Annotated in this window: 53 protein-coding genes and 3 pseudogenes (2 of these 56 running past the window's edge); 29 read left to right on the top strand and 27 right to left on the bottom strand. The window is 69.4% G+C overall.

Annotation, left to right across the window (positions count from 1 at the left end; genetic code table 11):
- A protein-coding gene (locus ACVGV2_RS10085) for an ATP-dependent Clp protease ATP-binding subunit (RefSeq protein ID WP_459165789.1) crosses the window boundary here: on the top strand, window positions 1-2,152 show its 3' portion. Its footprint begins 206 nt before the window's first position; only the last 2,152 of its 2,358 coding nucleotides appear in the window; the start codon falls outside the window, past its left edge; its stop codon occupies window positions 2,150-2,152.
- Between the two features lie 285 nt (window positions 2,153-2,437).
- Here ACVGV2_RS10085 and ACVGV2_RS10080 read toward each other — a convergent pair.
- Window positions 2,438-2,806 (bottom strand): annotated as a pseudogene (locus tag ACVGV2_RS10080) (AAA family ATPase); the annotation flags it as partial.
- A gap of 349 nt (window positions 2,807-3,155) precedes the next feature.
- Here ACVGV2_RS10080 and ACVGV2_RS10075 point away from each other — a divergent pair.
- The 5 genes from ACVGV2_RS10075 (at window position 3,156) to ACVGV2_RS10055 (ending at window position 8,672) form a co-directional block, all read left to right on the top strand.
- Window positions 3,156-3,620 carry an STAS domain-containing protein gene (locus tag ACVGV2_RS10075; RefSeq protein WP_459165788.1) on the top strand — a complete coding sequence of 155 codons (465 nt, stop codon included), beginning with the start codon at window positions 3,156-3,158 and terminating at the stop codon, window positions 3,618-3,620.
- Between the two features lie 222 nt (window positions 3,621-3,842).
- Complete coding sequence (locus ACVGV2_RS10070) at window positions 3,843-4,370, top strand: gamma carbonic anhydrase family protein (RefSeq protein ID WP_459165787.1); 528 nt, start codon at window positions 3,843-3,845, stop codon at window positions 4,368-4,370.
- A gap of 84 nt (window positions 4,371-4,454) precedes the next feature.
- Complete coding sequence (locus ACVGV2_RS10065; RefSeq protein ID WP_459165786.1) at window positions 4,455-7,379, top strand: Tn3 family transposase; 2,925 nt, start codon at window positions 4,455-4,457, stop codon at window positions 7,377-7,379.
- A 33-nt stretch (window positions 7,380-7,412) separates the two neighbouring features.
- Window positions 7,413-8,030: a hypothetical protein gene (locus tag ACVGV2_RS10060; RefSeq protein ID WP_459165785.1), complete on the top strand. Its 618-nt coding sequence runs from the start codon at window positions 7,413-7,415 to the stop codon at window positions 8,028-8,030.
- Window positions 8,031-8,093: 63 nt separating this feature from the next.
- Entirely contained in the window at window positions 8,094-8,672 is a 579-nt protein-coding gene (locus tag ACVGV2_RS10055; protein ID WP_459165945.1) for an AAA family ATPase, read from the top strand.
- 132 nt (window positions 8,673-8,804) lie between these two features.
- Here ACVGV2_RS10055 and ACVGV2_RS10050 read toward each other — a convergent pair whose 3' ends face one another.
- A complete protein-coding gene (locus ACVGV2_RS10050; protein ID WP_459165784.1) occupies window positions 8,805-9,968 on the bottom strand; it encodes a GtrA domain-containing protein in 1,164 nt (387 codons plus the stop codon).
- 650 nt (window positions 9,969-10,618) lie between these two features.
- On the opposite strand from ACVGV2_RS10050, the gene ACVGV2_RS10045 reads away from it, so the two are divergent.
- The 5 genes from ACVGV2_RS10045 to ACVGV2_RS10025 all read left to right on the top strand — a co-directional run bounded on the left by ACVGV2_RS10045 (window position 10,619) and on the right by ACVGV2_RS10025 (window position 17,102).
- Window positions 10,619-11,188, top strand: coding sequence for a type 1 glutamine amidotransferase domain-containing protein (locus tag ACVGV2_RS10045; protein WP_459165783.1), 570 nt, complete (start codon window positions 10,619-10,621; stop codon window positions 11,186-11,188).
- Between the two features lie 29 nt (window positions 11,189-11,217).
- Window positions 11,218-12,366 (top strand): glutathione-independent formaldehyde dehydrogenase, encoded by a 1,149-nt coding sequence (locus ACVGV2_RS10040; protein ID WP_459165782.1) that lies wholly within the window; start codon window positions 11,218-11,220, stop codon window positions 12,364-12,366.
- Between the two features lie 50 nt (window positions 12,367-12,416).
- A complete protein-coding gene (locus tag ACVGV2_RS10035; RefSeq protein WP_093419048.1) occupies window positions 12,417-12,725 on the top strand; it encodes a putative quinol monooxygenase in 309 nt (102 codons plus the stop codon).
- 749 nt (window positions 12,726-13,474) lie between these two features.
- Window positions 13,475-13,990 carry a hypothetical protein gene (locus ACVGV2_RS10030; RefSeq protein ID WP_459165781.1) on the top strand — a complete coding sequence of 172 codons (516 nt, stop codon included), beginning with the start codon at window positions 13,475-13,477 and terminating at the stop codon, window positions 13,988-13,990.
- A gap of 106 nt (window positions 13,991-14,096) precedes the next feature.
- Window positions 14,097-17,102: a Tn3 family transposase gene (locus tag ACVGV2_RS10025; RefSeq protein WP_459165780.1), complete on the top strand. Its 3,006-nt coding sequence runs from the start codon at window positions 14,097-14,099 to the stop codon at window positions 17,100-17,102.
- Window positions 17,103-17,159: 57 nt separating this feature from the next.
- On the opposite strand, the gene ACVGV2_RS10020 is transcribed toward ACVGV2_RS10025, so the two are convergent.
- A complete protein-coding gene (locus ACVGV2_RS10020; RefSeq protein WP_459165944.1) occupies window positions 17,160-17,942 on the bottom strand; it encodes an SDR family NAD(P)-dependent oxidoreductase in 783 nt (260 codons plus the stop codon).
- 558 nt (window positions 17,943-18,500) lie between these two features.
- Here ACVGV2_RS10020 and ACVGV2_RS10015 point away from each other — a divergent pair.
- Window positions 18,501-19,073 carry a recombinase family protein gene (locus ACVGV2_RS10015; RefSeq protein ID WP_459165779.1) on the top strand — a complete coding sequence of 191 codons (573 nt, stop codon included), beginning with the start codon at window positions 18,501-18,503 and terminating at the stop codon, window positions 19,071-19,073.
- A gap of 23 nt (window positions 19,074-19,096) precedes the next feature.
- Here ACVGV2_RS10015 and ACVGV2_RS10010 read toward each other — a convergent pair whose 3' ends face one another.
- On the bottom strand, window positions 19,097-19,906 hold the full coding sequence (locus ACVGV2_RS10010) for an SDR family oxidoreductase (RefSeq protein WP_459165943.1): 810 nt from the start codon (window positions 19,904-19,906) through the stop codon (window positions 19,097-19,099).
- Window positions 19,907-20,430: 524 nt separating this feature from the next.
- Between ACVGV2_RS10010 and ACVGV2_RS10005 the strand changes: the two genes are divergently transcribed.
- Window positions 20,431-21,021, top strand: a complete 591-nt coding sequence (locus ACVGV2_RS10005) for a recombinase family protein (protein WP_459165778.1) — start codon at window positions 20,431-20,433, stop codon at window positions 21,019-21,021.
- Between the two features lie 222 nt (window positions 21,022-21,243).
- On the opposite strand, the gene ACVGV2_RS10000 is transcribed toward ACVGV2_RS10005, so the two are convergent.
- The 3 genes from ACVGV2_RS10000 to ACVGV2_RS09990 all read right to left on the bottom strand — a co-directional run bounded on the left by ACVGV2_RS10000 (window position 21,244) and on the right by ACVGV2_RS09990 (window position 22,656).
- Window positions 21,244-21,777 (bottom strand): PPOX class F420-dependent oxidoreductase, encoded by a 534-nt coding sequence (locus ACVGV2_RS10000; protein WP_459165777.1) that lies wholly within the window; start codon window positions 21,775-21,777, stop codon window positions 21,244-21,246.
- Window positions 21,778-22,110: 333 nt separating this feature from the next.
- Entirely contained in the window at window positions 22,111-22,371 is a 261-nt protein-coding gene (locus ACVGV2_RS09995; protein ID WP_459165776.1) for a Prokaryotic metallothionein, read from the bottom strand.
- 12 nt (window positions 22,372-22,383) lie between these two features.
- Window positions 22,384-22,656 (bottom strand): DUF3040 domain-containing protein, encoded by a 273-nt coding sequence (locus tag ACVGV2_RS09990; protein ID WP_459165775.1) that lies wholly within the window; start codon window positions 22,654-22,656, stop codon window positions 22,384-22,386.
- Between the two features lie 552 nt (window positions 22,657-23,208).
- Here ACVGV2_RS09990 and ACVGV2_RS09985 point away from each other — a divergent pair.
- From ACVGV2_RS09985 to ACVGV2_RS09975, 3 genes are all read left to right on the top strand, one after another.
- Window positions 23,209-23,970 carry a YoaK family protein gene (locus ACVGV2_RS09985; RefSeq protein ID WP_459165774.1) on the top strand — a complete coding sequence of 254 codons (762 nt, stop codon included), beginning with the start codon at window positions 23,209-23,211 and terminating at the stop codon, window positions 23,968-23,970.
- Between the two features lie 207 nt (window positions 23,971-24,177).
- Window positions 24,178-24,588, top strand: a complete 411-nt coding sequence (locus ACVGV2_RS09980; RefSeq protein WP_459165942.1) for an MmcQ/YjbR family DNA-binding protein — start codon at window positions 24,178-24,180, stop codon at window positions 24,586-24,588.
- Complete coding sequence (locus tag ACVGV2_RS09975; RefSeq protein ID WP_459165773.1) at window positions 24,581-25,009, top strand: MmcQ/YjbR family DNA-binding protein; 429 nt, start codon at window positions 24,581-24,583, stop codon at window positions 25,007-25,009. The genes ACVGV2_RS09980 and ACVGV2_RS09975 overlap by 8 nt, the downstream gene beginning before the upstream one ends.
- Window positions 25,010-25,154: 145 nt before the next feature.
- On the opposite strand, the gene ACVGV2_RS09970 is transcribed toward ACVGV2_RS09975, so the two are convergent.
- Both ACVGV2_RS09970 and ACVGV2_RS09965 read right to left on the bottom strand, forming a co-directional pair.
- Window positions 25,155-25,613 (bottom strand): XRE family transcriptional regulator, encoded by a 459-nt coding sequence (locus tag ACVGV2_RS09970; RefSeq protein ID WP_459165772.1) that lies wholly within the window; start codon window positions 25,611-25,613, stop codon window positions 25,155-25,157.
- Window positions 25,614-25,750: 137 nt separating this feature from the next.
- On the bottom strand, window positions 25,751-26,161 hold the full coding sequence (locus tag ACVGV2_RS09965) for a cupin domain-containing protein (protein WP_459165771.1): 411 nt from the start codon (window positions 26,159-26,161) through the stop codon (window positions 25,751-25,753).
- Between the two features lie 265 nt (window positions 26,162-26,426).
- Between ACVGV2_RS09965 and ACVGV2_RS09960 the strand changes: the two genes are divergently transcribed.
- A complete protein-coding gene (locus ACVGV2_RS09960; protein WP_459165770.1) occupies window positions 26,427-26,978 on the top strand; it encodes a dihydrofolate reductase family protein in 552 nt (183 codons plus the stop codon).
- Window positions 26,979-27,024: 46 nt separating this feature from the next.
- Here the strand turns inward: ACVGV2_RS09960 and ACVGV2_RS09955 are convergent, their stop codons facing one another.
- Window positions 27,025-27,210, bottom strand: a complete 186-nt coding sequence (locus tag ACVGV2_RS09955; RefSeq protein ID WP_459165769.1) for a hypothetical protein — start codon at window positions 27,208-27,210, stop codon at window positions 27,025-27,027.
- Between the two features lie 350 nt (window positions 27,211-27,560).
- Here ACVGV2_RS09955 and ACVGV2_RS09950 point away from each other — a divergent pair, with 350 nt between their 5' ends.
- Window positions 27,561-28,286 (top strand): class I SAM-dependent methyltransferase, encoded by a 726-nt coding sequence (locus ACVGV2_RS09950; RefSeq protein ID WP_459165768.1) that lies wholly within the window; start codon window positions 27,561-27,563, stop codon window positions 28,284-28,286.
- Window positions 28,287-28,549: 263 nt separating this feature from the next.
- Here the strand turns inward: ACVGV2_RS09950 and ACVGV2_RS09945 are convergent, their stop codons facing one another.
- On the bottom strand, window positions 28,550-28,816 hold the full coding sequence (locus ACVGV2_RS09945) for a YdeI/OmpD-associated family protein (RefSeq protein WP_459165767.1): 267 nt from the start codon (window positions 28,814-28,816) through the stop codon (window positions 28,550-28,552).
- Window positions 28,816-29,217, bottom strand: a complete 402-nt coding sequence (locus ACVGV2_RS09940; RefSeq protein ID WP_459165766.1) for a VOC family protein — start codon at window positions 29,215-29,217, stop codon at window positions 28,816-28,818. Before ACVGV2_RS09940 ends, ACVGV2_RS09945 begins: the two co-directional genes overlap by 1 nt.
- A gap of 226 nt (window positions 29,218-29,443) precedes the next feature.
- Between ACVGV2_RS09940 and ACVGV2_RS09935 the strand changes: the two genes are divergently transcribed.
- On the top strand, window positions 29,444-30,085 hold the full coding sequence (locus ACVGV2_RS09935) for a DJ-1/PfpI family protein (RefSeq protein WP_459165765.1): 642 nt from the start codon (window positions 29,444-29,446) through the stop codon (window positions 30,083-30,085).
- A 178-nt stretch (window positions 30,086-30,263) separates the two neighbouring features.
- Here the strand turns inward: ACVGV2_RS09935 and ACVGV2_RS09930 are convergent.
- Window positions 30,264-30,641: pseudogene (locus ACVGV2_RS09930) on the bottom strand (DUF488 domain-containing protein); the annotation flags it as partial.
- Window positions 30,642-30,957: 316 nt separating this feature from the next.
- Between ACVGV2_RS09930 and ACVGV2_RS09925 the strand changes: the two are divergent.
- A complete protein-coding gene (locus ACVGV2_RS09925; protein ID WP_459165764.1) occupies window positions 30,958-31,368 on the top strand; it encodes a nitroreductase/quinone reductase family protein in 411 nt (136 codons plus the stop codon).
- A gap of 40 nt (window positions 31,369-31,408) precedes the next feature.
- On the opposite strand, the gene ACVGV2_RS09920 is transcribed toward ACVGV2_RS09925, so the two are convergent.
- Entirely contained in the window at window positions 31,409-31,915 is a 507-nt protein-coding gene (locus ACVGV2_RS09920; RefSeq protein ID WP_459165763.1) for a hotdog fold domain-containing protein, read from the bottom strand.
- Between the two features lie 991 nt (window positions 31,916-32,906).
- On the opposite strand from ACVGV2_RS09920, the gene ACVGV2_RS09915 reads away from it, so the two are divergent.
- Together ACVGV2_RS09915 and ACVGV2_RS09910 are read left to right on the top strand one after the other, a co-directional pair.
- Window positions 32,907-33,347 (top strand): VOC family protein, encoded by a 441-nt coding sequence (locus ACVGV2_RS09915; protein ID WP_459165762.1) that lies wholly within the window; start codon window positions 32,907-32,909, stop codon window positions 33,345-33,347.
- Window positions 33,348-33,633: 286 nt separating this feature from the next.
- Complete coding sequence (locus tag ACVGV2_RS09910; RefSeq protein WP_459165761.1) at window positions 33,634-34,356, top strand: alpha/beta fold hydrolase; 723 nt, start codon at window positions 33,634-33,636, stop codon at window positions 34,354-34,356.
- Window positions 34,357-34,380: 24 nt separating this feature from the next.
- Here ACVGV2_RS09910 and ACVGV2_RS09905 read toward each other — a convergent pair whose 3' ends face one another.
- Window positions 34,381-35,103 carry a 3-keto-5-aminohexanoate cleavage protein gene (locus tag ACVGV2_RS09905; RefSeq protein WP_459165760.1) on the bottom strand — a complete coding sequence of 241 codons (723 nt, stop codon included), beginning with the start codon at window positions 35,101-35,103 and terminating at the stop codon, window positions 34,381-34,383.
- Between the two features lie 115 nt (window positions 35,104-35,218).
- On the opposite strand from ACVGV2_RS09905, the gene ACVGV2_RS09900 reads away from it, so the two are divergent.
- The 3 genes from ACVGV2_RS09900 (at window position 35,219) to ACVGV2_RS09890 (ending at window position 37,649) form a co-directional block, all read left to right on the top strand.
- Window positions 35,219-35,521, top strand: a complete 303-nt coding sequence (locus ACVGV2_RS09900) for a hypothetical protein (protein WP_459165759.1) — start codon at window positions 35,219-35,221, stop codon at window positions 35,519-35,521.
- Between the two features lie 123 nt (window positions 35,522-35,644).
- Window positions 35,645-36,340: an acetoacetate decarboxylase family protein gene (locus ACVGV2_RS09895; RefSeq protein WP_459165758.1), complete on the top strand. Its 696-nt coding sequence runs from the start codon at window positions 35,645-35,647 to the stop codon at window positions 36,338-36,340.
- Between the two features lie 502 nt (window positions 36,341-36,842).
- Window positions 36,843-37,649: an SAM-dependent methyltransferase gene (locus ACVGV2_RS09890; RefSeq protein ID WP_459165757.1), complete on the top strand. Its 807-nt coding sequence runs from the start codon at window positions 36,843-36,845 to the stop codon at window positions 37,647-37,649.
- 303 nt (window positions 37,650-37,952) lie between these two features.
- Here the strand turns inward: ACVGV2_RS09890 and ACVGV2_RS09885 are convergent, their stop codons facing one another.
- Complete coding sequence (locus tag ACVGV2_RS09885; protein ID WP_459165756.1) at window positions 37,953-38,348, bottom strand: hypothetical protein; 396 nt, start codon at window positions 38,346-38,348, stop codon at window positions 37,953-37,955.
- Window positions 38,349-38,613: 265 nt separating this feature from the next.
- Here ACVGV2_RS09885 and ACVGV2_RS09880 point away from each other — a divergent pair, with 265 nt between their 5' ends.
- Window positions 38,614-39,123 (top strand): GNAT family N-acetyltransferase, encoded by a 510-nt coding sequence (locus tag ACVGV2_RS09880; protein WP_459165755.1) that lies wholly within the window; start codon window positions 38,614-38,616, stop codon window positions 39,121-39,123.
- 135 nt (window positions 39,124-39,258) lie between these two features.
- On the opposite strand, the gene ACVGV2_RS09875 is transcribed toward ACVGV2_RS09880, so the two are convergent.
- Window positions 39,259-40,335 (bottom strand): tyrosine-type recombinase/integrase, encoded by a 1,077-nt coding sequence (locus ACVGV2_RS09875; protein WP_459165754.1) that lies wholly within the window; start codon window positions 40,333-40,335, stop codon window positions 39,259-39,261.
- 206 nt (window positions 40,336-40,541) lie between these two features.
- Between ACVGV2_RS09875 and ACVGV2_RS09870 the strand changes: the two genes are divergently transcribed.
- Window positions 40,542-40,970: a VOC family protein gene (locus ACVGV2_RS09870; RefSeq protein ID WP_459165753.1), complete on the top strand. Its 429-nt coding sequence runs from the start codon at window positions 40,542-40,544 to the stop codon at window positions 40,968-40,970.
- 243 nt (window positions 40,971-41,213) lie between these two features.
- Here ACVGV2_RS09870 and ACVGV2_RS09865 read toward each other — a convergent pair whose 3' ends face one another.
- On the bottom strand, window positions 41,214-42,449 hold the full coding sequence (locus ACVGV2_RS09865; RefSeq protein ID WP_459165752.1) for an MFS transporter: 1,236 nt from the start codon (window positions 42,447-42,449) through the stop codon (window positions 41,214-41,216).
- 37 nt (window positions 42,450-42,486) lie between these two features.
- Window positions 42,487-44,064 (bottom strand): benzoylformate decarboxylase, encoded by a 1,578-nt coding sequence (gene mdlC / locus ACVGV2_RS09860; protein WP_459165751.1) that lies wholly within the window; start codon window positions 44,062-44,064, stop codon window positions 42,487-42,489.
- A 97-nt stretch (window positions 44,065-44,161) separates the two neighbouring features.
- Between mdlC and ACVGV2_RS09855 the strand changes: the two genes are divergently transcribed.
- Entirely contained in the window at window positions 44,162-45,091 is a 930-nt protein-coding gene (locus tag ACVGV2_RS09855) for a LysR family transcriptional regulator (protein ID WP_459165750.1), read from the top strand.
- Between the two features lie 97 nt (window positions 45,092-45,188).
- Here ACVGV2_RS09855 and ACVGV2_RS09850 read toward each other — a convergent pair.
- The 3 genes and pseudogenes from ACVGV2_RS09850 to ACVGV2_RS09840 form a co-directional block, all read right to left on the bottom strand.
- Window positions 45,189-45,443, bottom strand: a pseudogene (locus tag ACVGV2_RS09850) (SDR family oxidoreductase); the annotation flags it as partial.
- Window positions 45,444-45,539: 96 nt separating this feature from the next.
- The gene (locus ACVGV2_RS09845; RefSeq protein WP_459165749.1) at window positions 45,540-45,803 is read right to left on the bottom strand and encodes a hypothetical protein; all 264 of its coding nucleotides are present in this window, start codon (window positions 45,801-45,803) and stop codon (window positions 45,540-45,542) included.
- 1,376 nt (window positions 45,804-47,179) lie between these two features.
- Window positions 47,180-47,677 (bottom strand): aminoglycoside adenylyltransferase domain-containing protein, encoded by a 498-nt coding sequence (locus ACVGV2_RS09840; protein ID WP_459165748.1) that lies wholly within the window; start codon window positions 47,675-47,677, stop codon window positions 47,180-47,182.
- Window positions 47,678-48,236: 559 nt separating this feature from the next.
- Between ACVGV2_RS09840 and ACVGV2_RS09835 the strand changes: the two genes are divergently transcribed.
- Window positions 48,237-49,175, top strand: coding sequence for a helix-turn-helix domain-containing protein (locus ACVGV2_RS09835; protein WP_459165747.1), 939 nt, complete (start codon window positions 48,237-48,239; stop codon window positions 49,173-49,175).
- A 175-nt stretch (window positions 49,176-49,350) separates the two neighbouring features.
- Here ACVGV2_RS09835 and ACVGV2_RS09830 read toward each other — a convergent pair whose 3' ends face one another.
- The 5 genes from ACVGV2_RS09830 to ACVGV2_RS09810 form a co-directional block, all read right to left on the bottom strand.
- Window positions 49,351-50,238 carry a methylenetetrahydrofolate reductase gene (locus ACVGV2_RS09830; protein ID WP_459165746.1) on the bottom strand — a complete coding sequence of 296 codons (888 nt, stop codon included), beginning with the start codon at window positions 50,236-50,238 and terminating at the stop codon, window positions 49,351-49,353.
- A gap of 203 nt (window positions 50,239-50,441) precedes the next feature.
- Window positions 50,442-51,071: an MBL fold metallo-hydrolase gene (locus ACVGV2_RS09825; protein WP_459165745.1), complete on the bottom strand. Its 630-nt coding sequence runs from the start codon at window positions 51,069-51,071 to the stop codon at window positions 50,442-50,444.
- Complete coding sequence (locus tag ACVGV2_RS09820; protein ID WP_459165744.1) at window positions 51,071-52,153, bottom strand: S-(hydroxymethyl)mycothiol dehydrogenase; 1,083 nt, start codon at window positions 52,151-52,153, stop codon at window positions 51,071-51,073. Before ACVGV2_RS09820 ends, ACVGV2_RS09825 begins: the two co-directional genes overlap by 1 nt.
- 97 nt (window positions 52,154-52,250) lie before the next feature.
- On the bottom strand, window positions 52,251-52,841 hold the full coding sequence (locus tag ACVGV2_RS09815; RefSeq protein ID WP_459165743.1) for a sarcosine oxidase subunit gamma: 591 nt from the start codon (window positions 52,839-52,841) through the stop codon (window positions 52,251-52,253).
- On the bottom strand, window positions 52,831-55,638 hold the 3' portion of the coding sequence (locus ACVGV2_RS09810; protein ID WP_459165742.1) for a 2Fe-2S iron-sulfur cluster-binding protein. It continues 33 nt past the right edge of the window; the window shows 2,808 of its 2,841 coding nt (coding positions 34-2,841); its start codon lies off the right edge, out of view — the gene reads right to left on this strand; it ends in the stop codon at window positions 52,831-52,833. Before ACVGV2_RS09810 ends, ACVGV2_RS09815 begins: the two co-directional genes overlap by 11 nt.

Raw genomic sequence — 55,638 nt, 5'->3', positions numbered from 1 at the left:
GGCGGCGACGCGGGAGGAGGAGACCGCGGCGCTTTTGTCCGAGTCCGGTGTGGACGTTGCCGAGCTGACCGCGGCCACTCGGCGAGCCGTGGACGGGGCGGCGCAGCGTGGTGGGCAGGTGCCCGCGTTGGCGCCGTCGGCGCGGCGCGCGTTGGCCGGGGCGCATCAGCAGGCCCGTCGCGAGGCCGCGACGGTGGTGGGGCCGCGGCATCTGCTGCTCGGACTGGCCGGGGATGCGGAGTCGGTCGCGGGGCGGGCGTTGGCGCGGGCCGCGGGGTCGGGGGCGGCCGGTGGGGTGTTGTCGCCGACGCCGCGGTTGGACGAGTTCGGTTGGGACGTGACGGCGCAGGCGCGGGCCGGTGCGTTGGATCCGGTGGTCGGTCGGGACGCGGAGATCGAGCAGGCGTTGGAGATCCTCGGTCGGCGCGGCAAGAACAATCCGCTGTTCCTCGGTGATCCGGGGGTGGGCAAGACGGCCGTGGTCGAGGGGCTGGCGCAGCGCGTGGTGACCGGTGCGGTGCCGCCGCCGTTGGCGCACACGCGCATCGTCGCGGTGGACATGGCGGGCATGGTCGCCGGTGCGCGATACCGCGGCGAGTTCGAGCAGCGGTTTCGGGACCTGCTCGAGGAGCTGCGCCAGCACCGCGACCGGGTGATGGTGTTCGTGGACGAGGTGCACAGCATCGTCGGCGCGGGCGCGGGCGAGGGCTCGTTGGACGCGGGCACGATGCTCAAGCCGGCTTTGGCGCGCGGCGAGGTGTGCCTGCTGGGGGCGACGACGGTGGAGGAGTACCGCCGCCACATCGCGCGGGATCCGGCCTTGGAGCGGCGGTTCGCTCCGATCATGGTCGACGAACCGTCCACGCAGGACGCGGTGGCGGTGTTGGAGGGGCTGCGGGAGCGGTTTCAGCACCACCACCAGGTGCAGGTGGACGCGGCGGCGGTCTCGGCAGCGGTGCAGCTGTCGCAGCGCTACCTGACGGACCGGTTCCTGCCGGACAAGGCCGTGGACGTGTTGGACCAGACGTGCTCGCGGGTGCGGCTGCGGCGCGGCGGGTTCACCGCGGAAGTGCCGTTCTCGCCGACGGTGGTGGCCGACGACGTCGCCGAGGTGATCAGCCGCCGTTGCGGGGTGCCGGTGGCCGAGGTGGAGCCGGACGACCCGCGGGCGCTGCTGGATCTGGAGCAGCGGTTGCAGCGCCGCGTGCTCGGCCAGGAGCGGGCGGTGCGTGTCGTGTCCGAGGCGGTGCGCCGGGCGCGGGCCGGGTTGGGTGATCCGGACCGGCCGATCGGTGGGTTCGTGTTCCTCGGGCCGACCGGGGTGGGCAAGACCGAGTTGGCGCGCGCGTTGGCCGAGGCCCTGTTCGGCGACACGCAGCAGTTGATTCGGCTGGACATGAGCGAGTACCAGGAAAAGCACGCGGTTTCGCGGCTGGTGGGGGCGCCGCCGGGGTATGTGGGCCACGGTCAGGACGGGGAGCTCACCGACCGGGTGCGGCGGCAGCGGCACGCGGTGGTGTTGCTCGACGAGGTGGAAAAGGCCCACCCGGATGTGTTCCACATGCTGCTGCAGGTGTTGGACGCGGGCCGGTTGACCGATGCGCAGGGCCGCACGGTCGACTTCCGGGACACGGTCATCATCATGACGTCGAATCTCGGTGCGGATGCGGTCACGGCCTCGGCCTGCGGCGATGACGGCCGCGGCAACGACGATGCCGCGGCTGATGCGGCCGTGTGGCAGCAGCTGCAGGCGTTTTTCCGGCCGGAGTTTCTCAACCGGGTCGACGACGTGGTGGTGTTCCGCCCGTTGGGGCTGCAGGCGCTGCTGCGCATCACCGAGTCGTTGTTGCAGCGCACCGCGGAGCGGTTGCAGGAGCGGGGGGTGGAGTTCGCCGCTGCGGACGAGGCCGTGACGTGGCTGGTGCGGCGCGGGTGGCATCCGGAGTTCGGGGCGCGGCCGCTGCGGCGGGTGCTGCAGCAGGAGGTGGACAACCGGCTGGCCGGGTTGGTGCTGTCCGGGCAGGTCTCCGCCGGCCACCGGGTCACGCTGCACACCGAGGGCGAGGAGTTGACCTGCGCGATCTCGCGGGCGTGGGAACCGGTCGCGGCCGGGCGGCACGCGGCCGCAGGCGAGCCTTCCGCGGACGCGTGAGTCACGCCCGGGCAGGATGCGACACCCCCGGCGCGCCCGTTGATGGCCCTGGACTTCCGAGGCTGGCGGACCTTCTCTCCCGACCTCGTGCCCGACATCGCGCTGACCGCGCTCGATGTCGACCGCTGCACCACCGAATACCGCGAGGTACTCACCCTGGCCGACCCCGTCGCGGTACTTCTCGCTGTGCCCAGAACCAGATTGGCGCCGCTGTCGGGCAGCAGCTGTGTCGTCAGCGGGGCCGCTGGTGATCCGGGCGGTCACGAACGCGATGCGAGTCGCTACATCAGCCCGAGGCAGCTCGATGATCTCGTAGCCGAGCTCGGTGTAGATCTCGACCATCGCGTCGTAGGTGCGCTCGGCTTCGGCACGGTCCTGTGTGCGCTCGCCGTCCTGGCTGAAGATCTCCGGCCAGGGCGGGGCGCAGGACAGCGCCGAACCACCAATCGCGGTCTGATCGCGGATCACGCCCCGCCCGGCTTCGAGGGTGCTGGCCCACCCGTGGTGGCCGAGTCCCTGCAACAGCGTGGTCTTGCCCGACCCCGGCCCGCCGGTCACCACGACGAACCGGTCGACGTCACCGTCCAGCACGCGCCATGCTCCTCTCCTCGGACATCTCGGTTGCGGATCGCTCAGCGGACACGGCCCCGTCATCGGCTTGCGAGGGGGTTGCTCAGAACTGCTGGTCGTGCCATGCGGGCGAGCGGTCCGGAAAGTCGCGGGCGGTCATCGCGCGTGCCAGATCCCGGTCGGCCCGACCAGCGGTGGCCTCGCCGAGGACTCGTTCGGTCCATCGGAGGTCTTCGGGAGTCCAGGGCCTTGATGCCGACCCCACCCCTGTCACACGAACGGATTACGTGCTGTCGCGTCTGTCGCGGCGCTCCTACGGTAGGAAGTGCAGGTGCAGCCAGGGCCCGATCCCTGCTGCCCGTTCCCTGCTACCGGAGTACACCGTCGAGGGGTGAGCTCGCGGTCAGACACATGGTAACCGGGGAGGACTTCAGTGATCGCGGCACGATCCGGCAGGCGTGGCGGCCCACCGCGGCTCGACGAGCACGACATCGTCGCCCCCCGCGCACCGAGCGAACCCATGAGCCGCAGCGACCGGTTGCGGCTGCACGTGGAATGGCCCCACACAGGAGTGGTGCTCGTGCGCATCGCCGGTGAAGTTGACCTCGCCGCACTGCCCCGCACGCTGGAACTGCTGCGGCAACGGCTCAGCGCCGCCTACCTGAGCACCATCATCCTCGACCTCACCGGCGTGTCCTACTGCACCAGCGCCGCCGTGGAACTGCTCATGCGCGTGCAGCACCGCGCCGACCGGCGGCACGTGGACTGCTACGTCGTGCCCGGCCGCGGTCCGGTGGCGCGGCTGCTGCAGCTGACCGAGCTGACCGACCGGTTCGCCATCCGCGAGTCGACCGCGGACGTGTTCACCGAACTGCACCTCGACACCTCCCAGTACTGACCCGCCAGGCCTGACCCGTCCCGCGGAAACCCCGCGGGAAACCTGTGTGGACTCCGGATGATCCCTGCGATCCCTGTGAGTGGAGTCACCGCGCGGTGGGTGCCCGGCGCTCGCGCGCGGCTGGCAGGATGCGCGCACGTGATCACCACCGGCCGCCGCAGCGGACCTGCGCCGGTGGTTTCCCAACGCGGCCGCTCCCGCGGCGAGCCAACAGGAGGACGTGTGCAGGCGCCAGTGATCGAACCCATCGACGGCTACCACCCGCAGGTGCCCGACCGGGCGTTCGTCGCCGGCAGTGCGCACCTGCTGGGCCGCGTGCAGCTCGATGAGGACGCCAGCGTGTGGTACACGACGGTGCTGCGCGGCGACCAGGAGCACATCACCGTCGGAGCGCGCACCAACGTCCAGGACGGCTGCGTGCTGCACGCCGACCCGGGACTGCCGGCCACCCTCGGCGCGGACGTCACGGTGGGCCACCGGGCCGTGGTGCACGGCTGCACCGTCGAGGACGGGTGTTTGATCGGCATGGGCGCGGTGCTGCTCAACGGCTGCCGCATCGGCGCCGGCTCGTTGGTGGCCGCGGGCACCGTCGTGCTCGAAGGCACCGAGGTGCCGCCCGGTTCGCTCGTGGTGGGCTCGCCGGGCAAGGTGCGGCGGGAACTGTCCGAGCAGGAACGCGGGATGCTGGCGGCCTCGGCCGAGCACTACGTGAGCCTGGCGGGCAAGCACCGCGGCACCCCGCAGCAGTAGGCCCTGTACTCCTGAAGCTGTCCTGAGCCGCAAAGTAGCGGAGGCTCGGGCGTGGGTGTGAACGATGATCGATAGCGTGCGCCTGTGCAACGTGAGTGGGCTTCGGATGAGCTGGTGGGGTCGTGGACGCTGGTTGGCGACGACTGGCGCTTGGTAGGCAACAAGTCCGGAGCGACCCGGCTCGGGTTCGCCCTGCTGCTGAAGTTCTTCGAGATCGAAGCGCGGTTCCCGCGGTATGCCGAGGAGGTCCCGTCGCAGGCGGTTGACTACGTCGCTGAGCAGGTCGGTGTGGATGCCGAGGAGTTCGGTCGCTACTCGTGGCAGTCCCGCTCGATCGAGTATCACCGCGCGCAGATCCGGACCGCGTTCGGTTTCCGCGAGTTCTCCCGGGGTGATGAGGGCAAGCTGGCTGGGTGGTTGGCCGAGGAGGTTTGCCCGGTCGAGCTGCGTGAGGACCGGCTGCGGCAGGCGGTGTTGGTGCGGTGTCGGGCCGAGGGGATCGAGCCACCCGGGCGGTTGGACCGCCTCATCGGTTCGGCCCGTTCGACGTTCGAGCAGCGGTTTTGCCTGCGCACTGTCGAGCGTCTATCGGGGGCGAGTGTGGCCGCACTGGAGGCCTTGGTCGCCGAGGACGACTCTGCGGGGCGGGGTCTGTTGGCGGAGTTGAAGGCCGATCCCGGCCAGGTCGGGTTGGAGACGGTGCTGGCCGAGATCGACAAGCTGACCGCGGTGCGCCAGCTGGGGCTGGCGGACGGGTTGTTCGCCGACGCCTCGGAGAAGCTGGTGGCCGCCTGGCGGGCGCGGGCGATGCGCTCGTACCCGTCCGACCTGCGGGATAGCCCCCGCGAGGTGCGGCTGACTCTGTTGGCGGCGCTGTGCTGGATGCGTCAAAGCGAGATCACCGATGCACTGGTGGACCTGTTGATCGGGCTCGTGCACAAGATCAATACGAAGGCGGATCGCAAGGTCGAGCGCGAGCTTACCGATGATCTGCGCCGGGTGCGGGGCAAGGAGGGGATCCTGTTTCGGATGGCCGAGACGGCGCTGGAGCAGCCGGATGAGCAGGTGCGTACCGCGCTGTATCCGGTCGTCGGCGAGAAGACCCTGCAGCAGCTGGTCAAAGAAGCCGAGGCCACCGAGCAGGCGTTCCGGTCTCGGGTGCGCACGGTGCTGCGCGGGTCGTATTCGAACCATTATCGGCGGATGCTGCCGCCGCTGCTGGCCGCGCTGGACTTTCGGTGCAACAACACTGCCTACCGGCCGATCATGCACGCCCTGGAGCTGCTGCAGCGCTACCGCGACACCGACGGCAAAATCCGGTTCTACGCGGCTGAGGAGTCGGTACCGGTCGACGGGGTGGTGCCGAAAGCCTGGCGCGACGCTGTGATCGACGAGCGTGGCCGCATCGAGCGCATCCCCTACGAGCTGTGCGTGCTGGTGTCCCTGCGGGAGGCGCTGCGGCGCCGCGAGGTGTATGTGGCTGGCGGGAACCGGTGGCGCAATCCCGAGGACGACCTGCCGGCTGACTTCGAATCCACCCGCGACGTGCACTATGAGGCGCTGCGCAAACCCCGCGAGGCCGAGACCTTCATCGCCAACCTCAAGCAGCGCATGACCGCGGCGCTGGACCGCTGCGACACAGCCCTGGCCGACGGCACGGCTGGTGGAGTGCGGATCACGCGGCGTCGCGGCGAACCGTGGATCACGGTGCCCAAACTCGACCCGCTGCCGGAGCCGCGCACGCTGGCTGCGGTCAAGGAGGAAGTCACCCGCCGGTGGGGCACGATGGATCTGCTCGATGTACTCAAAGATGCCGACTTCCTCACCGAGTTCACCAGCGAATTCAGCTCGGTGGCTTCCCGGGAGAACCTCGACCGCGACACCCTGCGGCGCCGGCTGCTGCTGGTGCTGTTCGCCCTAGGCACCAACATCGGCATCCGCAAGCTCGTCGCCACCGGCGAACACGACGAGACCGAACGCGAACTGCGGCACGTGCGCCGACACTTCATCACCCGCGACAACCTCCGCGCGGCGGTGGCCAAGCTGGTCAACGCCACGTTCGAGGCACGGGACCCACGGTGGTGGGGCGAAGGGACCGCGTGCGCCAGCGATTCGAAGAAGTTCGGCTCGTGGGAGTCGAACCTGATGACCGAGTGGCATCAGCGCTACGGCGGGCCAGGGGTGATGATCTACTGGCACGTCGAACGCCAGCACACCTGCATCTATTCGCAGCTCAAGTCCTGCTCGTCCTCGGAGGTCGCGGCGATGATCGAGGGGCTGCTCCGGCACTGCACCACCGCCGAGGTCGACGCCAACTACGTCGACACCCACGGCGCGTCGGTGGTGGGCTTCGCCTTCACCGAGCTGCTCGGCTTCCGCCTGCTACCGAGGCTGAAGAACATCGGCTCCATCCGGCTGTACCGGCCCGACGACACTGGAACGTGGGCGCACCTCGGCCCTGTGACCACCAGGCCGATCAAGTGGGACCTCATCGCCCAGCAATACGACCAGATGGTCAAATACGCCACCGCGCTACGGCTGGGCACCGCCGAGTCCGAGTCGATCCTGCGCCGCTTCACCCGCGGCGGGCCCAAGCACCCCACCTACCAAGCCCTGGAAGAGTTGGGACGCGCGGTGCGCACCATCTTCGTCTGCGACTACCTCGCCGACGAAGACCTGCGCCGCGAGATCCACGGCGGGCTGCAGGTCGTGGAGAACTGGAACTCCGGCAACGGCGTGATCTTCTACGGCAAGAACAGCGAGCTCACCGGCCCCGACCGCGAGTCCGCCGAAGTGTCCATGCTCGCCCTGCATCTACTCCAGTCGGCATTGGTGCACGTCAACACCCTGCTGCTGCAAAACGTCCTCGACAGCCCAGGCTGGGACGAACTGCTCGGCCCTCACGAGCGCCGGGCGCTGAGCCCGCTGTTCTGGTCCAACATCAACCCCTACGGGCGCTTCCGCCTGGACATGACCACACGCCTCGACCTCCCGATTCCGTCTCGCTGACGGACCCCGCGTACTGATGGAAAGGATCGACTGGTGAACCACGACGAGATCCTGGTCGTCGGCGAGTGGGCCGCCTCCTCGCCAGACATTCAGGACGCCGCCATCGAGGCTGCGATCGAGCAGTGGGAGATCGTGGGATGGCCAGAGGGCCTGTTGTCCTACACCGCACTGGCCGGCGATGACGGCTCCACCGTCTTGCACGTGTCCCGGTGGCGCGATCGCACCGCCGTTTCGGGCTTTACCGGCGACATCAAGACGCAGTGGTCAGCAGGAGTCGATCGCGCCGTACCGGGTGTGGTTCGTCGAGGCGTGCACACCTACCACCCCTACGGCGTCCTGCAACTGGCTGCAGGCGAGACCGGATTCCTTGCGCTGATCGAGGTGGAGACCGACACCACCAAGGCCGCCCACAGCTGGATGGATGCCATGCTGTCGCACCAGCGAGACGAGCCCCAGCACGGGATGCTGGCATCGACGTTCTATCTCAGTGTTGCCGGACAACGCGTGCTCCACATCGCAGAGTGGGTCGACAGCCCGGAGCACGCCTCGCTGCCCGCTCTTGCTCAGCACCTCATCACCGAAGATGTCGTTACCCGGCCCATCAACGTCACCCGCAGCACCTCGTGGCGGACCATCCAGAACACGTCCTGACCAGCGTCCGGACGTGATCGACAACCGAGATGTTCACGGAGCTCCTGGGAGTATGGCGCTGTGATTGAAGCGGACTGTGATCGGTTCGTGGTGGTGACCGGCGGGCCAGGGTCGGGAAAGACCACGCTGCTGGAGGGACTCGGCCACCACGGGTGGGCCAGCACCGTCGAAGCCGGGCGGGGTGTGATTCACGATCAGACCGCGATTGGTGGATCGGCGCTGCCGTGGGCGGACCGGGCCCTGTTCGCGGAGCTGATGCTGTCGTGGGAGATGCGCTCCTACCGATGGGCGCAGCAGCAGACCGGTGTGGTGCTCTTCGACCGGGGCGTTCCCGACGTGGTGGGCTACTTGCGTCTGGCAGGGCTTCCCGTCCCGGCGCACGTGTTCACCGCAGCCGAGTGCTTCCGCTATCACCGGCAGGTGCTGATCGCCCCGCCCTGGCCGGAGATCTTCAACCAAGACAGCGAGCGCAAACAGGACCTCGCCGAAGCCGAGCGCACCTATGACGCGATGGTCGAGACCTACACCGAGCTCGAGTACGAGATCATCGAGCTGCCTCGGGCTGATGTAGCAACTCGCATCGAGTTCGTGACCACCCGGATCACCAGCGGCCACGCTGACGGCACAGCTGGTGCCCGATAGGGGATCCCCTTGCGAACCAGTAAGGCAGGAATTCCCCCGCAGGCATATCCGCCCGGGTTTCGGCGAGCACTACGGCCCCATTACCATAAGCGGACGCTTGCTGCTGGAGGGAACCATCGGTGGAGTAACTGGTTATGTTTCTGCGGAACCGCCACGGCCTTCTTGCTGTTCACGTCGGGTCTGGGTGTCGTGCAGGACCTGGCGGCGTTCGCGTTCGCGGTAGCTGAAGGCGGCTTCGCGGATCGAGTTTTCACTTTCGAAGCCGGAACCGACGGCGCCGGCAACAGTGGCCGCCGCGGTGACCAGCAGCATGACGACGGCATAGTCACCGAATCCGAGTCCGGGCCCGATGTACTGGCCGAACACCTCAGGGGTGAGGACGACACTGGCCGCGATCAGGTTGACGACGTAGAGCGCCCCGTACATGCACCCCACTCCGATGAGCAGGGTCAGCACCGTGGAAGCGTTGAACAACACTGCCTGCTCGCGTTCGTGCACGGGTCGGCCCATGGTCTGCTCCCACAGCCGGTGATAGGCGATGAGCCAAGCGACCATGACAGCCACCGACCCGAGCACCGCGGCCAGCAGGCGCAGTGGCCCCATCGTGCTGGCCAGTCGCCAGACCGACGTACTGATCAAGTAGAACGCGCTGAACGCGAACGCCCCCACCAGCGGCCCGGTCAACCCGAACACCAGCCGCCACGGACGGTTGTCCCGAACCATGCCGATCAACAGCCGCACCATGCCTCGCGAGGCCAGCACGCGCACGTCGACGTCGCGTTGCTCCGGGGTGACCCGCTGGAAGCGGTTGGCCAGCCAGGGCAGTCGGCGACGCCGGTGCTCCTCGGTCTCCTCCGAGGGAGTACCCCGGCTGCGCATGTCGGCGACGAGCTGGGTCACCACACCTCGCACCCGGCGGCGCAACGCCATGCCTCCGAATGCCGGTAGCGACACCACCAGGACCCTGCGCTCGTTGCTCATATCGGCCACGATGGGCTGCCGGCCACTACGCAGCGGGAGATCCGTGATGCACGCAGCAAGATCCCACCCGTGCTGCCGCATCCGCTCGCTGGCGACGTCCATCATCTCGGTATGGCGGTCGTCACTGGGCGGTAACCGCTCGCGGTGCACATCCACGCGCCACACGCAGTTGTCCTCCAGCTGCTCGGACAGCAGCCCCGGCAAATCATGGGCGAGCTGCTCAGCAATCTGCGCAGGCGCGGCCACCGGATCAGCCACCACCCCCACAGTCACCGTCTCGATCGAACCGTTCCTCGCATCTTCCGGCATCGTCATCGCAGCACTCCCCACCGTCGGTGACGCCCCACGACTACCCACCACAGCCCTATCCAACGACCCACGTAGCTCGAGCCCGCACCATCTCCGCAAACCATCGGTATGCGTACGCGGTGCCTCCGGCGGCGAGGAGGATTGGCCTCGATCAGCCGGGCGCGCCAGACCGGCGGGAAGAACCGGGCCAGGGCCGCGGCCAAGGTCTCGTCCAGCAGGCGGATCAGGCTGGGCCAGTCGGCCTGGTGGTAGTTACACGCCCGCGTGGATCTGCCCACCGGCGCGGGGCAGGCAGGCGGCGGCGTGGGCTCCGTGCACTGTGCGGGCCAGGGCAGTGCGGAGAGGGGCATCGACCGAACCCGTGTACGGATTCCAGCGCCATGCGGCAGCACACCCAACACCAAGCTCGCCGAGGTCGCCGCCGCGTTCGTGGCCTGGGTCCGTGACCGCGGTCCCGCCGGCCCGCGGAGACTGCCGGGTGGTCGCGGGGTGGTCGACGAGTTGCTCGGCGCTGCCGGGTGAGCACCGTGGCCCGGTGCGGCCACCGCCGGCACCGCCCGCCGATCCGCGCTGACCGCCGCTCGGCGGCTGGTTTGACCCGGCCTGACCCGGGGCAATCCTGTGGTTATCCCACACTATGAGGAGGCGTGATTCCCATGGCAGATGAGCTGCGCGGTCGGCGGGTCGCGATCCTGGCCACCGACGGTGTCGAGCAGGTCGAGTACGAACAACCCCGCCAGGCGGTGGAGCAGGCTGGGGCGCAGGTGACGCTGCTGTCGATCCATACCGGGCAGATTCAGTCGATGAACGCCGACATCGACAAGGGCGACAGGTTCACCGTCGACCGGTTGGTCTCCGACGTTTCCGGCGACGACTTCGACGCCCTGATCCTGCCCGGCGGGACGGTCAACCCGGACGGGCTGCGGGTCAACTCCGACGCGGTGGGTTTCGTGCGGGAGTTCGTGGGCTCCGGTAAGCCGGTCGGGTCGCTGTGTCACGGGCCGTGGACGTTGGTCGAGGCCGACGTGGTCCGGGGCCGCACGTTGACGTCGTTTCCCAGTATCCGCACCGACATTCGCAACGCCGGCGGGACCGTCGTCGACCAGGAAGTCGTCACCGACCAGGGCCTGGTCACCAGCCGCGACCCCAACGACCTGCCCGCGTTCTGCTCCAAGATCGTCGAGGAGTTCGCCGAAGGCCGCCACCGGGCCCCCACCCAGGCCTGAATCGAACCCATCCGCCAGAGGAGAAGAACATGAAGGCACTGGTCTATAACGGACCCCACGACGTCTCCGTCTCCGACGTTCCCGACGCGCGTATCGAGCGGCCCAACGACGTCCTGGTGCGGATCACGGCGACGAACATCTGCGGGTCGGACCTGCACATGTATGAAGGGCGTACCGACTTCGAGCAGGGCCGCGTCTTCGGTCACGAAAACGTCGGCGAGGTCGTCGAGGTCGGTGACGGGGTCGACAAGGTCGCGGTCGGGGACATGGTCTCGGCGCCGTTCAACGTCTCCTGCGGGCACTGCCAGAACTGTGAGCACGGTCTGACCAACTACTGCCTGCGCGCCAACGTGGAGGGGATGGCCGGCGGGGCCTACGGGTTCGCCGACATGGGCGGCTGGGTAGGCGGCCAGGCTGAGCTGCTGCGCATCCCGTGGGGTGACTTCCAGTGTCTGCGCCTGCCCGAGGACGCGGCCGAGAAGCAGAACGACTACGTGATGCTCTCCGACATCTTCCCCACCGGCTGGCACGCCGTGGAGATGTCGGGCCTGCAGCCCGGCGAGACCATCGTGATCTACGGCGGCGGCCCGGTCGGGCTGATGGCCGCGCTGTCCGTGAGTGTGAAGGGGGCGGCGAAGGTGATGGTCGTCGACCGCCACCCCGACCGGCTGCGCCTGGCCGAGCAGGTCGGGGCGATCGCGATCGACGACTCCAAGGGCGACCCGGTCGAGCAGGTCACCGAGCACACCAAGGGACTCGGCGCCGACCGCGGCGCCGAATGCGTCGGCTACCAGGCCCACGACCCCCAAGGCAACGAGGACAACGCGGCGACCCTGAACAAGCTGGTCTCCTCGGTGCGGTTCGCCGGCGGCATCGGCACCGTCGGGGTGTTCATTCCCCAGGACCCGGGCGGCCCGGATGAGCTGTCCCAGCAGGGCAAGGTCCGCTTCGACTTCGGCAACTTCTGGTTCAAGGGACAGCAGATGGGCACCGGGCAGGCCCCGATCAAGCGCTACAACCGCCACCTGCGCAACCTCATCGCCGAGAACAAGGTCGAGCCCTCGTGGATCGTGTCCCACAACCTGCCCCTGGAGAAAGCCCCGGACGCCTACAAGCACTTCGACGCCCGCGAAGACGGCTGGACCAAGGTCGTGCTCAACCCCGGCCAGGCCGCCTGACTTGTCCGCCGCGGCTTTGAACAGCACCCGTTTGAATAGGAGGCCAGAGCATGGCTGAACCGGTGACCGTCGGGCTCCTCGTCCGGATCGAGGCGCTACCGGGCCGAGAAAGCGACGTCGAGAACTTCCTGCAGCAGGGGCTCGGCATCGTGGAGCAGGAGCCGGGCACGGTGCGGTGGTTCGCCCTCCGCTTCGGGCCCTCGTCGTTCGGCATCTACGACGCCTTTCCCGACGACTCCGGTCGCCAGGTCCACCTCTCGGGCCAGGTCGCGCAAGCCCTCGACGACAACACCGGCACCCTGTTCGCCCAGCCCAGCATCGAACCGGTGGACGTGATCGCCGAGAAACCACCGATCTGAGGTGGCCCCGAGCAGCCGGTGGGCCGCTGCGGGCGGCCGCCCACAGCGCTCGACCCGCGCGGGAGGTGACGTTGTGGCAAGCCAGGGCGGCGCCGTGGCCGATGCGCCCACGGTGACGCTGGGCCTGCTCAGCGACCCCGGGCTGCCCGCCGAGTTGTCCGCCGACCTCGCCGCACAGCTGCCCGAGCTGCTCGAGCACGAGACCGACGGCCGTGTCCGATGGCGGGTCGGGACCGCCTCCCAGCGGTTGACCCTCGACGAGCACGGCACCCTGCCCTTGGTCGAGATCGGCCAACGCACCATGGCCGAGCACAGGTGGGACCTGGTGATCCTGGTGACCGAGCTCCCCCGCCGGGCCGGCACCCAGCCGATCGTCTCCGACTACGGGCTCGCCGCTGCGGTCGGCCTGGTCTCGCTGCTCGGGTTGGGCGCGATGGGGTTGGGCCGCCAGGCCCGCAAGGTGATCGTGCACCTGGTCGCCGAGCACCTGATCGACAAACCGCTCGGCGACGGCGGGACCGACGGGCCGGGCCAGGGCGGGCCGCGCGCCCACCGGGCGTTGGGCCTGGGCGCCCCGGTGCAGCACGTCGACTCCACCGACGAGGGCATCGACGCCCACCTGGCCCTGACCGGAACCCGGGGTCGGCTGCGGCTGTTGGCCGGGATGGTGCGGGCGAACCGGCCGTGGCGGCTGGTGCCGAGCCTGTCCCCGGCCCCTCGCCGGCGCCGCCGCGGGGGCGGCGTTTGGGGTGTTCTACTCCAACATCTGGCAGCTCGCCGACGCGTTCAGCGGGTGGCGCCTCACGCTGGTCAACGTCCTGGCGGTCCTCGCGATGATCGCGTGGCTGATCATCGACAACAGCCTGTGGGAGCGGCCGTCGGACCGGCAACTGCGCGAGGAGGCCGCGCTCTACAACGTAGCCACCGCGCTGACGATCTCGATCGGCGTGCTGTGCATGTACGCGCTACTGTTCGTGGTCACCCTGATCTCGGCGCTGGTGGTGATCCCACCCGACTATCTCACCTCCACCCTTAAACACCCCAGCGGTTTCGGCGAGTTCGCGATCGTGGCCTGGCTGTCCGCCTCGATGGGCACCATCGCCGGTGCCCTGGGCTCCGGGCTCGCCAGCGAGGACGCGGTCCGCCAGGCCGCCTACAGCAAACGCGAGCAGGAACGCCGCCAGAGCCTGCAAGCTGGCCTTCCGGTAGCACACGCCGAAAAACCAACGGTTAGCTCTGTTTCGCCAGGTCAGGGGCGGGGTTGAGTGGCCTGTGTTTGGCGATGCCAGTGCTGCCCCCGGTCTCGGCTTGCTGTCCGCCTGTGGTGACGATGTCGCTCGTTAGTGATCACGTGGTGAGCGGAGCGAGCGGGTGTCGACACGGTTTTTCTCTATTGACGAGATTCGGCGGTTGCGGTCGTGGCCGGAGGAGATCGGCCGGAACGAGTTGATCCGGTACTTCACGCTGGGTTCGGATGACCGGGCGTGGGTGCAGCGGTCTGCGCGGGGTTCGGGCAATCGGTTGGGCCTGGCGGTGCAGCTGTGCGCGTTGCCGTGGTTGGGGTTTGTGCCCGATGACGTGCCCGCGATACCGCGGTCGGCGTCGAATCGTCTTGCGGTGCAGTTGGGTCTGGCGGTGGCCGAGCTCGATGGGTACGGCGAGCGGGAGCAGACCCGTACCGAGCATCTGCGGCTGGCCGCGGCCCGGTTGGGCTGGCGGACGGCCGGCGCGAGGGAATGGAAGGAACTGGACGAGTTCCTGCTGGCCCGGGCGGTCGAGCACGATGCGCCCAGCGTGTTGTTCCGGCTGACCTGCGAGTACTTGAGCTCCCAGCAGGTGGTTCGGCCCGGTGTGATTACGTTGATGGAGCGCATCGCCACCATCCGGCAGGACGCGGTCGCCGAGGTGTATGCCCGGGTGGAGCCACTGCTGGACGAGCACCGGCGCAGTGAATTAGATGGGCTGCTGGCTGTCGAACAGGGGATGAGTATCTCGCGGTTGGCGTGGCTACATCGCGGGGCGACGACGGCCTCGCCGATGGCCATCCGCGCTGAACTGGACAAGCTGCGCTACCTGCGCGGCATCGACGCCCACGCGCTGGACCTGTCGAACCTGCCGGACGCACGCCGTCGGCGACTGGCCGGCGTGGGCCGGCGGGCGACAAACCAGGCCCTGGCCCGCCGGGACGCCGACAAGCGCTACCCGGTGCTGCTGGCCACGGCCGCCGAATGCGCCGTGGAAGTGCTCGACGAGCTCGTTTCCATGTTTGACCAGACCTTGTCCAACCTGGAAAACCGGGCACGCCGCAAGCTCGACGAACACCTGGCGCAGCGGGCGCGGGCCCAGGAGGATCGGTTGAGTCTGCTGGACGAGATGCTGGCCGTGGCCACCGACCTGGACAACGTGCCCGATGGTGAGGTCGGAGCGAAACTGCGCCGGGGGATCGGGATGGACCGACTGCGCGCCGCCCGGCGGGATCCGAAAGACCGCCTGCCGCGGGACCACGGACATCTGGCCATGGTCGATGCCAGTTTCACCTACCTGCGCGAATTCGCCCCGCACGTCATCGGGGCACTGACCTTCGCCACTTCCACCGAAGCACAGCCGCTGAGCGAGGCGGTGGCGACCCTGCGCGAGCTCTACGCCCGCGGTGGCCGCAAAGTCCCCAACGGGGCACCGACCGGCTTCGTGCCGACCCGATGGCGGGGCTATCTCGACCACGCGGCCAAAAGCGGCAACTCCACCGCGTATCGGCACTACTGGGAACTGGCCACGTTGTTGGGGCTGCGGGACGCGTTGCGCTCCGGCGATATCTGGGTGCCGGGCTCACGCCGGTATGCCGACCCGACCACGCTGCTGCTGCCGGCCGAGCAGTGGCCGGCCTGGCGTGACGAGTACTGCGCCCTGGTGCAGGCGCCCGTCGAGGCCACCACCGCCGTGGACCAGGCCGGCCAGCAATTACAGGCCGCGCTGACCGAGCTCGAGCCGGTGCTGGCTGCCGGGGAGGGGCCGGTGCGGCTGAGCGAGTCCGGCGAGCTGACCGTCAACCGGCTCTCGGCCGAGGCCGTGCCCGACGAGGTCGAGACACTCCGCCTGCAGCTGGTGGACCTCTTGCCGCGGCCGCAGCTGACCGAGCTACTCATCGAGGTCGACCGGTGGGCGGACTGGTCGGATCAGCTCACCCACGCCGGCGGCAAAACCCACCGCGAACCGCAGCTGCGCCGCAACCTCTACGCCGCGATCCTGGCCCAAGCCTGCAATTTCGGGCCCGCTGCGATGGCCGAGGCCTCCGGGATCTCGGAGGAGACGCTGCGCTGGACCACCGAGTGGTACCTGCGCGAGGAGACCCTGCGGGAAGCCAACGCGGCGATCGTCAATCACCACCACGGCCTGCCGCTGGCCTCGGTGTGGGGTGGCGGCACGATGTCGTCCTCCGATGGGCAGCGGTTCCCGATGCGGGGCAAGTCGTTAACCGCGCGGGCGATGAGTCGCTACTTCGTCGACGAGGGGGTGGCCACCTACACCCACGTGTCTGACCAGCACACCACCTACGGCACCAAGGTCATCCCGGTCACCGACCGCGAGGCCGTCTATGTGCTCGACGAGATCTTGGGCAATGCCACCGATCTGCCGGTCATCGAGCACGCCACCGATACCGCGGGCCAGACCCTGACGGTGTTCGCGCTGTTCGCTTTGACCGGCTTCACCTTGTCACCACGGATCCGTGACCTGGGTGGGATCACCCTGCATCGTCTTGGCACCCGTAAAGAGGCCATCAGGATGTTCCCGAACGCGGGCAGTCTGTTGACCGGCACGATCGATACGGCGCTGATCCGTAGCCAGTGGGACGAGATGCTGCGGCTGGCCGCCTCCCTGAAGTACGGACACGCCACCGCCTCGCTGGTGGTGTCCAAGCTGCACGCCTCGTCGCGGCGCTCGGCGCTGGCCCAAGCGCTGGTCGAGTACGGCAAGCTGCAGCGCACCATCTACGCGCTGCGATACCTGGCCGATGAAGCCTACCGGCGTCGGATCACCCGCCAGCTCAACAAGGGCGAGAGCCTGCACTCGCTGCGCCGGGACCTGTTCTTCGCCCACGAAGGCACCGTGCGGCGCCGCCACCACGAGCAACAAACCGAACAAGCCCTGTGCCTGTCGCTGGTGACCAACGCCGTGATCACCTGGAACACCGCCTACCTCGAACTCGCCCTCGAGCGTCTGTCACAGCGGCGCGGACGCATTGATCGCGACCTCCTCGCCCACATCTCCCCGGCACTGCTGGAACACGTCAACCCCTACGGCACCTACGACTTCCCCGTCGAGACCGAATACGCACGCCAGGGGTTCCGTCCGTTGCGGGCTCCGGACGACGCTGTCTGAAACGGATCGACACCATGGCTGCACGGGCAGGTGCCGTGGTGTCTGTGACAACGAGAGTCAGAGCGCGTGGCCGCCGGCGACCTGCAGAACTTGCCCTGTGACCCATCGTGCCTGGTGAGAAGCGAGGAACACAGCCGCGTCGGCGATATCGTCGGGCTCGCCGACGTGGCCCATGGGCACGATGGCCTGTGCTTGTTCGAGCAGCTCGTCGGTGATCCAGCCGGTTTGTACCGGCCCGGGAGCGATGGCGTTGACCCGCACCCCACTGGCAGCCAGATCGAGGGCGGTGGCGCGGGTAAGGGCTTCGACGGCGGCCTTGGAAGTGCCGTAGCCGATCTGGCCGGGGAAGGCGCGGGCAGCATCGGTGGAGATGTTGATCGCGCAGGGAGACATTCCCGGTCGAGCTCGGCGCGCGAGCTCACGGATGAGCAGCGCAGGGGCAATGGCGTTGACGCGGTAGTGGCGTTCGAGGCCGGCGGCGGTGACCGCATCGATGGTGTCCGGGCTCTCGCAATGGGCGGCGTTATTGACCAGCACGTCCACCGGCCCAAGTCGGGCCTCGACGTCGTCGAGCAGCTGCTCGGGCCCAGACGGCTCGGACAGGTCCGCCGCAACAACGGCCGCAGTCGTGTCCAGCTCGTCGACCAGGCGCCGGGCGTCCTCGGCTGCCGGTGTCCGGTGCTGCCAGGCGACCTCTGCCGGAGCAGAGGCGTCCTCGGCTAGATAATGCACGGCCACGTGAGCCTGCTGGGCGGCAAAAGCCCGCACGATCGCGGCCCCGATCCCTCCGGCACCGCCGGTCACCAGCACGACACATCGGTCAAGTCGCGGGTCGATCACAGCTGCATCCTGACACGGACGACGATGGCAAGTCTGCACTCGTCGGTAGGCTTCGCCGACCCTGCGCCACACGTCCACGGTGTCCTGACCGGACTCGATCACATCTCCCAACAGCTTGCCATCGATGAACTCGACCAGACAGCCAGCCTCACTAGCCGCCAACAGCGCCGGGGCTGGGAGATCATGCTGTGCCAGGAAGTGGGCGCGCGGCCACTCGAGCTCCCGAGGCTGGAGGTAACGGCGCAGCACCACGAGCCGCCCGTCGCCCAAAGTCACCGTGCTGATCCCGTTGTCGAACCCGCGCCCGGCCTGCTGTGTCAGCGACACCGCCGGTGGGAGATCCGCCTGGGTAAGCAGCTCGATCAGGACTTCCTGGGAGGAAGGCATCGTCACACTGAAACGCTACCGGAGGGGCCCTGACGCCCGGCACACGTGTCTCGTCAACGATCGTTCACGAGACACTCCCGCTCGCCGAGCGTTTCCGCAGGTCGCGACTGTTGCACAACCCGTGTCCGCGCCAATGTCACGCTGTCGGGCCTTCGCAATACAGTCCCGGTCATGCGGATCGGCTACGGACGGGTCTCCACCCGCGACCAACACCCGGACGCCCAGCACGACGCGCTGCGTGCGGCCGGCTGTGACGAGGTCTTCGTCGACAAAGCCTCCGGCACACTCGCGCGACGACCCGAGTTGGACAAGGCACTGCTGGCAGCCAACCGCGTCGGAGACCAGCTCGTGGTCACCAAGCTCGATCGGCTCGGCCGCTCCCTGGAGCACCTCATCGAGTTGTCCAACCAGCTCCAGACCAGGCAGGTCGATCTCGTCGTGCTCGACCAGGGCATCGACACCTCCACCGCGGTCGGTCGCATGTTTTTCCAGATCCTCGGAGCCATCGCCGAGTTCGAGCACGCCCTGCTGTCCGAACGCACCATCGACGGGCTGACGGCCGCGCGGGCGCGGGGCCGGACTGGTGGGCAGAAACCCAAGCTCGGTCCGCGGCAGGTCCAGCTGGCCCGCCAGATGCACGAAGAGCTCGGCGCCGATGGCAAGCGTCGCTACACCGTCGCCCAGATCGCCGCCGAGTTCGGCGTCACCCGCTCCACCATCTACCGCCACCTCGCCGCGAATTGATCGTCGTTAGCCAGAGGGAGACCTCAACTGCCTCGGGGGCGGTAGCGCCCGAACCCGCCTTCGGTGTTGATGATCTGCCCTGTGATCCACTGGGCCTCGTCGGTGACCAGCCAGCTGATCAGCCGAGCGGGGTCATCCGGTTGGCCGTAGCGTCCGAACGGGAACATCGGTGCGACTTCGCGCCACATGTCGTCGGTGAGATACCCGGTGTCGACCGGCCCTGGGTTGACCGTGTTAATCCGGATGCCCTGGTCGGCCAGTTGATCCGCCAGGGTCGTGGTCACGCCGGCCAGCGCGGCCTTGGCCGCGGCGTAGGCGACCTCGCCCGGCAACGGGCCAAGATGCTGTCCGGAGGTCAGGAACACGACAGCCCCACCGGCGCGTCCGTCATGGTGGTTGGCGAAGGCCTGGGCGAGCAGGATAGACGACCGGGCATCTACGGCCCAGTGGCGATCCAGCTCGGTGGTCAACGCACCCAGCGGGCCGTCTTCACCGGTAAGGGCGTGGTTGCACACCAGGATGTCGACGTGGCCGAACGCCTCGATCGCTGCCTCCACGATCTGTTCCGGAGCGCCGGGCTCGGTGAGATCACTGTGCTCATCGGCCATCGATGCTTCCTCGGCAGCGAGGTGTGTCCGTACACCGTTTCGCACGCTGTCGAGGTCATCGGCGCCCCATTCCTGCTCACGATCATGGGGCACGAAGTGATGCAGAAACACGCTCGCTCCGTACGCGGCGAGACGACACGCGGTCGCATAGCCAATGCCGCCACGACGACTAACCCCTGTGACCAGCCCGACCCTGCCCCGGAGCGGAAGCCGTTCTCGTCCCAGTTCACTTCGCTGAGCCTCATCCACGCGCGCACTCTCTCACAAGGCATGCAAGCTAAGCGTTGGATTTTCGGCGTATGCTACCGGTACCCCAAGCTCAGGACCAGGGCTCATCCTGACGTTCGGCGGGTCGCTCGCAGCACTGGCTGGCCCTGCTCGGGCAGGAAACCGGGAACCGTCCGCTGGCTCGCCCAACGCTTCGGCACGTCGTTGTTCGGCATCTACGACGCGTTCGGAGACGACTCCGGCCGTCCAGGCCCACCTGTCCGGCCACCTCGCCCAAACCCTCGCGGAGAACACCGGGGGTCTTGTTCGCCCAGTCGACCATCAAACCCGTGGACGTGATCGCCGAGAAACCCCGATCTGATCACCGATCGGCCCGGGGTGACAGGTGTCCGATGACCGAACCCCTTGCGTACACCCGCCGACGCAGCGACCAGCGTGCGGTGGCCTGGACCTCCGGCGTTGCAGTTGCCCCGTACGGTGAAAATTCCGGTCGTCGGGGGCTAAACGTACGCTCGCGCGCCATGAGCGCCACGATCATCGGCTACGCGCGTTGCTCTACCGACGAGCAAGACCTCACCGCCCAACGCCAGCGCCTGACCGAACTCGACGTCGCCGACGAGCGGATCTACCTCGACCACGGACTGACCGGCACCACCCGCGCACGGCCCGGTCTCGATCAGGCACTCGCCGCCGTCCGCGAAGGCGACACCCTCGTCGTACCGAAGCTCGACCGGCTCGCCCGCTCCGTCCCTGACGCTCGCGCCATCGGCGACTCATTGGCCGAACGCGGCATCAAGCTTTCGCTGGGCGGACAGGTCTACGACCCCGCCGACCCCATGGGCAAAATGTTCTTCAACATCCTGGCCACCTTCGCAGAATTCGAAGTCGACCTGCTACGCGCCAGAACGAAGGAAGGCATGGCCGTGGCCAAGGCCAGAGGAAAGCTGCGCGGCAAGCAGCCCAAGCTCTCAACCAAGCAGCAGCGCGAGCTTGTGCGGATGTACGGCACCGGCGAGTACACCATCGCCGACCTCGCCGAGGTCTTCACCGTCTCCCGCACCACGGTCTACCGCACCCTGCAACGGGACCAGAGCTCCACCAAGGCCCGATGACCACCGCTTTCCCGTTACTTTGCGGCTCAGGACAGCTTCAGGAGTACAGGGCCCAGTAGGGAGCGCGGTTTCGAGGGGCGGCTCGCCGGAATTGCCGTGGGACCGCCGGTGACGGCGGCGTCGGGCGGTCGTCGCGCTTGCCGGTCCGCTCGGCGACCGGCGCTCGCGGAAGCTCGACGAACCCTCGCTCGCCGGCGGGTGCCGGCTGGCGGGAAGGGCCGGTCAGCGAGTTTCGGGGCTGAAGTCGCTGAGTTCGTAGTGCAGGGTGCGGGTGCGCATGATGCGGTGCCCCAGCGGGACGATGACGCCGTGCAGCAGGCGGTACTTGCGGGTGAGGAGCGTGGCCGCCCGCCGCGCTTCGTCACCGTCCAGCAGCCGCGCACGAGCGGCAACCACGGCCCCCGTGGGCGCGCCGCGGAACGTCGACGGGCAGAACTGCACTTCGCCGAAGTTGCGTAGACGCTTGCTCTTGCCGGCCTTGTCGTAGGTGCGGATGTAGGCGTGCTCGCCGCGCACAGCGATGCTGACCGGCGTGCTCACCCAGCTACCGTCGCGCTTTTTGGTTTTGAGCAGGATCGTGCCCTGCCGCACGAACGGCCTCAACAGGTCGGGCACTGATGAGCGTGCACTCATGGCCACCACGTCCTCGCACGGGCCGCCGGAAGGCGAAAAAGCCGCCGTGCCCACGGCAGGCACGGCGGCGAAGTCTGTCGTGGCGGCGGAGTTACCGCCGCCGCGCGGGCCGCTGGTCGCCATTGCGCATGACCGTTTGACCCCGCTGGATCTCCCGGGCCACGTCACCGAGCCACCGAACCACACCAGCCATCGACAACCTCCTCGTACATCGATACTGAAACGGCTCGACAGCGCTCCGGCCCGCTGTCAAGGACCGGCTGATCAACGGCGGTGCTGGGCGGGCGGAAAATGCTGTCTCACTCTGTTCATCGCATCCGGCTTCCCAGGTGTTTCACCGTGCCGGTAACGACATGATAACGACTACGCGGGCGTTCATCACATCGCCGCTCGTTAGCATACACGCCGATGCGGGGCAAACAGGGTGCTCGGACGGGTGTGCTGGCGCACCCGAACTCACCCCGGTTGCGCCCCGACCGCGTCGCGGGTGTGCGTTCCCTGGTCCAACCCGGAATGCCGGGCGCAGTGCGCGCAGCAGAAGAAGTGCCCGTCGACTTCCACCCCGTGCCCCAGCACCCGGCAGGAACAGTGCTCGCACCGCGGGGCCAGCTGATGCGCCGCGCACTCGAACGAGTCGAAGGTGTGCTCGAACCCGCCCGCCGTGCGCACCTCGAAACTCAGCCAGTAGTCGTTTCCGCAGACCTCGCACACAGCCATGCCGACCTCCTTCTACTCGGCGGCACCACCGCCGAAGCTCCAGTGCCGCACCATCAACAACACCGCACCGAGCATGGCCGCCGTCACGAACCCCGAGGCCTCGCCCAGCAGCACGCACACCACCGCCGCTGCCAGCGACACGATCCCCCATGCCGCGGGCGCCGAAGGCCGTTGCCACGGCCACCACCACCGGCGCCGTTGCATGCGCCGCGCGAATTCCGGATCGTCACCGGTGAGCTGTTCCTCGATCTGTTCGAGACGCTGACGTTCGTGCCGTGACAACATGGCAGTTCCTCCACGGCCACCCGGCAAACTCTCACGGTACGGGCGCTGCCGAAGGGGTGCACCACGACAACGCCACACCGCCAGTGAAATACCCGCCCGGCGGACGTTCCACACCTCACCGATCTTCAGCAGAACGGGTGAGAACGCCTCCGGCCGGCACCGGTCCTTCCAGCACGCCGCGAGTAGGGAGGACACGCTCCGGAGCGTCCGCGCGGCGTGCCGACCCACCGCGCCCCGCTTCGCGGGCCACTCCGCATTTCCGCATGCATCACGCGATTGTTTCCCGTTCTTTCAATTCTTCGCGCCGTCGAGTGGTGTTGCCCGCGTTCGCGTTGATCACCGCGCCGCCCGACCGTAGTCTGACGGTGCCTCGACCACGAGGACCGCGCCGTGGACGGGAATGTGGTCCACGCCTTTTCCGGTGCTCTCCAATGATGCCGAGCACGCTCTTTCCCACGTTGCTCCCCGCGAAGGATGTTGGGCACTGTGCGTACTGCATCGACACAACCGGAAGTTCCTCGCACGCGGCGGAGATCTGTTCCTTCCGCCGGGGTGCGCGCCGAGCGGGACTCCACTTGCGAGCACGGGGCTTGCGAGCACGGGCTGCCCACCGCACTGATGGGGCTGACCGTGATCAGCGGCATCATCGACGCGGTCAGCTACCTCGGACTCGGCCGGTTGTTCTTGGGAAAAATGACCGGAAACGTGGTGGTTCTGGGATTGTCCACCGCCCACGTGCCCGGATTCTCCCTCGCCGGTGGGCTCGCGCTGTCCGGTTTCCTGCTCGGCGCGGTCGGCGGCGGGCGGCTGCACACCGCCCTGGGGCACGTGCGGTTCCGGTGGGTGAGCACCGCGCTGGTCATCGAAGCCGCCGCGCTGACCGGTGCGGCCGTGCTCGCCGCCGTGGGCACCGCGGCCTCGCCGCACACATCCCCGTCCGCGGCGCTGGGCCTGATCGCGCTGCTGGCACTGGCCATGGGCTTCCGCAACGCCACGGTGCGCAAGATCGGCGTGCCGGACATGACCACCACGCTGGTCACGCTCACCCTGGCCGACCTGGCCGCCGACTCGTTCCTGGCCGGCAAACGCAATCCGCGACTGGCACGCCGCCTCGGCGTGGTGCTGTCGATCTTCGGCGGCGCCGCCATCGGTGGTGCGTTGGTCTTTCACTACGGCCTCGTGCTGCCGCTGGCACTGTCCGCGACCCTGGCCGGCGTGCTGGCCGGCGGCTACCCCGTGGTGGTCACCTTCCGCGCCCGACACCGGCGGCGCACGCGCAGCCGCGCGGACCAGCCCGCGCACGATCCGCCCTGACCGGCCCCGCGCCGAGGGTGGTGCCACCGCCGCGGCCGCTGTTTCGACGTTCCGCAGCGGGCCCGAGATCCGGCCGCCCGGTGCCGGTTGAGGTGGTGCGTGTGACGCCGTGGGGCTGTTGCCGGGGGTGTGTGGCTGTGTGCGGGTCCGGGTACGCGAGTGTGGGTACGTGCTTTGCTTCCCGTGTTGCTGAGGAGGGTGCCGACGGTGGAGGGCGAGGCCCTGCAGGAAGCGGCGCAACGGTGTGCGCTGGCCCTGCCGGAAACCACGCTGTACTCGTTCGAGCTCGGCTGGGAGGCGTGCCGAGTGCACGAGAAGTGGTTCCTGTTGATGACCGAGGTTCCGGCCCGTTCCCGCGTGCCCGACGCCCGGGTCGTGGCTGGCCAGCCGGTCGTGATCGTCAAGGCCGCTCCGAGCGATGCGGCAGCGCTGCGGGAGGGGTATGCGGACATCGCCGCCGGTTACCACATGAACAAGCGGCACTGGATCACGCTGGCTCCCGGCGACTCGATCGATGCGAAGCTGGTCGAGGAGCTGGTGACCGAGTCCTACCGTCTCGTGCTCGACACGCTGCCCCGCGCACGTCGCCCCGTCGACCCGGAGGCGGTCGGTGCCTGACCGCGATCTGCCCGTCGGGGACCTGACCGGGCAGATGCTGCAGCGCGTCGCCCGCGGCGCGGCCACCGCACTGCCCGGTGTCACCCGCGGGCGGCCCTTCGTCGACAAGCTGGACGTCTACAAGGTGGCCGGCAAGGTCTTCCTCATCGTCACCGACGATGAGGCCGAACGGATCATCACGGTCAAAGCCGGGCCCGAGCAGGCACGAGCGCTGCGGCGCAGCTATCCCGCGATCGGTCCGGGCCGCTACCTCAACAAGGCCCACTGGATCTCCGTGGGCGCCGGCCGCGGCATCACCGCGGAGTTCGTCGCAGACCGCGTGACCGGCTCCTACGACCTCGTGGTGGACACGGTGCCGCGCCGGCGCAGGCCCCAGGAGGCCAAACACGAGTCGGCACGGCTCGACGCGGACCCGGGCTGAGAAAGGGAGCGTCCACGCACACCACGTCGACCGAACCGCGGCACGAGTTCGTCACCCGCGGTGCTCCGGCGTCGACGATGCTGGGAGGTGCCAGCGCAGGCACCGCGGCACGACTCCCGGATCGGCCCTGCCGGGAACCGGCATCTCATGTGCCGCTGCTGCCGGAGGAACGCTTGCGCCGGTGACTGCGCCCGCGGCCCTGGCGCTCGTAATCGGCCAAGCTGTCGATCACCGTGGACACCGCATTGCGCCCCTGCGGGCTCAGCGCAGTGATGCGTTGAGCGATCTCACCGGCTTCGGTGTCGCGCCAGCCGAGCACACCCTTGATCTCGGCATCGACCTGGCGGGTCACCTCGTCATCGAAGAAGTAGCTCACCGGCACGCCGAAGAACGTCGCCAGCGCTTCGATGTAGTACTTGCGCGGGTTCGGCTGCTTGCCGTTGGCGAGCTGCTGCACGTAGGCGGCCGTCATCGCGCCGGGATGCTCTTGGATGCCCGCTTCGATCTCGCGGTAGCTGTAGGGCCCCCGGTCCGGGGGGTGCACCGTCTGGATCAGGTGGGCCAGCTTCTCGGCGAATGCCGGGCGCTGCTCTGATGCGGACATTCCGCCTCCCGATCCGGGATCGAAGGTAAACAGTCGAGGATTGAGCTACACCACGCGCATGCGCCCGTTGGCAGGATCTGCGCTTGGTTGTTTACATCAGTCGCGTGCTGTCAATGTACAGCATCCAGCGCAGCGACCTACTCCGGCTCCGCGAGCGTGCGGCGCTGGATCTGCAGACCGGGGCGACGCTGATGCGCGGTCACGTACGACATCCCGTCCGGCCCTGCGACGAGGCTGCGCCGGGTGTCCCGAGGCAGCCACAGCACCGTGCCCGCGACCAGCGCACCGCGTCCGTCGTCGGTGTGCACGGTGCCCGTGCCGGACAGCACCACCACGAGCACGTCGCGCTGCTGCTCGGTGTGCCAATCGACGCGCTCCCGGGCGGGCAAGTGCACGACGTTGGCGTCCAACTGGCGAGCGGACTCCTGCAACCGCCACAACACACCACCGCTGCCGCCGGCTTCGTCCGGGTGCACGACCTCGACCTCGCCCAGCGAGCTGGAACGCGCCGAGCGCGCCGCGCCGGAGCCGGGTTGCTCCGTCATCATCGCACCCAACCTAGCAGCGCGGGCCGGCAGCTCCGGGCGCTCGTGGCGATCCCGCCGGCCCGGCACGTGCGCGCAGCCGGTTCATCTTCTCGAAGTCGAGGAGCTCTTCGACCCGCTCCCACTCGTCGCGGGTTCCTCCAATGAGCCGGACAGGGTGTGGCAGCGAGAGTCGGCACCTTGGGCGACGATGAGTTCGCGGCGACGATCGTTCCGTGGACGTGAGCACAGCCAACGTCGAGCGAACCGGGAACCGGAGGTCCTGCCCATGCGCACCCTAGTGATCACGCAGAACGTCACCCTCGATGGAGCCGTGGAGATGCTCGACGACTGGTTCGATCCGTTGGCGGAGGACGACGAGCTGACCGAGGAGATACACCGGCAGGACGAGCAATGCGACGCCGTGCTCTTCGGTCGGCACACCTTCACCGACATGCGCGGCTTCTGGCCGCAGCAGACCGACGACACCACCGGTGTCACCAGGTACTTGAACCGGACGCAGAAGTACGTCGTCACCTCGACGCTCACCGACCCGGAGTGGCAGAACACCACGATCCTCTCCGGCGATCCGCTCGAGGAGGTACGTCAGCTCAAGGAGCAGTCGGGCCAGCACATCGTGCTGACCGGCAGCATCCGACTGGCGCATCCTCTGATCGCGGCGGGCCTGGTCGATGAGTTCCGGATGTTCACCTACCCGGTCATCCAGGGCCGTGGCCGCCGCTTCTTTCCCGACGGGTACGCCGTCCCGCGGCTGCGGCTGCTGGAGGAGAAGTCGTTCGCCTCCGGCGTGAGGTACGCGGCGTACACCCCGGAGTTCTGAGCAGCACGACCGGTGCCGACCGACCATGGTCGGTCGGCACCGGGCATCAGGGGAACCACGCCCCGACGGTGGTGAGAACCGCGACTTGAGCACTGACGAGGATCGCGACCGCGACCCCGACCGGTGCGAGGAGACCACGGATGATGGTGACGATCCTCAGCCGCCGCCGATTGCCTTCGGAGAGTTCGTTGGTCCGTCGGTCACGAAAGCGGTCCAAGTCGAACTCGGCCACGATCCTCTCCACAGCGGGATGCGCGATGTGTCGGGACAGTCCGTGCAGACGACCCGCGATGAGCAGGTTCTCGGCGACCGAGAGCTCGGGGTAGCTCTCGCCGTTCCGCCACCTGAATCAGTCAACTGACTTATACGGTAGCAGTTCCGACGAAAAGATCACGCCGCGCGTGGCGCACACCCCGAACGCGAGGCGTGCGCTGCTACGGTCATACCGCGCGATGCGGACACAACAGGTGATCCGGCCCGAGAGCCCGCCGGGCAAGTTGCGACCAGTCTCCTCGCAAGGGCGAGCGCGGACCTGATTCGCACACGCGGCGGGCGGCCCGAGCAGCGACGCAGGAGCAGGCGATGAACGAAGACGAGGAACACGGTGCGGGCGCGTTCACTGCGGCGACCGGACGAGCGCTGGAAAACGACCGCGGAAAGCCGAACTACCTGCAATACCAGCGCGAACTGATCGGCCAGCACTGCGGACGCACGGTGCTCGAGGTCGGCGCCGGCCTCGGCGAGTTCGCCGACGGCTTCACCGGAAGCGACCGCTACGTCGCCACCGACGTCGACCCGGGCGCGGTGGACCGGATGCGACGCCGCTTCGCCGACCGCCCCGAGATCGAAGTCGACACGTTCGACGTGGACGGCTCCACCGCACTGTCCGAACCCGTGCACTCCCTGGTGTCGATCAACGTGCTCGAACACCTCGACGACGACGTGGCGGCCCTGCGCGGCCTGGCGAAGTCGGTGGTGCACGACGGCACGATCGTGCTGTGGGTACCCGGATACCAGCGCCTCTACGGCGAGTTCGACCGCAAGGTCGGGCACGTCCGCCGCTACACGCCCACCACCCTCAGCGTCGCGGTGCGCGCCGCCGGCCTGCACGTCGAACTCGCGCGGCCGGTGAACTTCCTCGGCGGGTTCGCCTGGTGGGCCGCCGTCCGCAAAGGCGGTGTCGGCGCGCCGAACCCGAAACTCGTCTCGCTCTACGACCGCTACGCGGTGCCGACCACCAGAACCATCGAACGGTTCGCCCGAGTGCCGTTCGGCCAGTCGATCCTGTGCGTGGCGCGCGTCGTGTAGGTCCTGCGCCGCAAGGGGTGCGGCTGCGGTGCTCGACACGTTCCTCGCCGCCTGGCGCGGCGAAACCGGACAAGCAGCCTTCTACCGCCAGTACAGCCAGATCAAGACGCCGAACTGCACTGGATCGAAGGCGCCGACCACGCCCTGCAGGAAGACGCACCAGCACAGCTTCTGGCCATCTCACGTCGACCTTCGAGTAGCCCGCACAGTCCCGCAGGAAGACCGGCTACGGGAAGGAGCTGTCGGCGTCACCGACCCCGCTGCTACCTGCCGGTGCGCTCGCGATGCTTGCACCCCGGCCAGCAGCAGGGCCGGCGCTGACCTTCCGCCAACTCCTCCTGGGCGCGGCGAATGCGGCGCTGCCGGGTGGCCGCTTGCTTGGCGTCCTCGACCCAGCAGATGAACTCGTTGCGGGCCAAGGGCGTGAGGCTCTGCCAAGCCTCGAGTACCGCGGTGTCCACGACCAACGCCTCGCACAGGTCTGCCGGCAACTCGTGCACCACCCCACCGGGCACGCGCTGACTGCTCATCAGACCCCCTCAGGTTGCACGTCGGGTCCAGCGGACGTGCCGTAGGTGCTGAAGCAGAACGGATGGCCAACCGGATCGAGCAACACGCGCCACACATCCGGATTGGGTTGATGCGCGGAACGTTGCGCCCCGGCGGACAGGGCCGCGGCTTCCGCGCGATCGAGCTCGCTGGTGCCGAAATCAACGTGCGCTTGCTGCGGCGTCGTCGAATCCGGCCAGCTCGGTGCCCGATAGGCGGGATCGCGCTGAAAACCCAAACCGAAATCGCCCACGGCGAGGTAGACGAAATCCTCGCTGCTGTACACGATCTCACCGCCGCCCATGCGCTGATAGAACTCCGCCAACCCCCGGGGATGTGGGCAGTCGAGCGTCACACCGGCCAGTGCTGCCACCGAGTCCATAAAACCCTCCTTCGAATCAACAGCACCGTACCGAGAAACCCCGACGGGCACGGGCCGAGCTCGACGAGCCGGTCGGCGTTGAGGAACTGCTCGGCGGCCTGCTGCAGGATCGCCCACGGCGGCCCCACGAGCGCCCCTCGACGTTTCCCCGCCCCGGAGGTCACCTGCCGCGACGCTGGCGGCGTCGATACGGTACGTGCCGGAGCCGCGCAGGAAGGGGGGTGCCATGCGCATCGCGATCGCCCTGTTCGACCGGTTCGCCCCGCTGGACGCGGTCGGCCCGTACGAGGTGCTGCACCGGATCGACGGGGCGGAGGTCGTCTTCGTCGCCGAACAGACCGGCCCGATCCGCGACAACGCCGGCGCGCTCGCGCTGACCGCCGACGCCGCGTTCACCGACGTACCCACCCCGGACTTGGTCGTCGTCCCCGGCGGTCCGGGCCAGAGCGCGCACATGGCCGACGGGCCGCTGCACCACTGGCTGCGCACCGCCGACGCGGCCAGCACCTGCACCGCCGGGGTGTGTACCGGCACGCTCGTCCTCGCCGCGGCCGGACTGCTCACCGGCCGCCGCGCCACCACGCACTGGCTCGGTCGCGAACACTTGGCCGCGTTGGGTGCGACGGTCGTCGACGAGCGAGTGGTCACCGACGGCAAGTACCTCACCGCCGCCGGCGTGTCCGCCGGCATCGACATGGCCCTGACCCTGGCCGGACGGCTCGCCGACGACGAGGCGGCGCAGCGCATTCAGCTCGGCATCGAGTACGACCCGCAGCCGCCGTACCAGGCCGGTTCGCCGCACACCGCCCCGCAGCAGCTGACCGCGCAGCTGCGCAGCCGCAGCCGGTTCCACACCGGACACTCCTGACGAGGCGGTCGCCGCTGGAGCTGCCTCACCCGTCCACCTGCTGCTGCAGTTGCTGCTTGCTCATCCGGGAACGGCCCGGGATCCCCCGACTCTTGGCCTGGGCGTACAACTGCGCTTTGCTGCGCCCGCCCGCACGCTGTCCCTCTCGGCGCCCGTGCCGCTGTCCGCCTGCACCGCGGCCGAGCGCACCGGTGAGGTAATCCCGCAGCGCGACCGCATTGTTGCGTTCGGTCTCCCTGGTGGCGAACAGCAACGTGACCGGCCCGCGGCCGACCGCCTCCAGCAGCGGCTGCAACGCCTGCGGCTTGCTCTCCAACTCCTGGCGGTAGTGCTCGCGGAAACCCTCCCAGCGGTCGGCGCGGTGGGCGAACCACTGGCGCAGATTCTTGCTCGGCGCCAGATCGCGGAGCCACCCGTCGAGGGCGAGCTCGTCCTTGCGCACCCCGCGCGGCCACATGCCGTCAACGAGGAACACCCGACCGCGCAGCGCCGAGCCGTCCCGCACGTCCTCGTCGTAGACCCGGCGCACCACGATGTCGCTCTGCTTGGCTGTCATACCTTCTGCCTACCCGCAACGCGGACCGCGTAACGGACACGACAGTAGCCGTCGACCCCGTCGGGACGACGCGAAGCACCTCCGCGCCGGTGCTCGACTTGCCCGAGCCCTCCGAGGCGGTGCCATCCAGACCGGGCTCGGGGTGCGACTCGTGTTCACCACCGCCGCCTGACCAGCAACAGGCCCGGGACCGTTGCCGAGCAGGACTCGGATCCGCCGGAGATACTTCGAAGCACCTCGCAACGCCGGACCGGGCACATCCCCGCCGTGACCCCCAACTACCGGCGACACCGCACCCGAGCGGGAGGAGACCGTCATGACCGAAGCCGCCTTGCGTCGCCGACGCGTGCGGCTGCTGCAGAAATACCTGCTCAACCCGCCGGTCGCACTCGCCGTGCGGGCCGGCCTCGCACCCGGCTACGCACTGCTGGAAACCACCGGCCGCCGCACCGGCCGCACCCGCCGCACGGTCGTCGGCCTGCACCTGGCCGACGGCAGCGGGTGGATCGTGGCCGAACACGGCCACCACGCGGGCTACGTGGCCAACCTGCGCGCCGATCCGCGGGTGCGGCTGCGTCTGAGCCGAACGTGGTTTCCCGCCACCGCCCACGTGCTGGACCAGGACGACCCGCAGTCCCGGTTGGACGGCTTCGAACGCCCAGCCCACGCCGCAGCGGTGCGCCGCTTCTGCACCGAGCTGCTGACCATCCGCCTCGACCCGCGGTGACGAACGGGCAGCGAGGGGAGGTCACAGCCGTCGTGCTTGGTCAACGCTTCTTCGGCGTCACCCAGATCGTGATGGTCACCTCCACCACGGCAGCGCCCGCGGTGTCGTAGATGCCGACGGGCACGTCGATCTCCTGGCCCTCGTCGCCGAACGCGGGCAGCGGGTCGAGCGCGGCCACGGCGCGCAGGCTCGTGGTGGCCTTGGCGCGGTAGGTCGTGCGCATGCCCTTGGGGATCCACCGGTGTGTGGTGGGCACGGTGGCTTCGGCGAGCATGCCCATGGCCATCTCGGCGAGGTTGCAGGCTGCGATGGCGTGGAACGTGCCGATGTGGTTGTGCACGCCCCACCACTTCGACGCGCTCACCACGGCCCGGCCGGGACGCATGTCGCGCACCATCGGCAACACCGTGCCGAAATACGGCGCTCGCAGCGCTGTTGCCAGGGAAAACAGTGCGCGACCGCCTGGGCGCGCCGCCAGCCGTTGCCACGTCTTCAGCGTCGCGGTGGGGTGGGGTACGGGGGCAGGCCCGTGGTCAACATCAGCCATGCCCAAATGCTACTCGACGGTAACAAAATTGGGGAGCGTGATCCGGCGAACGACGAGGGGAGGGGGAGTGCGCCGGCGCAGGGCGAGGCCCGGCCGAAAGAAGGGGTGACGCAGAGGATCGGTCAGCCCGCGGGAGAAGGGCCTGCGGGAGAGGGGGACGGGGCAGACGGGCCGCATCGCTGCGGGCTGTTTCGCACGCGGTCACAGGCAACTCATATTTCATGCATAACGTACATTATGCATGAAAAAGATCAATGCGGGCGAGAGGTGGCGGGGCAGGCGGGAGCACGACGACTGCGCCACGCAGCGGATCGCACCTGCCTGTTTTCCCTGGCGAGCAGGCTCATTCACCCGGCGTCGGCATCCCACGCGCTGTGCTGGAACCGAGCGCCGACACGGCCACGAACGAACGCGCCGCGCGCCGAGGCTGATCGACGCGCCGATTGCAGCGCCGGATCGGCCGGCTGCTCCGAAGCATGATCGGCCGCATTGCGAGGGCGCACGCAGACACGCCCCGGGATAGGCAATATCCGACACGGTGACGAAATATGATGGACCGGGGTGCGCGCTGCAAAGGAAGGCGACAGCGGTGCGGTGCCACCGCACAGCCGCGCCGGGCGCAGTGCCGGGTGGCTTCTCGGGGCAAGGAATCCACCGCAGGACCGTTGACACCCGAGGCACCGACCCGCGGTTCAAGGTCAGCACAGCCCGTCGGCCTGCATCGTGATCAACAACGACGTCTCAGCAGCTCTCGTGCACGCAGCGGCCGTTCGCAGCCCGGACCGACACGCAACGCCGAAGCGCGGCCGGTCCCGCGCCGCACACGCAGAGACCCACCAGCAGGCCGCGCGAACCGCTCTCGCAATTGATCACCAGCGGCACGTGCTGAGCCGATAATGCACATTATGTTAAGTACGAATCGGCGGCCCCTCCTCCGACAGCGCATCGTCGAACGGTGCCAGCCCTCAGCGGGCGGGTTACGCTGCCGGGCATGGCGCTGCAGCGGATGGATAACGTGCTCGTCGTCGTCGACGACCTGGAGGCCGCCATCGCGTTCTTCACCGAGCTCGGCATGGAGCTCGAAGGCCGCACGACGATCGAAGGACGTTGGGCGGACCGCGTGATCGGCATCGACGACGCGCGTTCCGAGATCGCGATGCTGCGCACCCCCGATGGGCACGGCCGGGTGGAGCTGTCCGAGTTCCACCAGCCCGAGGCGATCCGGGCCGAGCCGGCGGATGCGCCGGTGAACGCCCTGGGGATCCGGCGGATCATGTTCGCCGTGGACGATCTCGACGAGGTCCTCCCCCGGCTTCGCGCCCACGGTGCCGAGCTCGTCGGCGAGGTGGCGCAGTTCGAGGACAGCTACCTGCTGTGCTTCGTGCGCGGCCCGGAGGGAATCATCGTCGGGCTGGCTCAGGAACTCGGGTGAACCAGCAGTCGGATCAGAGGGCGCCGAACGCCCCGCCCTCGGGCCGGCCAGGAACCGCAGTTGCACCGTCGGATCGGCGCTCCCCGACGCGGCCTCGACAACGGACCGGTCGGGGTGCCATCCGCTCCCACCGTCCTTCCCCGGGCCTCGGTGCGGGTGCGCGTTCGCAGCGCGAGCAGCCGTCCGGTCCCGGCATGTCGCGATCGGTGTCGCATGTGGACGGCCCCGTGACGGGGCGGCGCGCCGCGGAGTGTCGCTCTCCGCGGTGACGCGCTAGCGTTTCGGCATGGCGACGACGGTGGTGCTGGTGCACGGCAGTTTCCTGGGTCCGTGGTCGTGGCAGGACGTGGTGGCGGATCTCGAGGCGCGGCAGGTTCCCAGCATCACTGTGGATCTGCCGAGCGGGGCGGGCGGATCGTTCCACGCACCAGGTGATCTCCACGACGATGTCGCGCACGTGCGGGCGGTGTTGGATCAGTTGTCCGGGCCGGCGGTGCTGTGCGGGCACTCCTACGGCGGTGTGGTGATCACGGAGGCGGCTGCGGGTCCGCATCCCGCGGTGCGGCATCTGGTGTACATGGCTGCGGCGATGCCTGATGCGGGTGAGAGCATGGCGGACCTCTCGCCCACTCCGGCCCCGTCGGCCGTCGGCGAGGAGGTGCGGTGGCGCACCGACGGGTTGGTGGAGTTGACGGACGAGTCGGCGCGGAACGCGCTGCTGCACGACTGTTCGGCACGTCGGGTGCGGGACGCGTGCGCGTTGTTGCGGCCGAGCAATCCGGAGGTGGGCACGCAGCGGGTGCGTGCGGCGGCGTGGCGGTCGGTGCCGACGACGGTGTTGCGGTGCGCGCAGGACCGGCTGCCCGAGCTGGTGTCGTCGCAGGTGCCGTGGCAGTCGGTGTCGACGGTGGTGCTACCGACCGGACACTGTCCGAATTGGAGTCGTCCGGACTTGGTGGCCGGTGCTGTCGCGGACGTGGTCACGGCCAGTGGCGACACTTCTGCTTGAGCCGTACCGGGTCGTGCCGCCGGGTCAGCCGACGCGGCTTTCGATCCGGTGCAGCGCGGCGGTGACCAGGGCCGCGTTGTCGGTGGCGACGTCACCGTCCGGCAGGTGGAGGGTGTCTTCCAGGCCGATGCGGCTGGCCAGGCCGCGGCGGGCGGCGACGTCGAGGACGGTCCAGGAGCCGGGGCCTTCGCCGTGCAGCAGGATCGGCGCGGTTGCGGGGCGGAGCCGTTCGAGCAGGGATTCGGCGGTGTGTTCGGCGCCGCGGGCGGTGGGGTCGGTGACTTCGGCGAGCACGCGCAGCACGTGGTGCCGCAGTGGTGAGCGCAGGAACTGCTGGTCGCCGTCGGTGCCGGAGTGCACGCCTGCTTCGACGCCGATGCCGCGGTCGAGCAGGGCGCGGGCGATGTCGTCGGCGCCGGGTTCGTGCCAGTTGATCGCGGCGTGGTCGGGCAGCACGGTCCACGCGCGGATGGCGCGGATGCGGGCGTTCGGTTCGGGGATGGTCCACGAGCCGGTGGTGATTCCGACGCGGACGCCGGGGACGGCGGCGCGGACGGCGCGGAGCGTGGCGGCCACGGCGGGGGCGGTGAGGTCGTCGGTGCCGTCGAGGCCTTTGGGGTGCAGGTGGATGTCGGTGGCGCCGGCGGCGACCGCGTTGGCGGCGGCGTGCGCGAGTTGTTCGGCGCGCACGGGCAGGTCGAAGTGTTCCCGTGCTGCGCGTGCTCCGTTGAGGCAGACCTGCAACATGGGGCCATTGTCGCCGCTGTCAGCGCCGTTGGGTAGTCGGTTCACTGCGCTGTGCAGGATCGGGGTGTGTTCGTGGTGTCGTCGGTGGGTGGTTGCTGCGGTTACCGTGGGTGCTGTGAGTGGTGGGGTCTACGCCCGTGACGGGTGGTTGTCGCAGCGGCAGCGGGACGTGATCGAGCGCGGGTTGGCGCGGTTGGACACGTCGGGTCATCGGGGGCCGTGGACGCGGTGGTTGCTGGGTCGGTTGGCTGACGGGCCGGTGCGGGCGGCGGAGGTGGCTGCCGAGGTGCACCGGCCGGTGGCGCGGGTGAAGTCGGACGTGTGGCGGTTGCGTGAGCTGGGATTGGTGGAGTCGGCGCCGGAGGGTTTTCACCTGTCCGAGGTGGGGCGGGTGTTCTGGGCCGGTTCGGTGGCGTGAGCGCTGCGGCGTGAGCGCTGCGCCCTCTCCCCTCGCCCGCCGGTCTTCCTCCGCTGCGGGTTGGTTCCGTGCGGTCGGGTGCGCAGGCTGGGTGGTGGTCTTCGGCTGTCGGTGGGAGGGGCGATGAGCTCCGTGGAGTGCTCGGGCTGGTGGCGCAGTGCCACGGGGGTGGCTTATCCGCCGGGGCCGTGGTTGCTGGGCGGGTCGTTGCGGATGTCGGTGTTTCGCGTGCCGGTGGCCGCGGTTCCCGGGGAGGTGTTCGCGCACGTGCCGCCGGGGCATCGGCTGAGCACCGCGGGTGGGCGGGTGACGCTCGGGGTGGCGTTCGCGCACTACGTGCCGGGCGGGGTGTTGCAGTACGAGGAGTTGCTGCTGGCCGTGGCGGTGCGTCGGGGTGTGCGGTGGCGTTGTTCGATCCCGCGGATCTGGGTGGACAGCGAGCGTTCGCAGCACGGTGGTCGCGAGCTGTGGGGCGTTCCCAAGCGGCTCGGTGTGTTCGAGCGCAGCGTGGAGGGTGCGGTCACGGACACGGTGTTGCGTGTGGATGATCGTCCGGTGGCCCGGTTGTGGGCGCGGGACGGGCGGGTGCTGCTGCCGGGGCGGCGCCGTGTGCCGTTGTCGACGGCGCAGGTGTGGCAGCAGCGCAGCGTCGTGGCGCACAACCTGCTGCTGGGGCGGTTGCGCGGGATGCGGGCCGCGTGGGAGTTCGATGCCGACGGGCCGTTGGGGTTCCTGCGCGGTGTGCAGCCGGTGGCCGGTGCGGCGATCACGGACGCGGCGGTGCTGTTCGGCTTGGCGATCGACCGTCACCGGGCTTGACCTCGTTTCGGGCGCGGTACTGGTCGGTGGTGTCGGGACGCGGCGTGCGAGCACCCGTCAGCAGGAACTCGCCTCTGGGCGCGCGAATCGGGTCCGCGGGAAAACGACGCCGGCGCCGGGCTTTTCGGGTTTGTTGGTCGGTGTGCGTGGTAATCCGTAGAATGCCGGTTGAGTAGTCAGCCGCCTCGTGCCACTCCGGTAAGAAGGGGGTTGTCATGCGTCGTTTCCAAGCGGACGTGTCCCGTGCCGTTCGCAGCGCCGGCCGGGTGTGGGCTGAGACGCTGCAGATGCGGGCGACGGTGTGCCAGCCGGCCCGCACCGGTCAACCCGAGGGCGCTGGCCGTGCCCGGGACCAGTGAAGGACAGTGAATGGCCGCGCCACCCACATCGCGGGCGTGACACACGTGCCACAACCCTGATCTGTGGGTGGCGGTGGTATGACTGCGGCACTCCGAGCGGATAGGCTGATCACCGTCGCAGCCACCGGTGGAACGGGAGTGTCATGTCGGAGATGCCGCAGCGGTTGCCCAGCGAGGACTCCTCCATCGATATCAGCGAGGCGCACAACGCGCGGGTGTGGAACTACTGGCTGGGTGGCAAGGACAACTACGATGTCGACCGGCAGGTCGGCGCTGCGGTCGCCGAGCACTTCCCCGGCATCGTCACCCTCGCCCGCGAGGAACGCAGCTTTCTCAGGCGAGGGGTCACCCACGTGACCACTGCCGGGATCCGCCAGTTCCTCGACATCGGCACCGGGCTGCCCACCGCCAACAACACCCACGAGGTCGCCCAGGCGCTGGCACCGCAATCCCGCGTGGTCTACGTGGACAACGACCCGCTTGTGCTGGTGCACGCCCGTGCCCTGCTGCAAGGCAGCGGCGAAGGTGCCACCGACTACATCCAGGCCGATGCGCGCGACACCGACGCGATCTTGGCCCAGGCTGCGGCCACTCTCGATTTCTCCCGACCGGTCGGTGTCATGCTGCTGGGGCTGCTGAACTTCGTGCCCGGGTTGGACAACGCCCGCGGTGTCGTCGACGCGCTGCTGGACGCGGTGCCTGCCGGCAGCTACCTGCTGGTCACCCACCCCACCCGGGACAACGCCCCACCGGGGCACTCCGAGGGGATCGACGAGTGGAACGAGAACGCCGTGCCGCCGATCATCCCTCGCAGCTACGCCGAGATCAGCTCTCTCCTGCACGGTGTCACGCTGCTTGAACCCGGCCTGGTCTCGTGTGCCCAATGGCGTCCCGACGATCCCGGTGCGGCCCACGTGGCCCAGTACGGCGCCGTCGGTTACAAGCGCTGACCCGGCCCGCGGGAGTGCGTCGTCCGAGCAGTTCTGGCACCGCCGGATGTCCGCGGGCGCGACGTGACTCGTTGCCGTAGTTCACCGATGTTCCGCTTCTCCGAACCGGGCGCCTGCTCATCGTTGGTGGGAGTTGCTTCCTGGTTTTGCATTCCTGGGCATGCCCAGGAATGCAAAACCAGCTACGAATGTTGACGTGCCGCAACGCCGCCAACCCCGTGACCGGACGCCGGTGAGCGTTCTCGGCTTTCGGCTGACAGCAAGCCGCCAACTCCGGAGCACTTTCCCGGCGGCGGTCCTCGATCAATTCGGGATGATTTCCCTGTGCGCCCGGTCGTTGAAGTACCAGAGGCGATCAACCGAGGAAATCTCCCTGTTTCGGACAACAAGATCCCAGTATCCGCCGTAGTCGTAGACACACATCACGACTGACGTGTCCACGTGCGAGCAGAGCTTCAGCAAACGACCTTCGCCGGCGACGTCCTTCCACACGCGCCACTTCTGTCGATCAGAGTCGTTGGCCTGCTTGAGCAGGACGGGGTTGGCATCGGCCTCGGGGCTGTCGCTACCAACGTCCACGCGGAACGTCCCGTTTTCGTTCGACTGCTCAATGCGAATGATGTCGTTTCCGTATTCATCTTCGCCGACCTTGACCGTGTTCCACCGCTGCGGATAAGTCTTGTCGTCACGGATGATCACTCCGCGGGGTGGGAACCGCAACCACATCGCTTCAGCCGAACACCACCGACCTGTGCCAAGGCGAAACAGGCCCTGGTGAGACGGTGGGATCTGGAGCGGCGTGTTCGGCCATCAGGACGTGACAGCGAGTAGCGCGGAGTGTGTCGCTGCAGATGAGCCCTTCTCAGTGACTGAGTTCGACAGCCGATGTCGTTGAGAGCAGGCTGGAAACCGTGCCGGCCGACGCGACGCCCGAGCAGGCGAACACCCCGTGAGAACGTCCACCATGAACTCTTGGAGCACACGTCCCGAAACCGCTGCCGACGTCTCCGCCATCCGTGAGGTCAACCTCGCCGCCTTCCCCACCGCCGAGGAAGCCGATCTCGTCGAGAAGCTGCGCGCCGACCGACAGGCGTGGCTTGACGGGCTTTCCCAGGTCACCGTGTCCGATGGCGGCAGCGTCGTCGGACACGCCCTGCTCACGCGGTGCCACATCGACGAACAGGCCGCGCTCGCCCTGGCCCCGTGCGCGGTCCTGCCCACCCAGCAGCGCAAGGGCGCGGGCTCTGCGGCCATCCGCGCCGCGCTGCAGGCCGCCCGCGTCATGGGCGAGAACACCGTGGTCGTCCTCGGCCACGCCGCCTACTACCCGCGGTTCGGCTTCGTCCCCGCTTCCCGCTTGGACATCCACGCGCCCTTCGACGTATCTGACGAAGAGATCATGGCCCTCGCCCTCGACCCGCAGCGGCCCACGGCCGCCGGCACGATCCAGTACCCGGCAGCCTTCGGCGTCTGACCGGGCCTGGTGACGTGTCCCGAAGTGGACGACAGGTCGGCCCGCACCTGTCGCGTCGGCGCAGTCCGATGGCGATGGAGGTCACCGAGCGCGTGGAGCACCCGTTCCGCACCAGGCGAACCCGCCCCAATTTCGTCACTTTGACGTATTTTCCTCGGGGGGATGTTCCGGTGAATCATGGTCTGCTGGGGCCGTGTCGGTGGTCGCCGCGACCAGGTGCGCGGGGTCCTGGTGCAACGACAAGGCCACGTGGTCGTAGAGCTGGGTGATCGCGGCCGAGGAGTGACCGAGCGCGTCACGGCGGTCTTCCAGCGCGGCCCCGCTCTCCCGGGCGAGCGTGTTGAAGGTGTGCCGCATCGCGTGCGGGGTGATGCGCTCCGGGGCGGAAACGCCGGCCTGCTCGGCCATGCGCTGCACGAGGCGGTAGACCTGGTGCCGGCTCACGCGGGTGCCCGCACGGGTGATCACCAACGGGTCCCGATCCCCGGTCCCGGAGCGAGTGGCCAGATGCCGGTCGATCGCGGCGGCCGCAGCCGACGGCAGAGGGCGCGTGCGGGTGGTGCCGCCCTTCATGCGCACGGTGAGCACGCGCATCCCCTCGCGCGTGCCGAGATCGCCGACGGTGGCCTGGCACAGTTCCGACACGCGCACGCCGAGGTCGACCAGCAGCCGCATGACCACGGCCGCGGCGTTCTCGTCGAGGGTGCGGTGCGCGTACTGACGACTGGCGGTGAGCATGCCGCGGGCCTGTTGGCCGGAGACGCTGCCGGTTGGCGAATGACTCCGGTCGTAGCGGGGGCGGGCGACGTCGCGAGCGGGGTTGGCATCGATCGTGCCGGCGCGCACGAGGAAGGTGTACCAGCTGGAGACGGCGGCGAGCTTGCGCGCGCGGGTGCTGGCGGCGAGCACGCGACCGGTGCGGGAGTGTTCGGTGTCGGCCAGTTCCGTGGCGTACATCTGCACCTCCGGCAGCCGCACCGTCAGCGGATCCAGCTCGCGGCGCAAGCACCAGCTCAGGTACTCGTGCACGTCCCGGCCGTAGGCATCGCGCGTGGCCGCGGACTCGCTGAACGAGCCGAGCCAAGCTGCCACCAGCGCGCCAAGGCGGTGGCCCGTGCGCGTTTCCGTGCTGAGCAATTCCGTTGGCCCCGCGCTCGTCATGGGGCGCGGCCGCTGTCCCTCGATCGCCATCGCGATCATCGTATCGCGCATAAGCGCGATTATGCGCGGGGATCCGCACGGCTTCTCCCCTCGTCAGCATTCTGTTTCGTTTAGTTTGTTACGTTATATCAACGGTTATGGAATCCTGAGGCGCGCGAGATGAGGGGCGAGTCGGCCCAGTTCTCCAGTTGCTGCGGCCAGCCGCAAAATGGCGAGAGCATGTGATCTCGTCGCTTGCTGAGGACTACGGTGGGTTCATGTACCTGGAGAACGTGATCGTCGACGCCGTCGAACCGCAGCGGCTGGGCCGGTTCTGGGAGGCGGTGATCGGTGGTCAGCGACTCACCGACGAGCCGGACATCTTCGAGACCCGGATTGCCGTCGCGGGCGGGCCGGTGCTCGACGTGTGCTTCCAGCGCGTCGGCGAGCCGCCCTCCGGAGCCGCCGCGACTTCACCTCGACCTCCTCGGCGGGGTCAGCCAGGTCGACGAGGTCGAGCGGTTGCTCGGGCTGGGGCACGACACCTCGACATCCGGCTCGGGACCGGAGACGATCCCGGCGCAGTCGCGGCAGGCATCACCGAACGCGGCGGCCATGAGCTCCACCCCGACTGGGGCGAACTACCGTGGCGGATCTATGCCGACCCGTCGGGCAACGAGCTGTGCGTGTTGCCGGCCCGGTCATGAGGCCCGGCCATGCACGTTCACCTGTGGCTTCCAACCCGGCTCCGGCTGTACCGCGGCCAAGCAGGCGGGAAACCCCACGGCACTCCTGCAGGGCGTGGTCAGGATCTCGCGACAAGGCGTCTGCGGTGCCGGCTGGCTCGCGGATTCTGGAGTTGGGTGCGGTGTTGACCGCGAACCAGGATTGATGGCGAGCGGGCTTACCTGTCGTAGCGACGCATCTGATCGGCAGTTCGCGGGAGTCGGTCAACCCCGCTCGGAAACAGGGTTGCGCGGAGCATGCTCGCGGGTGCTTCCCGCGCTCTGCGCGACCCGTGGTGCCGCGGCCATGGCCACCAGCCCGAGCAGCGCGGCGATCGCGAAGAAGTGGAAGCCCCACGGGTATGCCACACCGGTGCTGACCAGGAATCCGGTGATGAGGGGGCCGGTGATGGCTCCGAGCCGCCCGACTGCTGAGGCGAGTCCGAGCGCCGTGCCCCGGATCCGGGCCGGGTAGGACTGCGCGACGTAGGCGTAGACGAGCACCTGCGCGGAGAAGACGAAGATCCCGGCGAGGAAGATGACCAGGTTGAGCAGCACGCTGGAGTGGATGCGGATGCTCAGCGCCGCCAGCAACACCGCGCCGAGGGCGAACCAGAGCACAGCGGTGCGCGAGATCCCCCGGGTGTCGCCCAGGTAACCGGCCAGCAGCATGCCGAGGACGCCGCCGGCGTTGAGGACGAACAGCAGCGTGACCGAGGTCGACACGTTGTAGCCCGCCGTTTCCATCAGGCTCGGCAACCAGGTGTTGAGGCCGTAGACCAGCAGCAACCCCATGAACGTGCTCACCCAGACCGCGAGGGTCCTCCGCAGGAACCGCGGGCGGAGGAGGTCCAGCGCGGTGATCTTCTCGGCGGGCTCGGCCGGTGCGTGCACCGCTGCCGTCTCCGCCAGCTTCAGCCAGAGGACGCCGGCGAGGACCAGTCCGGCAGCTCCGCCGGCGTAGAACAGCACCTGCCAGCTGTCGCGAACGGCCATGGCCAGCAACGAGGCTGCCACGGCGCCGCAGTGGTAGCCGGTCATGGTGGTGGTGTTCGCCCGCGTGCGGCGGTCGGCCGGGAGGTATTCGGACATGACCGCCAGCGCGGTCGGCATGCACGATCCGAGTCCCACTCCGGCCAGCAGCCGCAGCACCGCGAACACCCCGACGCTCGGTGACAGGGGAATCAGGAAGGTGAACAGCGAGAAGCTCGCCACGGAACCGATCAGCACCTTGCGACGCCCGATCCGGTCGGCCAGCGGTGTCACGAAGGCCGCGCCGATCATCACTCCGACGAGCGAGATCGTGGCGACCATCGTGAGGTCTGCCGCGGTCATCTCCAGGTGCCCGTCGCTGCGCAGCGCCAGGCTGCTCGCGCCGAGCGCGACCAGGTCGAAGCCTTCCAGCATGACGGTCAGCCAGCACAGCACGGCCGGCCAGGACGAGCGCGGTGCGCGGATCATGGTGTCTCTCCCGACAGGAACGTTGGTCCTCTCCCCGTCAGGCGGGGGTGGTGGTCAGGGTGTCGACCTGGACGAGGCGGGGGCCTGCGGGCGGCTCGGCCAGCACGGCGCGCAACTGGTCCAGGTCGTGGGCGTGGGTCGCGGATACGCCGTATCCCTCGGCGATGCGCGTGAACTCGAGGCCGGGGATCGTCGTCCCCGGCGCGTCGGCGGCCTCGAGCAGGTCAGCGAACCACTGCAGCGCGCCGTAGGTGCCGTTGCGCAGCAGTACGTAGGTCACCGGCAGTCCCAGTTGCGCAGCGGTCCACAGACCGGTGATGCCGTAGTTGGCCGAGCCGTCCCCGATCACGCCCACGACGGGCCGATCGGGCTGTGCCAGGGCCACCCCCGCGGCGGCGGGAATGCCGAAGCCTAAGCCCCCGGAGGCCGGGAAGAAGTACGATCCGCCGCGACGCAGGTCCATCTGGCGCCACCAGGATCCGTTGGTCGAGGTCGACTCGACGACGTAACGGGTCGCGGCGGGTTGGGTGTCGCGCAGCGCGGCGAAGACCTGCTCGGGGTGCAGCGCGACACCGGTACCTTCGGCCGGGGCGGCCGGCGCGGTGTACGCGGAGGTTCCGGCCGGTTCGTCCGCGAGCGCCGTGAGCAGCTCGCGGATCACCGCCCCCGGTGGGGTCACGACGGCCTCGCCGAACGGTGCACGTGCCGCGGCCTCGGCGTCATCGGTGATCTGGAGCAGCCGCGTGCCCGCACGCAGGTACTGGCCGGGGAGGTGCTCGTGGTAGCGGAACACGGGTGCCCCGAGGACCAGCACCAGGTCGTGGTCCTGCAACGCCTCGGCGACCGGGGTGATGCCGGCGGGCAGGACGCCCTGGAACAGCGGGTGCCGGTTCGGGAACGGCAACCGGAACAGCGACGGCGCGGCCCAGGTGGGGGCGTTGAGCCGTTCGGCGAGCGCGGTCGCCTCGTCGAAGAGCCCGTCGGTGTCGATGTCCCCTCCGAGGACCAGCGCCGGGCGTTTCGCCGCCCGCACCTCGTCGACGATCCGCGCGCGCTGCGTCGGGCCGGGCTGTGCCGAGTGCTCGACGGAACGGGCGCACACCGCCTGCGCGTTGGTGTCCGCCTCGGCTTCCCAGTCGTCGTACGGGACGGACAGGTAGGTCGGTCGTCGCCGCAGCTCCGCCTCGAAGATCGCCTGGGCCAAGGAGCGCGGGACGTCGTTCGCGCAGCTGGGCTCACCTGCCCAGCCGACCAGGGGTTTGGCGAGTTGGGTGGCCTCCACGTTGGACAGCATCGCCTCCGGGCCGATTGCGGGGCGCACCTGCTGGCCTGCGGTGATGACCAGGGGCGTCCGGGCGTGGACCGCGTTGGTCAGCGCCCCCATGGCGTTGCCCGTGCCTGATGCGGCGTGCAGGTTGACCAGCGCGGGCCGGCCCGTCACCTGGGCGTATCCATCGGCCATGCCCACGAGGGCGCCTTCGTGCAGTCCGAGGACGTAGCGGAAGGGTTCGGGCAGGCCGGTGAGGAAGGGCAGCTCGTTGGAGCCGGGGTTGCCGAAGATGGTCGTGATCCCGTACCGGCGCATGATCTCGTGCGCGACATCGCGAACCCGCATCGCAACCTCCTGACGGCTGTGGCTTGCCACACCGTAGGGAGCAGGCGTATCAATAATCCAATAGATAATCCTCTGCAGCTGCATTGAATGCATCGATATGACTGCTTTCGATCTCAACCTGGTCCGGACGTTCGTGCTGCTCTACGAAACCCGCAGCGTCACCGCGGCCGCCGAGGCCGTGCACGTGAGCCAACCGACCGTGAGCTACGGCCTCGGCAAGTTGCGGCGGCACTTCGGCGACGAGCTGTTCCGCCGCAGCCGGGACGGACTCGTGCCCACCGCGATGGCGGACCGGCTCTACGAGCCGTTGCAGCAGTCCCTGGCCGGGATCCAGCACGCGATCGACCCCGTCCACGCCTTCGACCCGAGCACTGCGCGGACGCGCTTCACGGTGGGTCTGTCCGATCTGGGTGAGGCGTCCCTGCTGCCCCAGCTGCTGCGGCCGCTGCGGACGCGAGCCCCCGGGGTCTCGCTGGTGGTGCGGCCGTTGGACACGGCCGACTCCCCCCGGCAGCTCAGTCGCGGCGAGGTGGACGCGTTCATCGCGACACCGGTCCTGTCCTCACCCCAGCTCCGCCGGATCCCCTTGTTCGCCGAGGGCTACCTCGCGATGGTCGCGGAGGACCACCCGCGTCTGCGCGAGCAGTCGGTCGCGGCTGCGCAGCTGCGCGCCGAACGACACATCCTCGTCGACGCGTCCTCGGGGCACGTGGGACCCAAGCTCGCGCTGGAGACCCTGGAGCTCTCCGACCACGTCGCCCTGCAGGTCACCAACTTCTCCGTGCTGCCCTACCTGGTCCAGGACTCCGAGCTGGTGGCGGTCGTGCCCGAGTACGCCGGCCGCGCCTACGCCGCCAGCCATCCGGTGCGCCTGCTGCACCTGCCGATCAGTCTGGAGCCACTGGACATCGCCCTGTACGCGCTGCCCGACCGTTCCCGCAGTCCCGCTCAGCGCTGGCTGGTCGATTTCCTGCAGCGCACTCTCGCCGAACAGCGCCACGGCGAGGCGGCTCCCGATCGGCGCTGAGGCAGCACCCGGCGGACGTGCGTGCTGCCGGGTCCGCGAGCTCGGCCCGCACCGCGCGATTCACGCCCCGGGCGATGGTGGCTGCGTTCGGCCTGGCTCAGAGGGCGTGGCCGCCGGCGACCTGCAGGACTTGACCGGTGATCCACCGTGCCTGGTGGGAGGCGAGGAAAACTGCGGCGTCGGCGATGTCGGCAGGACGACCGACGCGGCCCATGGGCACGATGGCTGCGGCCCGGTCGACGAGGTCCTCGTCCATCCATCCTGTCTGGACGGGACCGGGTGCGATCGCGTTCACGCGGTAGTGCCGCTCCAGGCCCGCACCGCTGAGAGCCTCGAGGGTGTCCGGACCAGTGATGAGAACGACGCGCTGCTCGAGCTGTGGATCGATCACGGCGCCATCTTGCCACGCTCAGTCGCGGCTGGTCGCGGCCTTTCTCCGCGGTGCCGGTCAGGCCGCGCCGTGCCGTCCGTGCAGGAGTTGCCGGGTGCGGGTGCGCAGTTCGCCGGCGTCGACCACCGCCCCGCCGTGCGCCGAGCTGCACGGGACGTGCCACGGGGCGCATTCCAGCATCGTCTGCAACATGTCCAGGTAGAGGGCTTGTTCGCAGGTGCTCCAGCCCAACCAGTCGGCGATGCGCTGCAGCGGCATCCAGCCGCCGCCCAGCTCGTCGATGTGCGCGGCGAGCGTGGCGATCAGGGTCGTCTCCGACATCGTGGTCCCCTTTCGACGTCGCGTCCGTGCTGGGGGGACGACGAGCGCGAGGGCGGGTCATGACGCCGCTGCCGCCGATCACCCGTGTTGGGTGGTTGTCGGCAGTGAGCTGGTGGAGGCCTCAGCGGCATCCCCGCTCGGGCCGTTCGTCGCCGGCTGCGGCATGGGACTGGTCACCGCTTCGGTAGCTGACGTTGGGGCCGTTCTGGCGGACCTCGCCCCCGTTGTCCGAGCTGCACCCGCATCCTGACCTGGCGGCTCGAGGCTGTCCGGGTGGCCCACACCGCCACCGAATCACCGCGCCCGCCCACACGGTCGCAGCGCCGTCGATGAGAGCCTCGAGCAGGACTGCCCTGCAAACGCGAATGGATCGAACCATGCCGGCCGGACCCGTCGACGACGCGTTGCAAAGGCTTGCCGCCCCACCCACGAACGCGCCGATCGCACCGCCGAGCAGGCCGGAAAACTCCATTCCGGACCCCCCGGCCGCACCGGCGCCACCGGGTTGGCTGCGGGCCGACCTGCTCCGCGACCCCGACGTGTGGCACCACCTGGCGCGGGCGTACAGCGATGGGCTGCGCACGCCGCACCTGCCGGTCGGTGGCGCGTGCGGGTTGCAGCACTACGCCAGTCGGTTCGCGCTCGCCGTGCTGGGCGTGTGGGTGCAGACCGGACAGGTGTTGTCCGTGCAGCACAGCCGCTGGTGGCTGCAGCTCGACGACCGCGGCCACACGACATCGGTGTCCGCTCCGGAGGCCTCCGATGCCGCGACGGGCGGTTCCGTCGCGGCAGTGGCGCACGCGGTCCTCGTGGAGCACATGCGTCCCGTGGTCGACGCCGTGCGCGCCGCCACCCGGATCACCGACAGGGTCGCCTTCGGCTGCATCGCCGCGTCGTGCGCGGGAGCGTTCGGCACGCTGCACCGCCGCTGCGGCCCTGCCGACCGCGCGCGGCTGAGCGCGGTCGCCGAGCAGTTCCTCCGGCAGCCGGGCTGGCCCGCGCAGGCCCCCTCTGGTGCGGTTCGCCGAACTGGAACTCGACGCGGGTACGGCGCTGGTGCACCAGCGGCACGTCTGCTGCCTCATCCGACTGGGCGAGGGCCACGGTGCGTGCGAGACGTGCCCGGACATCGACCCGGCCGAGCGCGCCGAGAGGACACGCGCGCGAGCGGCCGCGGCGGCGCAAGCCGCGGACCTGCCGGTGGCAGTGCCACCGGCTGCGCAGACTCCTCGATGCGGTGCGCGTTCCTGACGCGTACCGCCCAGCCGTGTTGGAGGTCCGCACGGAAAGCAGTCGGCGAGGCCGTGAACGTCTCCCGCCCTGCGATGGGCGGTTGTCAGCCGGACGACTGGTTCGCCGCGGTCGAAGTCCGCCACCTAGCGTTCGACGTCTCCCGGAGCTTCCCCGGCTCCGGCTTCGGTTCGGATCGCCGCCGCCAGGTGCGCGGCGAAGTCCTCGAGGCCGGGCATGTCAGCGGGCAGTGCCTGCTGCTCGCCGACGTGCACGGCGCGGGCGTGTGCCAGGACGTTCCTCGCACGGTCGGCGAGCCGGGGCAGCACCCGATCGGCGGCCTCTCCCTTCGGCACGATCCGCCCGGTCTGCACGGTCACGAGCATCCGGGCCAGGGTGAGCACCACGTTGCGCGTGTCCGCGTGCAGTTCGGCGAGCAGTTCCGGCAGCGCGTCGAGCACTGCCCGCACCAGGTCACCGTGCGGCACCGGATCCAGCAGCTCCGTCGCCGGCGGACCGACCAGCGCGACCCCGCGGTCGCGGACCGCGGCCAGCAGCATCGCCAAGTCGGGATCCGGGCCGCACGGCGGATCGGTGCCGGCGGCCAGCTCGGCGCGCAACCACTCGCCGTACTGCAGGTCCACGCGTGGCGGATACCGCCACGGTCGCACGTCGCCTGCGACCACGACGGTCAGCTCCACCGGCCGTGGCCGCGCGCCGGGTTCTGCCCCCGAGATGGTGAGCAGTCCCTCCACCAGCGCGCGCCGTGGAGCCGGCGGCGGTCCTTCGCCGGGTGAGAACGAGCAGGTCGAGATCGCTGAAGCGCTGCAGCCCGCCGTGCACTGCCGAGCCGTAGCGCTGCACGCCGAGCACGTCATCACCGAGCACCGACCGCACCAGCCGCACGACCGCAGCTTCCTGCACCGCATCCGCACCGGACATGGACACGGCACCAGCCTGCCGCACGCCCGCGGGTGGCAGCCACCGAACCCCGCCGAGGCCGCTTGCCGAAAGGCTGGTTCGTCTCAGCAAGCCGCAGCGCAGTTCACCATCGAGCACAGCGAACGAGCCCGTTGTCCGCGCGTTCCAGGGCGCCGACTCCGCAGGCGACCGGGGACGAGGCGCGCTCGCCGGTCGCTTCCCGTCGGGGTAGGTTGCTCCGCGGTTGACTCTCCAGCGGCGGGAGACTCCACGGTGGCGGACATGGCTGACGGTGACCTGCTCACGATCGGACAACTGGCCCGGGCGACCGGCATTGCGGTGAAAACGCTCCGGTTCTGGTCCGACGAGGGCCTGGTGCCGCCGGCTGACCGAACCCCGGCCGGCTACCGCCTCTACGGGCACGACGCGCAGCTGCGGCTCGCCCTGGTGCGCAGCCTGCGCGACCTCGACGTCGACCTGGCGACGATCCGCGCGGTGCTCGACCGCGACGCCGCGCTGGCCGACGTGGCGCGCACGCATGCGGCCGCGCTCGAGGTGCAGATCCGCACGATGCGGCTGCAGCGGTCCGTGCTGCACGCGATCGCCGACCGGGACACCGCCGCACCGCAGGAGGTTGCACTGATGCACTCGCTCGCCCAACTGTCCGCCGCCCAACGCCGCAGGCTGATCACCGAGTTCCTCGAGGACACGTTCAGCGATCTCGACCTGGGGCCGGACTTCATGTCGCAGATGCGGGCGGCCATGCCGGAGCTGCCCGAAGACCCGTCGCAGCAGCAGCTCGACGCCTGGATCGAACTCGGCCAGCTCGTCCAGGACGAGGACTTCCGCGCGAGTCTGCGCCGCGCCGCGCAGGAACAGGCCCGCGCGATCGGCGAGGTGGGCCAGCCCAGCCCGGAAAGCCACCGGGACATGGCGGTACTGCTGCAGCAGCGCGCCGGGCAGGCCCTCGCCGACGGGATCCCGCCGGAGTCGCCGCAGGCCGAGCCGATCGTGGACGAGCTCGTCGCCGCCTACGCGCGGCACACCGGCCGGTCCGACGGGCCGGAGTTCCGCGCCTGGCTGCTGCACCTGTTCGACAGCTCCGGGGACGAGCGCTACGAACGCTACTGGCAGCTGCTGGCGGTCATCAACGACTGGCCGCAGCAGCCCAGCACCACGCCCGCCGCCGGCTGGTTGGCCGAAGCGCTGCGCGCCCGGTGACGGCTCGGTTTCCACGGCGGGTGGCCGCGCTCGGCATTGCCGGGTGCGGCCACCCGCGGGTTCGGACGTGCCGTGGTTGTCCTGCCCGGACCGCGCAGCGGCTGGGCACGTGCCAACCCGCGCTGCGGACCCGGTGACGCCGCGGACCTGCGCACGGCGGTCGGACCCGTGCGGATCACGTCAGCGCGGACATCCAGCGTTGGCGCCACTTCTCGGTGCTGGCGAGCTCGTTGAACGTGAACATGTGGAATCCGCGGATGTTCCCACCGCCACGTGCGAGCTGCCGCGCCACGTTGCGGACCAGCTTGTCCGGGTTGTAACCACCGGGCAGGAAGAACCGCCAGAACATGTTCGACTGCTTCTTCAGGAATTTGGCGGATTGTCCCAGCCCGAGGCCGGCCGAGATGCGGATGAGCTTTTGCCGGTTGATCGCCCCGGGCAGCCCCACCCGGATCGGAAGCCGCACCCCACCGGCCCGCACCTCCCGCGCCCAGCCGACGGTGGCGTCGGCGTCGAAGCACAGCTGGGTGGTGATCTCGTCGGCAAGCACGGCCTTGCTCCGCAACGCGTCGTCGATGCGCTGCTGGCTGATCGTGCCGTGCCCTTCCGGATAGCCCGCGATGCCGATGCTGGAAAAGACGTGGCCCTGCTCCTGCAGGGCGATCAGCAGGCTCGCCGCGTCCGGGAACGGGCCGGCGGGCTCAGCAGCATCGCCGCCGATGGCGAAAACGCCGTCCACGCCGAACTCCTGCAGCTGCACGGCGATGTCGTCCAGGTGCTCGCGGTCGCGGACCAGACGCGCAGCCAGGTGCGGAGCCACGCGGTACCCGTTCTTGCTGAGTTCGATGGCCAGCTCGATCGTCGCGTCGATGCCCTTCGCTTCCGTCGTGGTGACGGTCAGCGCGACGTCACCGGGCACGTGGGCGAGGACCTCGTCCTTGGTGCTCTCGAACGGCAGCACCTCGTAGCTGGTGTTGCGCAACGCCTCGAGCAGGCCTGCTTTCCGGCGGGCCGTTGCGGGCAGTTCTGCATCGCCGCGCGCGGACTTCGGTGGCGGTTCCATCGACGGACCCCTTTCCCAGTGTTCGAGCAGGTGCGAAGCGCAGGTGCCGGATTCGGGGCTCGGCGCAGCGGGCACCCGACACGGGCGCAGGCGCGACGACGGCGGCGTGAGCTCGCTGGTGCCGAGCGGTGCTGCCGAGAGTTGTTGTCGAAGGCGCGCCCCGGCGGGGATGGCGAGGCGCGCCCTCGACGCTCCGGCGCGGTTCAGTACCCGCGTGCCACCCACTCGTCGAAGTGCGGCACGACCTCCCCGATGGTCGTGCTCGGCCCGTGCCCGGGGTGCACGCGTGTCGACCCCGGCAGCATGAGCAGGCGGTCCCGGATCGACGCCGTGATCGTGTCGAAGTCCGAATAGGACCGACCGGTCGCACCGGGACCACCGGCGAACAAGGTGTCCCCGGTGAAGACGGTTCCGAGGTCGGGGCAGTACAGGCACACCGAACCCGGCGAGTGACCGGGGGTGTGCATGACCTGGATGTCGGCTCGCCGCAGGGAGAGCTCCTGGCGGTCTGCGAGCTCGGCGTCCGGCTTGCGGACGGGATGGGTCAGCTCCCAGAGCGGGAGGTCAGCAGGATGCAGGTGCACCTGGGCCCCCACCGCATCGGCGAGTTCGGGAGCGACGCGGACGTGGTCGTCGTGGGCGTGGGTGGCGAGCACGGCCCGCACCTCCCTGCCACCGACCACCTCGCGGATGGCCTCCACGTCGTGCGGCGCGTCGATGACCACGCAGCAGCGGTCATCGCCGAGGACCCAGATGTTGTTGTCCACTTCGTGGACTTCGCCGTCGAGGCAGAACTTGCCCGCAACGGTGGCGTGGTCGATGCGCAGACTCATCACAACGTCACCACCGAACGCAGAACTTCCCCGCGGTGCATCTTCTCGAACGTCGCCTCGACGTCGTCGAGCGCGATCTCCTCGGTCACGAACTTGTCCAGCGGCAGTCGTCCCTGCTGGTACAGCTCGGTCAGCATCGGGAAGTCCCGCTCGGGCAGGCAGTCCCCGTACCAGCTGGACTTCAGCGCGCCGCCGCGGGCGAACACGTCGAGCAGCGGCAGCTGAAGCTGCATCTGCGGATCGGGCACGCCGACGAGCACGACCGTGCCCGCCAGGTCCCGCGCGTAGAACGCCTGCTTGTAGGTCTCCGGGATCCCCACGGCGTCGATGACGACGTCGGCGCCGTTGCCGTCGGTGAGCTCGCGGATCGCCTGCACCGTGTCGGCCGCGGAAGCGTTGACCTCGTGGGTGGCGCCGAACTCCCGCGCCGACTTCAGCTTCTCCGGGTCGGTGTCCACGGCGATGATCCGCCGGGCGCCGGCCATGTCGGCCCCGGCGATCGCTCCGTCGCCGACACCGCCGCAGCCGATGACGGCGACGGAATCACCGGGACCGGCCTTGCCGGTGTTGACCGCGGAGCCGATGCCGGCCATCACGCCGCATCCGAGCAGCCCGGCCACGGCCGGGCGAGCCGCCGGGTCCACCTTCGTGCACTGGCCCGAGTGCACCAGGGTCTTCTCGGCGAACCCGCCGATGCCCAGGGCCGGCGAGAGCGGGGTCCCGTCGGCGAGCGTCATGGGTTGTGCCGCGTTGTGCGTGGCGAAGCAGTACTGCGGGCGGCCCCGCCGGCACGCGCGGCAGTCGCCGCACACGGCGCGCCAGTTCAGCACGACGAAGTCGCCCGGTTCGAGGTGGCCCACCCCCTCCCCGATCGAGTCGACGACGCCGGCCACCTCGTGGCCGAGCAGGAACGGGTAGTCATCGCTGATGCCGCCTTCGCGGTAGTGCAGGTCGGTGTGGCAGACACCGCAGGCCTGCACGCGGACGACGGCCTCCCCCGGGCCGGGGTCCGGGACGTGGATGGTGGTCACTTCGACCGGTTTGTTCTTGCCGGTCGCCACGACCCCTCGTACTTCGGTCACGAGCAGCTCCAGTTCAGTCGATTGCGTTGCGAGGGCACTTCGGTGCTCCGAGCGTCACGAGCCGACCAGGGTTCGGCTCGCAGCGCTGCGGAACCGCTCAGCTGTGGTACTCAGCGGCGGCATCGGTCAACCAGTCGGCGAGGTAGCGGGCGTAGGAGGCGCGCACGAACAGCCAGAAGGTGGGTGTTTCCGCGTCGCGGCAGGCCAGGATCACGCCGGCGCGAGCCAGCAACGTCTGCGCGCACCGGTTGGCGTCGAAGCTGCGCGGGTGCAGGTCGAGCGCACAGCCCTTGTTCAGCAGCTCGCGCGTGTTCGGTCCGGACACTTCGACGATCGTGCGCTGCGCGGAGGTGTCGGCCACCGCCCCGTGCTCGTCGTCCAGCGCCGAGTTCAGCGTGTCGGCGATGTCTTGCGCGGTGCCGCGCGGGCCGACCAGCAGCCACTCGTCGGGACCCAACCACAGGATGAGCAGCCGATGGGTGCGCACGACCTGGCCGGGCTGGTTCGGCAGCATGGTGCCCAGCGCGGTGCCGATGCGCTCGGCCGCCGGCCCCTTGGGGTCCACGCGCAGCGAAACCTGTGCGGTGAAGGGAACTTCGGCGATGCGCGGGGCCCTCGGCGTCGCGTGCTGAGCCAGGACGTCCGCGTGCGCGGCCAGCGGGGATTCGTCGTGGAGCTCAACCGTCACGACGGGCTCCTTCCTTGTCGTAGAAGACGGGCTCGGTGATCTCGACCGGCACGAGCCGGTCGTCGACGTGGCCGTAGATCGTCTGGCCGATGCGGTCACGTCCGGCTTGCACCAGCGCCAGGGAGAAGGGCCGGTCGAGCGCGGCGCTGCGGTAGCTGGAGGTCACGTGTCCGAGCATCGGCACCGGCGGTTCGGGCAGGATCCCGGTTTCCACCAGCTGCGTTCCCTCCGGGACGACGCGGCCGTCGGCCGCGGGCAGCAGCCCGACGAGGTGCTTGCGATCGGTGCGTGCGGTGTCCGCCCGCGCGAAGGAGCGCTTGCCGAGGAAGTCGTCCTTCTTCTTCGACACGGCCCAGCTCATGCCCAGGTCCTGCGGGGTCACCGTCCCGTCGGTGTCCTGCCCGACGATGGGAAAGCCCTTCTCGGCGCGCAGCACGTGCATCGTTTCGGTGCCGTAGGGCGTGATGCCGAACGGTGCGCCCGCCTCGTACAGCGCCTGCCACACCGAGCGGCCGTACCACCACGGCACGTTGATCTCGAAGGCCAGCTCCCCGGAGAAGCTGATGCGGCACACCCGGGCCCACCGGCCGGCCACGACACCTTCCTGCCAGGACATGAACGGGAAGCTGTCGTTGTCCAGGTCCATGCCGGGGGCCGCGCGGGTCAGCACCTCGCGCGAGTGCGGACCGGCCAGCGCGATCGTGGCCCAGTGCTCGGTGACGGAGGTGAGGTGCACCCGCAGGTGCGTGAACTCGGTTTGCAGCCAGTCCTCCAGGTGCTCCAGCACGTTCGCCGCGTTGCCGGAGGTCGTGGAGATGACGTAGCGGTGCTCGTCGGTGCGCATGACGGTGCCGTCGTCGAAGACCATGCCGTCGGCGGTGCACATCACCCCGTAGCGGATCCGGCCGAGTTTGAGGGTGCTCATCTTGTTCGTGTACACGAGGTCGAGGAACTCGGCCGCGTCCGGACCCTGCACGTCGATCTTGCCCAATGTGGACACGTCCTGCATGCCCACCCCGGTGCGCACCGCGTGGCATTCCCGCAGCACGGCCGCGTCCATGTCCTCACCGTCCTGCGGGTAGTACCACGGCCGTTTCCACTGGCCGACGTTCTCGAACGGCGCCCCGGCCGCCACGTGCCAGTCGTGCATCGCGGTCACGCGGATCGGGTCGTAGAGGTCGCCGCGGTCCCGGCCGGCCAGCGCGGCGAACGCGACCGGGGTGTAGGGCGGCCGGAACGTGGTGGCTCCCACCTCGGAAAGGTGCGTGCCCAGCAATTCCGCGATGATGCCCGTCGACAGCGTCCCCGAGGTCTTGCCCTGGTCGTGGCCCGTGCCGATCGTGGTGAAGCGCTTGATGTGCTCCACCGAGCTCAGGCCCGCGCCGACGGCTTTGCGGATGTCGGCCACCGTCGCGTCCCGGGCGAGGTCCACGAACTGCTCGGTGCCGGTGGGATCCGCCGGGACGGGCGGCAGCCACGTGGGCTGCGGTGCCGCCGCGGGACCGGCCTGGGCGCCGGGCACCTCGGCGGGTGCGGCCTCGAACCCGGCCTCCCGCGCCGCGTCGCTGCCCGCTCGCGCCCCGGCGCGCAGGCACTCGGCCGTGGCCAGAGCGCCGTCCGCCGCGCCGACCGTGCGCACGCCGCGCGCGCCGCGGTCGGGGACGAACGCCCCGATCTCGTCGGAATACCGCAGCGTGCCGCGTGCCTGGCTGTGCAGGTGCACCGCGGGGTTCCACCCGCCGGAGACCAGCAGCAGGTCGCACGGCAGGTGGGCCGCGTCCGTCGAGGTGCCCTCGTCCGCCGGCAGGCGGTGCAGGTCGACGCCGGAGACGTGCTCGGTGCCGGAGGTCGCCTGCACGGCAGTGCCGGTGCGGATGGCGATGCCCCGTTCCACGCACCGCGAGGCCCACACCGTCGGGACGACGGGCCGGACGTCCACGACGGCGGCGATGTCCACACCGGCGTCGTGCAGGTCCACCGCGGCGGCGTAGGCGCTGTCGTTGGTGGTGTGCACGACCGCGCGCCGCCCCGGGAGGACGCCGTAGCGGTGCAGGTACGTCCGCGCCGCGCCGGCCAGCATCGTGCCCGGGCGGTCGTTGCCGGCGAACACCAGGGGACGTTCGTGCGCCCCGGTGGCCAGCACCACCTCGCCGGCGCGGATGTGCCAGCTGCGCTGGCGGACGAACTCCTCCTCTCCCCGGTGTTCGACGGCGACGAGGTAGTTGTCGTCGTAGTGCCCGACCACCGTGGTGCGCGCCAACGCGGTGACTTCCGCGGTCGTTTCCAGCTCGGCGACCGCGCGCCGGACCCAGCGCTGCGCCGGTGCGCGGTCGAGGAGGTCGTTGCTGCCCAGCAGGCTGCCGCCGAACTCGGTGTCGGCGTCGGCCACGATCACCCGCGCCCCGCTGCGAGCGGCGCTGAGCGCGGCGGCCAGTCCGGCCGGTCCCGCACCGACGACGAGCACGTCGCAGTGCGCGTGCATCGCCTCGTAGCGGGCCGGGTCCGCCTCGGCGGCCAAGCGCCCTTGCCCCGGCAGGCCCGCGGCTTCGAGCCCGTCGCGCAGTTCGACCGTCGTGGCGGGAAGCATCGGCTCGGGAAAGGGTTTTTCGACCTGCACCAGCGCGTTGGGCTCTTCCGCTCCGGCGGCCATGATGCCGCGGGGACGCCCGTGGGTGATGCTGGTGGTGATCTGGTGAACCCCGTTGGCCAGCAATGCCGAAGCCAGCGTGTCGCCCGGGTGTCCCTCGTAGTCGCGGCCGTCGAAGCGGAAACCGAGGGTGCGGCTCCTGTCGATCCG

The organism is Bounagaea algeriensis (assembly GCF_054491375.1).
Note: the sequence above shows the minus strand (reverse complement) of the source record. Positions and strands in the feature narration are given on the sequence as shown.

What these genes read in the sequence shown, in the direction of transcription:
- ACVGV2_RS09910 (WP_459165761.1), top strand. Translation starts at nt 33,634, where the DNA reads ATGGCGACGACGGTGGTGCTGGTGCACGGCAGTTTCCTGGGTCCGTGG.
- ACVGV2_RS09950 (WP_459165768.1), top strand. Translation starts at nt 27,561, where the DNA reads ATGAACGAAGACGAGGAACACGGTGCGGGCGCGTTCACTGCGGCGACC.
- ACVGV2_RS09925 (WP_459165764.1), top strand. Translation starts at nt 30,958, where the DNA reads ATGACCGAAGCCGCCTTGCGTCGCCGACGCGTGCGGCTGCTGCAGAAA.
- ACVGV2_RS09855 (WP_459165750.1), top strand. Translation starts at nt 44,162, where the DNA reads ATGACTGCTTTCGATCTCAACCTGGTCCGGACGTTCGTGCTGCTCTAC.
- ACVGV2_RS09870 (WP_459165753.1), top strand. Translation starts at nt 40,542, where the DNA reads ATGTACCTGGAGAACGTGATCGTCGACGCCGTCGAACCGCAGCGGCTG.
- ACVGV2_RS09825 (WP_459165745.1), bottom strand. Translation starts at nt 51,071, where the DNA reads ATGAGTCTGCGCATCGACCACGCCACCGTTGCGGGCAAGTTCTGCCTC.
- ACVGV2_RS09830 (WP_459165746.1), bottom strand. Translation starts at nt 50,238, where the DNA reads ATGGAACCGCCACCGAAGTCCGCGCGCGGCGATGCAGAACTGCCCGCA.
- ACVGV2_RS09875 (WP_459165754.1), bottom strand. Translation starts at nt 40,335, where the DNA reads ATGCGCGATACGATGATCGCGATGGCGATCGAGGGACAGCGGCCGCGC.
- ACVGV2_RS09890 (WP_459165757.1), top strand. Translation starts at nt 36,843, where the DNA reads ATGTCGGAGATGCCGCAGCGGTTGCCCAGCGAGGACTCCTCCATCGAT.
- ACVGV2_RS09990 (WP_459165775.1), bottom strand. Translation starts at nt 22,656, where the DNA reads ATGTTGTCACGGCACGAACGTCAGCGTCTCGAACAGATCGAGGAACAG.
- ACVGV2_RS10005 (WP_459165778.1), top strand. Translation starts at nt 20,431, where the DNA reads ATGAGCGCCACGATCATCGGCTACGCGCGTTGCTCTACCGACGAGCAA.
- ACVGV2_RS09865 (WP_459165752.1), bottom strand. Translation starts at nt 42,449, where the DNA reads ATGATCCGCGCACCGCGCTCGTCCTGGCCGGCCGTGCTGTGCTGGCTG.
- ACVGV2_RS10000 (WP_459165777.1), bottom strand. Translation starts at nt 21,777, where the DNA reads ATGGCGACCAGCGGCCCGCGCGGCGGCGGTAACTCCGCCGCCACGACA.
- mdlC (WP_459165751.1), bottom strand. Translation starts at nt 44,064, where the DNA reads ATGCGGGTTCGCGATGTCGCGCACGAGATCATGCGCCGGTACGGGATC.
- ACVGV2_RS10015 (WP_459165779.1), top strand. Translation starts at nt 18,501, where the DNA reads ATGCGGATCGGCTACGGACGGGTCTCCACCCGCGACCAACACCCGGAC.
- ACVGV2_RS10050 (WP_459165784.1), bottom strand. Translation starts at nt 9,968, where the DNA reads ATGACGATGCCGGAAGATGCGAGGAACGGTTCGATCGAGACGGTGACT.
- ACVGV2_RS09845 (WP_459165749.1), bottom strand. Translation starts at nt 45,803, where the DNA reads ATGTCGGAGACGACCCTGATCGCCACGCTCGCCGCGCACATCGACGAG.
- ACVGV2_RS09965 (WP_459165771.1), bottom strand. Translation starts at nt 26,161, where the DNA reads ATGATGACGGAGCAACCCGGCTCCGGCGCGGCGCGCTCGGCGCGTTCC.
- ACVGV2_RS09940 (WP_459165766.1), bottom strand. Translation starts at nt 29,217, where the DNA reads ATGGACTCGGTGGCAGCACTGGCCGGTGTGACGCTCGACTGCCCACAT.
- ACVGV2_RS09915 (WP_459165762.1), top strand. Translation starts at nt 32,907, where the DNA reads ATGGCGCTGCAGCGGATGGATAACGTGCTCGTCGTCGTCGACGACCTG.
- ACVGV2_RS09920 (WP_459165763.1), bottom strand. Translation starts at nt 31,915, where the DNA reads ATGGCTGATGTTGACCACGGGCCTGCCCCCGTACCCCACCCCACCGCG.
- ACVGV2_RS09970 (WP_459165772.1), bottom strand. Translation starts at nt 25,613, where the DNA reads ATGTCCGCATCAGAGCAGCGCCCGGCATTCGCCGAGAAGCTGGCCCAC.
- ACVGV2_RS09960 (WP_459165770.1), top strand. Translation starts at nt 26,427, where the DNA reads ATGCGCACCCTAGTGATCACGCAGAACGTCACCCTCGATGGAGCCGTG.
- ACVGV2_RS10045 (WP_459165783.1), top strand. Translation starts at nt 10,619, where the DNA reads ATGGCAGATGAGCTGCGCGGTCGGCGGGTCGCGATCCTGGCCACCGAC.
- ACVGV2_RS09935 (WP_459165765.1), top strand. Translation starts at nt 29,444, where the DNA reads ATGCGCATCGCGATCGCCCTGTTCGACCGGTTCGCCCCGCTGGACGCG.
- ACVGV2_RS10035 (WP_093419048.1), top strand. Translation starts at nt 12,417, where the DNA reads ATGGCTGAACCGGTGACCGTCGGGCTCCTCGTCCGGATCGAGGCGCTA.
- ACVGV2_RS09945 (WP_459165767.1), bottom strand. Translation starts at nt 28,816, where the DNA reads ATGAGCAGTCAGCGCGTGCCCGGTGGGGTGGTGCACGAGTTGCCGGCA.
- ACVGV2_RS09995 (WP_459165776.1), bottom strand. Translation starts at nt 22,371, where the DNA reads ATGGCTGTGTGCGAGGTCTGCGGAAACGACTACTGGCTGAGTTTCGAG.
- ACVGV2_RS10040 (WP_459165782.1), top strand. Translation starts at nt 11,218, where the DNA reads ATGAAGGCACTGGTCTATAACGGACCCCACGACGTCTCCGTCTCCGAC.
- ACVGV2_RS09895 (WP_459165758.1), top strand. Translation starts at nt 35,645, where the DNA reads ATGAGCTCCGTGGAGTGCTCGGGCTGGTGGCGCAGTGCCACGGGGGTG.
- ACVGV2_RS09905 (WP_459165760.1), bottom strand. Translation starts at nt 35,103, where the DNA reads ATGTTGCAGGTCTGCCTCAACGGAGCACGCGCAGCACGGGAACACTTC.
- ACVGV2_RS09835 (WP_459165747.1), top strand. Translation starts at nt 48,237, where the DNA reads ATGGCTGACGGTGACCTGCTCACGATCGGACAACTGGCCCGGGCGACC.
- ACVGV2_RS09880 (WP_459165755.1), top strand. Translation starts at nt 38,614, where the DNA reads ATGAACTCTTGGAGCACACGTCCCGAAACCGCTGCCGACGTCTCCGCC.